This window comes from Phyllobacterium phragmitis, assembly GCF_002980495.1.
In the GTDB taxonomy this organism is placed as follows: Bacteria; Pseudomonadota; Alphaproteobacteria; order Rhizobiales; family Rhizobiaceae; genus Paramesorhizobium; species Paramesorhizobium phragmitis.
In genome coordinates, this window is sequence record NZ_PVBR01000029.1 from 1 (window position 1) to 55,453 (window position 55,453).

Sequence of the window (55,453 nt, forward strand, 5' to 3'; positions counted from 1 at the left end):
TGATCCGTTCCCATTGATCATCCCGAAGAACATCGCAATCCATCACTGACCTCCAAAAGTCAGTGTTGAATCTGATTTGCCGGAATTTTGGAATCCCAAAACCTTAAATCGTCACTACGACCTAGAGGGACGGCTTCGCTCCGCGGCGTTTCTCTCTGCTGGTGTGATGGCAGCCTGACCCGATATAAGCCCTGAGTCCACCAGTATCCGTCCGGGGGAAGCGGATGACGGCAACACTAGCGGCCCGCCTTTAGCGCGTCTAGCAAATCTCCCCACTCCTGCATCAGCGATACCCGCTGTTTCCAATAAGTGGCACGGTTGTAGGTTCGCCGAATGGCGTTCTTGTCCTGATGCGCCAAGACCGCCTCAATTACGTCTGGATCGTAGCTGCGGGCGTTAAGGATGGTACTGACAGTAACTCGGAACCCGTGGGCGGTCACTTCGTCCTTGCCGTAGCCCATACGCCGCAGCGCGGCATTCATGGCGTTCTCCGAAAGCGGACGCTTGGTCGAGCGGATTGAAGAAAAGACAAATCCGCCGTACTCAGAGAGCGGCCAGATCTCTTCCAAGACCAGAAGCGCCTGCTTCGATAGCGGCACATCGTGCGGAGCACGCATCTTCATACGCTCAGCCGGAATGTGCCAAACGGCCTTCTTTAGGTCGAACTCGTCGCGGGTCGCTCCTCGTACTTCGCCGGGGCGGACACAGGTGAGGGCAAGGAACTGGAGGGCCGCTTTGATGGTCGGCCAGCCGTCGTAATCATCGATCGCCACGAGGAGCTGGCCGAATTTTCTTTCATTAGTGATCGCGGCGCGGCCAGTGGCTTTCGGCGGCTGGAGAGCGCCCCGGAGGACCAGGGTCGGGTCAGTCTCGGCACGGAGAGTGACAATCGCCAGCCGAAAAACACTCCCGATCACGCCGCGCAAACGCCGCGCCGTCTCTCTTCGGCCGCTCTTCTCGATCTTCTGGAGGAGCTGGAGAATTTCCGCCGCAGTGATCTCCTTGATGGGACGCTTGGCGAGCGGACTGGCCAGGTCTTCGAGGAGCCACTTGGTTTTGGTGACGGTGGCCGCCGCCTTCCGTTCCTCCATCCGCCCAATATATTCTTCGGCGATCAGACCAAAGGTGGTGCGCGCTTCCGTGATGGCTAAGATTTTCTCCTCCTTGCGCTTTGTGGAGGGGTTGATGCCGGCAATAAGCAGCCTTTTGGCTTCATCGCGCTTTTCTCTCGCGTTGAGAAGCGACACCAGCGGGTATTTCCCGAAGGAGAGGATATTTTCCTTCTCGAGGTAGCGATAGCGCAATTGCCAGAGCTTGGAGCCACTTTTTTGGACGAGAAGATAGAGCCCGTCGCCGTCGGAGAGACGATACGGCTTATCCTTGGGTTTGGCGTTCTTGCAGGCGAAGTCGGAGAGCGGCATGGGTAACGGGCCTCCTGGGTAATGGGTAATGCCCGGATCGTTACCCATAAACTCATGCGTTGCAATGGTACGCAGTGGCCCGTTATGAGTAGCGAAAATCAGCTAACTCATTGATTTTTCTTGATCAAAGAGACGTCGTGAGAAACAATGGGAAGGGGCAATGGTGCCCAGGGGCGGAATCGAACCACCGACACGCGGATTTTCAATCCGCTGCTCTACCAACTGAGCTACCTGGGCATCCCGCTTCGCTTGTCCCCCGATCCAGATCCGGTCAACCGGATGTATCGAAGCGGCGGGGTTGGCAATCCGCCGGAAGCGCGTGGGTTATAGCACTTAATTCCAGGCTGTCCAGCACCGGAATACGAATTTCTCCATGCTTTTTCCTGCAATGCCGAACAAATCCGGCAGCAGGGTTCGCCACCGGTGAGCTGACCCGATAAATCTGGTGGAAAACACCGCAAGAATATCCAAACCGCACTAATTTCACCCCATTTCCATTCGCAATCTCCTTAAATTGACAGGAAATGCGGATGGGGATCATGGAGGGGGCAAGACAGCGGTGAACACAACAGGATGGGGTATTGTCGGGACGGGCGACATCGCGCGGCGGTTCGCCTCTGATCTGGCGCTTGCCTCAGGTGCGACACTACACGCCGTTCATTCGCGCAACCCTGGCAATGCCGAGCGCTTTCGCGCCGAAACCGGCGCGCAAAAGGCTTATCACGATCTCGACGCCTTCATGTCGGACCCGGGCATCGAAGCGGTCTATATCGCCACGCCGAATTCGCTGCATCTGGCGCAGACATTGCGGGCATTGAGAAATCGCAAGGCGGTGCTCACCGAAAAGCCCATCGCCCCATCCTTTCCGGAAGCCGATGTGATCCAGCGCGAGGCGCTGCGCCAGAAAACCTTCGTCATGGAGGCGATGTGGACGCGCTTTCTTCCCGCCGTCACGGCCGCGAAAGCACGCATCAAGGCCGGTGCCATCGGCGAAATCCGCAAGATCAGTGCCGATCTTTCCTATTACAGGCCCTATGATCCCGAAAGCAGGTTTTTTTCACGGGCGCTGGGCGGCGGCGCCGCGCTCGATCTCGGCGTCTATCCGGTATCGCTGGCGATGTATTTCCTCGGTGAGCCGGAGAAGGTTTCCGGCCGCTGGTTCAGTGCGAAAAACGGTGTCGACATGCGCACCGAGATCACCCTGCACTATGCCTCGGCCGATGCGGAACTCTCCTGCGGCTTCGACCGGAACGGAGCGAATCATTTCCTCATCGAAGGCAGCGCCGGCGCGCTTCGCCTGGACGCGCCTTTCCTGAAAGCCCAGCACCTCACGCTCTATTCTCCCGCGGCCATGAAATCTTCGCTCTTCGGGCCATCTCCACAGGGTGACGGGCTGGCGACGAAGCTGCTCTCCCGCCTGCCTGCCCCCTTGCCACGGCTCTGGGGGCGCCAGATTGAGCATCATCCCTTCGAGGGCAATGGGCTGCAGTTCCAGGCGATGGCCGTCATGGACGCGCTGCGCGCCGGTGAGACACGATCTGCGATCATGCCGCTGCACGAAAGCGTCGCGGTGTTGCGCGCCATCGGCATCGTGCTCTCACGCTCCCCTATCACGGAAGCCGAGCCGGCTGTGTAAAGCTGCTGCGTAGTACATAAGGCTGCGGCAGATCATGCGCATTGTTGAGCGCCAGCGCGAGTTCGGTCACATGCAGGGCGACATCGCCTGAAAAGAAAGCCGGAATCCCGCTTCCGACCGATCTGGCCTGCGCGGCGATCCCGGCGGCAAAATCGATGCGCGAGGGAAATGCCGGCAAGGCGCCTTCGGCCTGGAACCCCTTATAGGACAAGCGCCGCCCCGGCGTCGGCTTCCACGGCAGGGCTCGCTTCACCTTGCCCTCGAGCCAATCGGCCATCCGCATCTTCAACTGCTTTCCCTCGGCGAGCCTTTCCAGATGAACGGCGGAACGGTTGTCCCAGAGATCGCGCACCGTGATCGATCCGCCGTCGCCCAGGATGGTGAAGGACCGGTCCCGCGGCGCGGCAAGGCCACAGGTCAGCCGGGCGATCACACCAGAGCGGAATTGAATGCAGCCGACCGAAAAGTCCGGGGCCATGGCGATCTCCTCCGTCCCCGGCCCCTTGTCGGGAAAGGTGACGGCGGAAAAGGCGGTGAGGCTTGTGGCCGGGCCAAACAGCGAAACCAGCCAGGAGAGCCCATAGCCTGCATGTTCAAGCGTACAGCCTATCTCGAATTCGTGCAGGCCGGGCCAGCGCGCGCCGGACCGGGAACGCCACGTCTTCCATTTCCCCCTGAAAACGGCGCCGTCTTCCATCTGGGCATAAACAAGGCGCGGCGTGCCGATCGACCGCTCAGCCAGTGCCTTCCTGACAAGCCTGTTGGCATCGCTGAGCGCATTGGCCGGTGCGGTTGAAAGAATCAAGCGGCGGCGCGATGCCAGTTCCACCAGTTCCTGCGCCTCCTCGAAGCGCATCGCCAAGGGCTTTTCGCAATAGACATGCTTGCCCACTTCGAGCGCCCGTTTCGATATCTCATAATGACTTTCCGGCGTCGTCAGGTTGACGACGATGGCAATTTCGGGATCGGCCAGAATTGCGTCGATATCGGCATAGGCCCGGACGTCATAAAAGGCGCAGAACCGCTTCAGCCGTTCGGGGTCGCGGTCATAGACGCCGGAGAGCGTTAGCGACGGATGGTTCGGCAGGGTCGTCATATAGTAATCAGCGACAAACCCGGTGCCGACAATGGCGATCTTCATGATGTCATTCCCCTCATGGGGTTTTCCCACCAACGCCCGCTTCCCGCAAGGTTTTAGCAAAATTAGGATGAATGAAGCGTGAAAGACGCTTTATAGCAGTTCAATTTCAAGTGGAAGCGATGCGCTCAGGCATTCTTCAATCTTTATGGTAGCAACCATATTCCAACCGTAGCAACAGCGGCACCGTCGAGCATGGATTCCTGTGACAAGCACAGGCCCGGGCACGGGAATTCATGCCTCACCATCTCCACATTCCGACGGTGCAGAATGATGTAAGGATGGGCGGCTCCATCAAATTGGGAACGGCTTTAGCTTTCGCCATCATCCGAATCGTCGCTGTCATCGGCCGATTCCACCGCCGGGATGACATAAGCGCCTGAAAGCCAGCGGTTGAGGTCGATATTGCGGCAGCGCCGCGAGCAGAACGGATAATCCTCGCGGCTCGACGGCTTGCGGCATTCCGGGCATGGCCGGGGTGGGCGCAAGGGCGTCACCTTCGCGCCGGGTGCTGCCGATATGTCTTTCTTGCCGCTCATAGCCGAATCTTCAATGCCAAATCTTCAATGCTTGCCGGATGTCCATGCGCCGTAGACCTGATAGCCCTCGCCGGTCAAAAGGCTGACCGTCTCGTGCAGGGGAAGCCCGACGACATTCGTATAGGAACCGACGAGCTTGACGACGAAGCTTCCGGCAAAGCCCTGTATGGCATAGCCGCCTGCCTTGCCGCGCCATTCGCCCGAAGCAAGGTAGCTGTCGAGCTGCTCGCGGGTCAATCGCTCGAAGCGCACGCGGCTTTCGACCAGCGTCTGCCGCACGCGGCCTTTCGGCGTGACGAGGCAGATCCCGGTGAAAACCTTGTGCGATCGGCCCGAGAGAAGGCGCAGGCATTCCCTCGCCTCGTCCTGGATTTCGGCTTTCGGCAGGATGCGCCGTCCCACCGCGACAACCGTATCGGCAGCCAGGATATAGCCCCCGGCAAGTTTCTCGTCGGTTTTCAGGCTCTCGGATGCCTTTTCCGCCTTTTCGCGCGACAGTCGGCGCGCCAGCGAGCGCGGATGCTCGCCGCGAAGCGGCGTCTCGTCGATATCGGTCGGATGAAGATGATCCGGTTCGATGCCCGCCTGCCCCAAAAGCTCGATCCGGCGTGGGGAACCGGAAGCAAGAACAAGCTTTTTCTGAGCGCTCATGAAAAGGCGTCCCTTCTAGAGCGCCGCACGTCCAATTGGACGCGCAAAGGACACTCTAACAGTTTATAATGCTGCATAATTTTATCCTTAAATCGATTCCGATTAAGGAATTCTGCAGTAGAACGGACGAAAAACGGACTATTTGAAACGGTAGGTGATGCGCCCTTTGGTCAGGTCGTAAGGCGTCATCTCGACAAGCACCTTGTCGCCGGCCAGAACGCGAATGCGGTTCTTGCGCATGCGGCCTGCGGTGTGGGCAATGATTTCGTGTTCGTTTTCGAGCTTCACCCGAAACATCGCGTTGGGCAGCAGCTCCGTCACGACACCGGGAAATTCGAGGACTTCTTCTTTCGCCATACGTATCCTGTTTCTTCTCTTGGCCGCTCCGCTCATGCGGACGGTCCGAATTTGCGCGGAACCTATATGATTAAAGTTCATTTGTGAACAACGTAATCGGCCTAAAGCTGTAAGCTATTTTATACCGAAGCGCTCGGCGATGCGGCGTTTGAGACGTTCGCGCACATCACGGTAGGCATTGAGTATCTGTTCGCGGGTTCCCCGCACCAATGTCGGGTCGGGCATCGGCCAATATTCCACATCAACGGAAAAGCCGCGCATGCGTTCCAGAACCGTGTGATGGGCGAGCGGCGTAAGCGTCACCACCAGATCGAAATAACCGTCACCCAACTCCTCCAGCCCCTTCGGCTGGCGCTCGTCGAGCGAAAGCCCCTCCTCTTCCAGGACGGCATCGACGAAGGGATCGCGCTCGCCGCGCTTGACACCGGCCGACGCCAGATAGACCTGCCTGCCAAGCATATGCCGGGCGAAACATTCGGCCATCGGGGAGCGGATCGCATTCATTCCGCAGACGAACAGGATGGAAGACGGCGCGGCACGCGGATCGGACGACGCGGCGACCGCCCCTGAATCATCCGTCTTTTCCGCCCCGTGCCCCGCCAAATCCGTGTTCACCCCCGCCAATGCAGCACGCAGACAAGCGTAAAGAGGCGGCGTGCCGTGTTGAAATCCACCTCGATCTTGCCGCCGAGCCGCTCCTTCAACGTCTGGGAACCTTCATTGTGCAGCCCCCGCCGCCCCATGTCGATCGCCTCGATCTTGCTCGGCGTTGAGGAACGGATGGCTTCATAATAGCTTTCGCAGATCATGAAATAATCCTTCACCACCCGCCGGAACGGGGCAAGCGACAGGATATGCATCGCGACATCCTCGCCGTTTTCGCGCGCGATGGCAAAAATCAGCCGCGATTCGACAAGCGAGAGTTTCAGCCGGTAAGGGCCCCCGGCCTTGTCGCCGACGGGATAAAAGCTGTTTTCCTCGATGAGATCGAAGATGGCGACGGCGCGTTCATGTTCGACATCCGGTGTGGAACGTCCGATGGATTCGTCCAGTATGACGTCGATCAGCCTGTTGTCGCCGCCGGATGCCATGGCTGCCCTACAAATTCAATCTTATGGCGACCGAACGCCCATGCGCATCCAACCCCTCGACGCGAGCAAGCTCGATGGCCGCGGGACCGAGCGCGCGCAACTGGTCCGGCCCGAGCTTCAGGATCGAGGTGCGCTTGACGTAATCGAGCACCGAGAGTCCGGAGGAGAAACGCGCCGAGCGTGCGGTCGGCAGGACGTGGTTCGATCCGCCGACATAGTCGCCGATCACCTCCGGCGTATATTTGCCGAGGAAGATCGCGCCCGCGTTGCGGATTTTCGGCAGCAACGCTTCCGGATCCGCAACGGCAAGCTCCAGATGCTCGGCGGCGATGCGGTTGATCAGCGGCAAACCCGCCTCGAAATCCTTGACCAGCAGCACCGCGCCGAAATCCCGCCAGCTTGCCGATGCCGTTTCTGCGCGGGGCAGCGAGCGCAACTGGCGCTCGACGGCTTCCTCGACGGAGCGCGCAAAATCTTCGTCATCGGCCATCAGGATCGATTGGGCGGCAGCGTCGTGCTCGGCCTGCGCCAGAAGATCGGCGGCGATCCAGTCGGGATCATTATCCCTGTCGGCGACGACCAGAACCTCCGAAGGACCGGCGATCATATCGATGCCGACGGTGCCGAACACCAGCCGCTTCGCCGCCGCCACATAGGCGTTGCCCGGCCCGACGATCTTGACCACGGGATTGATCGTCTCGGTGCCATAGGCAAGGGCGGCGATCGCCTGCGCCCCGCCGACCCGGTAGATTTCGGAAACACCAGCCAGGCGGGCGGCCACCAGCACCAGCGGATTGAGTACGCCATCGGGCGCGGGCACGACCATGACGATGCGCTCCACGCCGGCGACCTGCGCCGGCACCGCATTCATCAGCACCGAGCTCGGATAGCTGGCGGTGCCGCCCGGCACATAGAGGCCGACGGATTCGATCGCCGTCCAGCGGGAACCGAGCTCGACGCCCAGCGCATCGGCATAGCGGTCGTCTTCAGGCATTTGCCGGCTGTGATGTGAGCGGATACGGTCGCGCGCCAGTTCCAGCGCCTCGACGGTCGCCCGCGGCGCGGCGGCGACTGCCGCGTCGATTTCGGCCTTGGTCACGGCGATCCCGGTCTTTTCCAGATCGATCCGGTCGAAGCGCCTGGAATATTCGATCAGCGCCTTGTCGCCATCCCTGCGCACGCCATCGATGATCTCGCGCGCCGCACGGTCGACATCGTCCGAAACCTCGCGCTTGCCAGCGAGAAAGGCGGCGAATTTCGCCTCGAAATCATCATCGCTTTGTCTGAGCGTCAGTGCCACGCCGCAAATCCTTAAATCTTGCAAGTTCCAGTATTCAGGCATCATGCTCGGGCTTGGAGCGCGCTTCCCATGCCGGGCCGAGATCGGTCAGCTTGGCCTCGATGCATTCGACATCCAGCCGGATGGCGGCATTGCCCGAAAAGGTGAATTCCACGACGCCGGCCGGCGCATCGCCCGGCAGGAAACGAACCGCCAAAAGCGAAAGCACGTCGTCCTTGCGGCTGCGGTCGATACCGCTCGCCTTGACGGCAGTGACACAGTCGAAATGCAGCACCGAACGCCGCCGCTCCAGGGTACGTTTGCCGAAACCGCCTGTTTCAGCGCGTTCCCAGACGAAACGGTTGGCCGCCACAACGAAGCGCTTCTCCCGCGGCAAATAATCAAGATCACTCACCTTCAGGACCGCATCCTGCAGATGGGCCGAGATGATCTGCAAATCCCCGTCGTCGAGCGCCACAAGCTTGAGCATTTCCATTGGGTACATCCATGAAACAGCAGACGCCCTTCTGTTAGGACGTCCGCAGGCTCAGCGCAACAGCGCATCGGCCCGAAAACCGCAATCGATTTTCGGGCCGATGCACCGATTCAATCATTGACAGCAGAAGAAATTATCCGCTGACGCGTTCGACAACCGCGCCGCAGCGCGAAAGCTTTTCTTCAAGCCGCTCAAAGCCGCGATCGAGATGATAGACGCGATTGACCATCGTCTCGCCTTCCGCGGCAAGGCCGGCGATCACCAGCGACACTGAAGCGCGCAGGTCCGTCGCCATGACGGGTGCACCCTTCAGCCGCTCCACGCCCTCTACGGTGGCCATCTGTCCGGAAAGCGAAATCCGCGCGCCGAGGCGTGCCAGCTCCTGCACATGCATGAAGCGGTTCTCGAAGATCGTCTCGGTGATGTGCGAGGTGCCCTTGGCCGTGGTCATCAGTCCCATGAACTGGGCCTGAAGGTCGGTCGGGAAGCCGGGAAACGGATCGGTGCGCACATCGACCGGCATGATGCCATGGCCGTTGCGCACCACACGAATGCCCGAATTGGTTTCGGTGATTTCGGCTCCGGCCTGCGAAAGCGTCTCGAGCGCCGAGGAAAGCAGGTTCGCCTGCGCGCCCTCGAGCAGCACGTCGCCGCCGGCCATGGCCACCGCCATCGCATAGGTGCCGGTCTCGATACGGTCCGGGATGACGCGGACGCGCGCGCCGGAAAGACTTTCGACGCCTTCGATGCGGATCGTGCTGGTGCCGGCGCCGCTGACATTGGCGCCCATCGCGTTGAGGCAGTCGGCCAGATTGACCACTTCGGGCTCGCGCGCCGCGTTTTCGATGATCGTTTCGCCCTTGGCGAGCGTCGCCGCCATCATCATCACATGGGTCGCGCCGACGGAAACTTTCGGGAAGGTGTAATGCGTGCCGATGAGGCCCTTCCTGGCGGTCGCCTTGACATAGCCGTTCTCGATATCGATCTCGGCGCCGAGCGCTGCAAGGGCATCGAGAAAGAGATCGACCGGCCGCGTACCGATGGCACAGCCACCCGGCAGCGAGACATTGGCCGTGCCCATGCGCGCCAGAAGCGGCCCGATCACCCAGAAGCTCGCCCGCATTTTCGAGACGAGTTCATAGGGTGCCGTCGTATCGACGATATTGCGCGCGGTGAAATGGATCGTGCGCGAATAAGCGCCGTCCTGCCGCTCGCGCCGGCCATTGACTGAATAATCCACCCCGTGATTGCCGAGAATGCGGATGAGCTGCTCGACATCGGCGAGATGCGGCACGTTTTCGAGCGTCAGCGTATCGTCGGTCAGGAGCGAAGCGATCATCAGGGGAAGTGCCGCATTCTTGGCACCGGAAATCGGAATGACACCATTGAGCTTGTTGCCGCCGACGATTTTAATGCGATCCATGTTTTTCCACTTTCACGGGATCAGCGCCCGATTTCCAATCAACTCCCGAAAGAGCCGGTTTATCTGGATCATGTTGATTTTGGATTAAATCAATCCAAATCATCAACGTGATCGATTCTGCAAAGTAAGAGCGTGATTCCCCCGGAAAACGCTTCGCACTTTTCGGCATCATTCTCTGGATTTTCGGCACGAAAACTTCCAAGAAGCAACATGCGCCGGCGCCACAACAATATATCAGACTGACGCGCGCGCATTATTCCACATCAGTTCTTGACGGTTTATTGACGGGATCCGAAACCGCTTCTATGCCGTCCATCCTGTCGTCCGCATCTCCGGCGCGCCGCGAGCGCGCCTGCGCCTTGCGGCGCGCGAGGTTGGCCCGCAATTGCTCGGAAAGCCGCTTCCTGCGTTCCGCCGCCTTGCGATCCCTGGGATCCTGATCGGGTTGCCTGGAATTCTCGTTCATCCTGCCGTCTTATTACTATAGGATTTGCCCGAGGGAAAGCGCATGCCGAACGTGCCTGTGGAGGATTTTCACAATATCAAAAAAGAATCCCGATTGCTTGCTTGCGGTTTGCCCCACGTTGTGGCAGAAGTCCGCCGCATTCGCGACGTTGCTGCGGTAGCTCAGTGGTAGAGCACTCCATTGGTAATGGAGAGGTCGGGAGTTCAATCCTCCCTCGCAGCACCAGTTTTCCACATGAAGGCCATCAACGTTTGTCTCTGACGGTTTTGCCGTTTTCATAGAGGATGCGGCCAGTAACGCTGTCCCAGCCAACGACGAAAGCTGCCACGCCCTTTGCGGTTTTATTTCTTGCTGGGCTGTATGCTGACCAATTGACAACTCCACGGATAATGCATGCGTAGTCCTCGCATTTAATATCCAAGGTGTCGGGCCGCACCGTATAGCTCCTATCTGGCCATCGTTGTGCGAACTTAGTTTTTTCTGCGATTAGTTCAGCTTTACTGATGTTCTTCCCGTAGAATGTTACTCGGCTGCCGTATACGCCCCGCATGTAATCGAGTGCAGTGACATTATCGCTTGACCACACCCGATGATATTCGTGGATAAATGCTGTGGCTTTTCGAACAACCGAGTCAGAAATAGCACCGCCGACATCACTCGTTTGGGGTGGGTTTTCTGCTTGAGCCGGAGTGTTTGCAACTTCCCTTTTAAGTTCCCCATAGCAGAGGATTTGGTAGACTGAAGGAGAGACCTTATCCGCAATGTCAGCTGTAGACATAAGGTTTCCGGTAGTCTCGCTCGCCTCGAATGAAATATTCCGAGATTGAAGGAACAACTCCAAAACACTTCCCTTAACAGCGAAATTCACATTCTGAGGGACCGTTCCGGTTTGAGCAGTGATACCCAGACCCAGAGTTGCGGTATTAATCCCCAGAACGTCACCCGCACGGTCCACCAAAGGCCCACCGGAGTTCCCTGGTTGGATAGGCGTTGAGATTTGTAGATAGCGGGTATCGTTCTCCATCCCGATCAGAGAATTGATATTCCCTGTGGTGATCTTCACGCCATCAGAGAGGATGTTGGACAACGGATAACCCATAGCGGCAACATCTTCTCCGAGGCGGGGAGCAGCGCGTCGAAGCTTAAGCGGGCTGCGTCCGGCTGGAGGAGTTGCAAGCCTAAGCACAGCGAGGTCGTTTAGATTGTCAACCTGTCGGTCTACAGCTTCACCAAATGAACCTACGGTCAACTTTGTGCAACCCTTGACGACATGGGCGTTAGTAACGACCCAACCATTGTTGTTGATAAGAAAGCCAGTGCCGGAAAACGATGCCTCTTCGGCCGACGCGCCTCCCATTGAAATTAGAGTCGCACAAGCGCCCAGTGCCCCATAGATAAACGACCTAGTACGCATACCCCATCGCCCCCTCATTGCCGCGCACAGGCTCCCTCAAACGGCCCGACAAAGCAAGACCATAGCCTTACAGAAGAATGACTCGATCGTAAGGTCGAAGTCTCACGATAGTCTGACTCAAGGCATTTGCCCGCCTCACTCCAATCTCCGCCGGAAAAGCCATGAGGCGGCGGTGAGGGTGACGATGGCGATCAGCGCCAGCGGGATGGTGTTGGCCAAGACTTCGCTCGCCGGTATATCGCGCAGGAATACGCCTTTGACGATGACCAGAAAATAGCGCAGCGGATTGACGAGCGTCACCGGCTGCAGCCAATTTGGCATGTTCTCTATCGGCGTCGCAAAGCCGGATAAAAGCATCGCCGGCACCATGAACAGGAATGCGCCGAGGATCGCCTGCTGCTGCGTCATCGACAGCGCGGAGATGAACAGGCCGAGGCCGACGACGGCCGCGAGATAGACGATCGCACTGCCATAGAGGAGCAGCAGCGAACCTCGGAGCGGGACACCGAAGATGAAGACGGCGGCAAGGATATAGATTGTCATGTGGAACATGCCGATCATCATCGGCGGCGTCAGCTTGCCGATGAGGATCTCGTGGGTGCGAAGCGGCGAGACCATCAGCTGATCGAATGTTCCAAGTTCGCGTTCGCGCGCGATCGACAGTGCGGTTACGATGAGCCCGATCAATAGCGCGATGCTGGCGATCAGGTTGGGCACCATGAACCATTGGAAGATCAGGTTCGCATTGAACCAGTTGCGCGGAACGACGCCGATCTCGGTCGATGCGGCGCGCCCACCGGCGGGCGTATCGGCGGCAACGCCCGCGATGATCTGGTTGAGATAGCCGGCGACGAGTTGCGACGCATTCGAGCGGCGGCCATCGAGAATGATCTGGATATCGGCGGGGCGGCCTGCCTCGATATCGCGCGAGAAGGACGGCCCGATCTGCACGGCGGCGATCACCCGCTGCCGGTCGATGGCGTCACCCACCGTGGCCGGATCCTCCGCATGCGTGATCGACCGGAAGGTCGGCGCGCCGTCGATCCGATAGATCAGTTCCTGCCCCCAATGCCCGCCGTCGCGGTTGAGAACCATGATATCGACATTCTTCACCTCGAGCGTCGCGGCATAAGAGAAGACCACGAGCTGGATGATCGGCGGCCCGATGAGAATGAGGCGGCTCTTCGGATCGCGCAATACGGCCAGCAATTCCTTGACGATCAACGCCTTGAGCCGGATCCACCACATCTCAACCGATCCTCTTGCGGGTCGAGCGGGCGGCAAGGGCGAAGAAGACCGCGCCGATGATGAGCATGACGGCGATGGCCTGCAAGAACATAGGCCAGATGTCGCCAGCGAGAAAAACCGTCTGAAGGCTTGGAATGAGGTAGCGCGCGGCAACGATCGTCGTCAGCCACTGGATGACGCGCGGCATCGAATTGATCTCGAAGAGGAAGCCGGAAAGCAGGAAGGCCGGCAGGAAAGCCGAAATAAGCGCCAGTTGCGAGGCGAGGAACTGATTTTTCGTGGCGGCTGAAATGAGCAGGCCCTGGCCGAGCGCCGGTATCAGGAAAGTCGCCGAAAGCGCATAGAGCGCCAGGATCGAGCCCCTGAACGGCACGCCGAACAAAAAGACGGCGAGCAGCACGCAGAGCGTCATCGAAGCCAGCCCCAAAATGAAATAGGGCAGGATCTTGCCGGCCAGCAGCTCCACCGCCGTGACCGGCGTCGCCATGATCGCCTCCATCGTCCCACGCTCCCATTCACGCGCGACAACGAGCGAGGTGAGAAGCGTGCCGACCAGCGTCATCACGATGGCGATGGAGCCCGGCACCAGGAAAAAGCGGCTGGTCAGTTGCGGGTTGAACCAGAACCGCTGCTCCACGCTGATTGCCGGCGGGTGCGCCGCGACCTCGGCCCCGCGCAGCGCCGCCCAATTGGCCACGACGCCCCGCGCATAATTCTGCACGAAGCTCGCCGTGTTCGGATCGGACCCGTCGACGATCACCTGGATTGCGGGCGCGGCTCCGGCCGCATAGTCGGCGGCGAAGGTCGCGGGAATCACGACGATGCCCCGCACCCGGCCGACGACCAGATCCTCCTCGAATTCCCGCCTGTCGCGGCCGTTGGCCACATCGAAATAGCGGGATGCCTGGAAACTCGCGGCCAGATCCCTGGTGATCGGCGTCGGATCCTCCACCACCAGCCCAATACGGGTGCGGGTCGCATCGAGCGACACCCCATACCCAAAGAGGAAGAGCAGGATCAGCGGCAGCACGAAAGCGATGAGGATGCTGCTCGGATCGCGGATGACCTGATAGGTCTCCTTGCGCACCAGGGCGGCAAGCCGGCGGGCCCGGTCCAGGCGGCTCGAATCATTCATGCCGCCACCGCCTCCGCTTCGGATTCCTGCACCAGGGCGATGAACGCATCCTCCATCGTCGGATCGGGGTTGTCCTTGCTGGCGACACGCGCCTTCAACTCATCGGGAGAGCCGAGCGCAATGGAGCGGCCGCGATAGATCAGCGATATGCGGTCGCAATATTCGGCCTCCTCCATGAAATGGGTGGTGACCAGCACCGTCACGCCCTTTTCGACCAGCCCGTTGATATGCGTCCAGAATTCCCGCCGCATGATGGGATCAACGCCGGAGGTCGGCTCGTCGAGGAAAAGCGCTTCGGGCTCATGCATGACCGCGCAAGCAAGCGCGAGGCGCTGCTTGAGGCCGAGCGGCAAATCCTTGGCGGACATATCGGCATGCGGCGCGAAATCGAAGATCTCCGTCATCAGCGCGATGCGCTCCCGCTTTCGCCTGCCGCTCAGGCCATAGACGCCGGCGAAGAAGGCAAGGTTCTGGGCGATACTCAGATCACCATAGAGCGAAAACTTCTGGGCCATATAGCCGAGATGGTTGCGCGCCTCCGCCGTATCGCGGCGCAGATCGAAACCGGCGACGCGACCCTCGCCTTCCGTCGGCTTGAGCAATCCGCACAGCATCTTGAAGGTGGTGGACTTACCGGCGCCATTCGGCCCGAGCAATCCGAAGATCTGGCCGCGCGGGATTTCAAAGGTGATATCGGCGGCGGCGGTGAAATCGCCAAAGCGCTTGGTGAGGCCGTGGGCGACGATGACGGGCTGCCCTCCGTCGGATGGCAATCTGGTGGTGGCGTCCGCCAGTTTCGATCTGCCGCCCGGGCCACCGCCGAGCATATCGACAAAGGCATCCTCGAAGCGCGGCGTCGCGGGTATCAGCCGGCCCTTCGAGCCGATCTCCCGCTCGATAGGGGATGTTGCACCGGGAGCAAGCACCAGCCGGATCGCCTCGCCCTGGATGACACCATCGACCACACCGGGCTTGTCGAGCATCTCCGCAAGAATAGGCCTGCGCCGCCCCGTCAGGCCTGTCAGCTTGAAGACCCTGCCATCGACCCGGCTGGTCAATTCCGAGGGCCGCCCGGTGAAGAGCAGCTTGCCCTGGTTGAGGAGGAAGACATTGTCGCAGGCTTCAGCCTCGTCGAGATAGGCTGTCGACCACACCACGCCGATGCCTTCCCGCGTCAGATCCTCGACCATTTTCCAGAGGTCGCGGCGCGAAATCGGATCGACGCCGACGCCCGGCTCGTCCAGCAGCAAAAGACGCGGCTTCTTCAGCAGTGCACAGGCAAGGCCGAGCTTCTGTTTCATGCCGCCCGACAGCTTTCCCGCGAGACGGCCGGTAAAGCGCTTGAGGTCGGTGAAGGTCAGCAATTCGTCATAGACGGCGGGGCGCTCCGCCTTGGGCAGGCTCCTGAGATCGGCATAAAGATCGAGATTTTCCTGTACGGACAGATCCTCATAAAGGCCGAAGCGCTGCGGCATATAGCCGATGGCCGCCTGGATCGCGGCAGGATTCCGCCTTGTGTCGAAGCCCAGCACCTCGATCGCGCCTGCATCCGGCAGCATCAGCCCGGTCATCAGGCGGATCAGCGTCGTCTTGCCGGCGCCATCCGGTCCAACCAGGCCTGTGATTTCCCCTCCCCTGATCACCCCCTCTATCTCGTCGAGCGCCGGAGGCGCGCTCCCGAAGCGCTTGGTGACATCCGTCAGCCGGACGAAATCGGCGGATGCATGCTCCGCCTTCGCCGCACGGGCACTCACGGCCCACCTCCACCACTGTCGGCCGGCAAACGCACCGTCACCGGCATGCCCTGGCGCAGCCCAGTATCGGCGCTCTCGACGATGATCCGCAGCCGATAGACAAGATCGGTCCTCAGATCGGGCGTTTCGACGGATTTCGGCGTGAATTCGGCGATGGGCGAGACGAACCCCACCTTGCCCTGATAGGGCTTGTCAGGCGCCGTGTCGGACACGATTTCCACCATCATGCCGGGATGAACCTTGCCAAGAAGCGGCTCCGAGATATAGGCGCGCACCCAGACCGGCTTCGTCAGCGACAGGACATAGACGATATCGCTTGGCGACACGATCGCGCCCGGTTCACGCACCCGCGAAAGGACGATGCCATCGGCAGGCGCTGAAAGCTCAGTATCATCAAGAGAAATCCCGGCGGACGAAAGTTCCGCCTCCGCCGCCTGCAGATTGGCGCGCGCCGCAGCGATGTCTTCGGGTCGCGTGCCCTCCTGCAGCAGACGCAGCGCCTCGAGCGCCGATTGCGACCGTGCCGACGCCATGTCTTTCACCGCCTTCGCCTGATCGAGACCTGCCTGGGAGATCGAGCCGCCCGGTCTGAGCTGACGCGCCCGCTCGAAAGCTTGCTCCGCATTTTGCAGATCGGCCTGGCTCTCGGTGTAGAGGGCCTTGGCCTGGGCAATCTCCGCCGCACGCGGGCCGGCCTGGAGTTTTTCCAGCGTGGCGCGCAGGCCCGCGACCTTGGCCTCAGCCGCGCGGACGGTATCCTCGGCGGGTGCTGCATCGAGGCGCGCCAGGATATCACCGGCCTTGACCGTATCGCCCTCGTCTACCAGCGCTTGCTCGATCCGTCCGGCGACGCGGAAACCGAGTTGCACCTGGCGGATATCGACATTGCCATAAAGCGTCACACGGTCGTGGGGCTGGCTCCCCCAGCCGAGACGCGATGGAATACCGAACCACCACCCCGCCGCCGCGCCGGCGACAAGCAGCAGAACGACGATGACTATGAGTTTTCTGATCACGCGTTCTTGCCTTCCAGTCCGATGGCAGCAACCAGTTCACGCACCAGCCCCCGCACGATTTCGACTTCTTCGGGGCCTATTGCTTTCCACTCGAGCTGCGCCAGGACCGCGGCATGGGCCACCCGGAACACCATGACACTGCCGATGAGCGCCAGCGTCCGCAGCCGCACGCGCTGGGAGCCCGGGGCCTCATTGAGAAGAATGGCAACCAGCCTGGCGACAACTTCGAGCATCGGCTTCATGACGCCGCCATAGACCCGCTTGAAGGCTTCCGTCGGCTCCATCTGCTCACGAATGAGAAAGCGGGCCCAGGGTTCCGATTCACGGCTGACGAACAGCGTCGCCATAGCCTGCAGGATGTCCGTCAGAAGGCTTCGCGCCTCGTCCGCGCCGATGGGAGTGCCCGTGACCTCCGCCTCGGCAAGCCGGGAGCGGGTACGATCGCGCAGCGTGGACACATGGGCCGAGATAGCCGAGCCGATATGCTCCGCCGCCGCTATGTAGAGGCCTTCCTTACCGTCGAAATAATAGGGAATCGCCTGCTGGTTCACGCCGGCCGCCTCACTCAGCATCCGGGTCGTCGCACCGTCGAAACCATAGCGGCCGAATATTTCGATCGAAACCGTCAGCAGCTTTTCGCGGGTTATGTCCCCGCGATCTTCCCTGGATTTGCGTATTTTCTTCATCTTGGACCTATCTGCCATATCTTAAATTTAATTCATTCAATTGAATTAGTCAAACGGATGAATTTCAGGCAACCTCCTGAAAGCTCACACTTAGAGCGGTTCACTTTCAGACGGAAACGATGCGTTCAGGCGTTCCTCAATCTTGACGGTGGCGAACACCCTATTACAACCGTCGCAACAGCGGCATCGGTGAGGCATGGATTCCTGTGACGAGCACAGGAATGACGGCAGTTTGGCTGTTGGCGGCCAATTGCGGGCGTTTCCGCCCGCAGAATGGTTGCTTATAGGGGCGAAAACATCTCATTTCCGTCATTCCTGTACTTGTCACAGGAATCCATGCTTCGTCATCTCTACAGTTCCAACGGTGCAGAATGGTAAGGCTAGACGGTTCCATCAAAACAGGGATCGCTCTAAGATTTCTGCCGCCCTACCCTGGCAAGCACGATCACCGGCAATGTGCCGATCAGAACGATGGCAAGGGCGGCGATCGATGCCTCCTCATAGGTTCCGCGCGCCGCCTCGCCGTAGAGATGCGTTGCCAGCGTTTCGAAGTTGAGCGGCCTGAGCAAAAGCGTTGCGGGCAGTTCCTTCATGCAATCGACGAACACCAGAAGGCCGGCGGCGGCCAGCGCCGCCTTCGACAGCGGCAGGTGTATTTGGCGGAATGTTCCGGTGGCATTCTGCCCGAGGCTGCGCGCCGCCTGATCGAACGAAATCGGGATCCGGCTGAAACCGGCTTCGGCGGCACCAGCCGGGATCGCCAGGAACCGCGCGGTATAGGCATAAATGAGCGCAGCACCCGACCCGATCAGCAACAGGCCGGTGGAGAAGCCGAACCAGTCTATCATGCTGCGGTCGATGAACCGGTCGAGCGCCGCAACCGGGATCAAGATGCCGATGGCGATCACGGTGCCCGGCGCGGCGTAGCCGATGGTCGAAAGTCGGAATGCGACGCCTGAGAACCTGCCCGGTCGCAACCGCACCGCGTAAGCCGCGATGATGCCGAAAGCCAACACGATCATGGTCGCGACCGCCGACATGATGATCGTGTTGGCGGCTTCCGAAACGAGTCGCTCCGACAGGCCAGCGGCACGAAAACGCTTCCAGGCTTCGACCGCGAGATAGCTCGCCGGGATGACAAAGCCGATCAGGACAGGGACGAGGCCGCAGCAAAGGGCCGCCCATCCGGCGAATCCACGGAGCTTTCGCGGCACGAAATTGCGGTTACGCTGGGCAGTCACGGAATAACGCTGGCGGCGGCGCGCCCAACGCTCGACCACGATGAGGGCAATCACCAGAAAGAGCATGGCGAGCGCGATCTGCGCCGCGCCGGGCAGGTCGGACCGGGTGACCCATGTCGTATAGACGGAGACCGTGAGCGTCTTGACGCCGAGGAATTCCGACGCGCCGATGTCGTTGAGCGCTTCCATCAGCGCCAGGGCGACACCGACCGCAATCGCCGGCCGCGCCAGCGGCAGGGCGACGCGCCAGAATATGCCGCTCCGCCTTGTCCCGAGCGTGCGGGCCGCCTCGATCAGGTTCGCCGCCTGCGTCAGGAACATCGCTCGTGTCGTGATATAGACATAGGGGTAAAGTACGAAGCCGAGCAGGATAATGCAGCCCGTCATCGACCGGATATCGGGCAGACGAAACTCGCGCGGACTGGAATAGCCGAGCACGGCGCGAATCACGCCCTGAAAAACGCCGATCGGATGGAGAATGTCGAGATAGGCGTAGGCGATGATATAGGTCGGCACGGCGAGCGGCAGCAGCAGCGCCCATTCCATCATGCTGCGGCCCGGGAAATCATAGGCCGTCACCAGCCAGGCGGTGCTGGTGCCGATAAGGATCACCAGAATGCCCACGCCGAAAAGCAGCATCAGCGTCTGGGTCAGCGCCGTGGGCAGCACGAAGGCGAAAAGATGCGGCCAGAGATCGCTCGACCCATGCAGGGCCTGCCAGCCGAGGGCCAGGATCGGCGTCAGCACCAATGCGGCGATGACGGTGGCCATGCATAGCCATAGCCGCCCGACCTTGCGGTGGGCGGCCAGCATGCGGAAAGAACGTGGCAAGGCGGTATATGTCATCGAAGGCATGACGGGCGCCGCAGGTTTGCGGCGCCCGAGCGTCCAATCAGTTGTCGAAGCCGACTTTTTCAGCCAGTTCGCTTGCTTCCTTGCGATGCCCGGCAATTGCGGTCAGCGGCACTGGATCGACCTTCAGTTCGCCGAAAGAGGCGATGATCGGATCGATGGGCGCGCCAGCCTTCACCGGATATTCGAAATTGGCTTCGGCATAAAGCTTCTGTGCCTCGTCGGAGACCAGATATTCGAGAAGCTCGACCGCCTGCTCCTTGTTCGGCGCATGTTTCGCGACTGCGGCTCCGCTGATATTGACCTGCGTGCCCCCGTCCTTGAATGTCGGCAGGATGACCTTGATCGCATTGCCCCAGGCAATTTGATCCTCGCCGCCCTTTCCTGAGCGCATCAGCCCGACATAATAGGAGTTGGCGATACCGATATCGCAGATGCCGCCGAGAATATCCTTGGCCACATCGCGATCGCCGCCGCCGGCCTTGCGCGCCAGATTGTCCTTGACGCCGGTCAGCCATTTTTCGGTCGCCTCGACACCATGATGCGCGATGTAATCGGCGAACAGCGCTGTGTTGTATGGATGCTGGCCCGAGCGGATGCAGACTTTGCCCTTCCACTTGGGATCAGCCAGATCCTCATAGTTGAAGGCAGCAAGATCGAGGTCCTTGGCGGCATAGAGCACGCGGGCGCGCAGCGACAGCGCAAACCAGTTGTTTCCGGCGTCGCGCAGGTTCTCGGGCACCGCGTCACTGAGCACCTTGGATTCGACAGGCTGGGTCAGTCCCTTTTCGACCAGATCGACGAGTTTGCCGAAATCAACGGTCATCAGGAGGTCCGCCGGCGAGCTTGCGCCTTCGGAGGCGACGCGTTCAGCCAGGCCGTCCTTCATGAACACTGTATTGACCTTCACATCGCTCTTGGCGGTGAAGGCGTCGAGCAGCGGCTGGATCAGGCCAGGCTCGCGCGTCGTGTAGATATTCAGTTCGGCTGCGGAAGCGCCGCTGCCGGCAAGGGCCATTACGCTTCCAAACAGAGCGGTTTTCACCGCAGAAAACTTGTTCATGGTGTGGTCCTTTATCATCGGGTTCTGGTTATGGCCGGAGAATGACGAGCCTTTGCAATCATTGCATCGACCATACATGAGTTGTCCAGTCAAGTTTATATCCCGGACCCGGTGTCATTCCTGTGAAAATGCAAGGACACCACTGGGCTGGATGGTCAGATGGACATGGTCTCCAGGCTTGACCTCGATACGATCGGTCGTGCGCATGTAAAGGGGCTCGGCCACTCCATCCAGCTTGATCGCAAGCTGTTCGATTTCTCCCAGGAACGAGCTGTGCCGGATGCGCGCGGGCAGTCCCTCGCCCGGCTTCGCCAGGCGGAATGCCTGCGGGCGGATGCAGGCGAGCGCCGGGCTTTCCTCGGGCAGACCTAGCGCGGCGGGAAACGCGCCGATGGCTGTCTCGATCCGCCCGTTGCGGTAGATCCCGGGAATCTTGTTGAAAGGGCAGAAGAACTCAGCCGCATAAAGCGAATTCGGGCGATCATAGATTTCGTAGCCCGTAGCCGCCTGCACCACGCGCCCCTTCTGCATCAACACGACCCTGTCGCCGGCGGAAAGCGCCTCTTCGGGATCATGCGTGACCATGATGACGGTCGTGCCAAGCGCCTTGAGCGTGGTGATGGTTTCCTCGCGCACCCGCTCGCGCAGGCCGCGATCGAGGTTGGAGAATGGCTCGTCCATCAACAGGATGCGCGGCTTCGGCGCAAGCGCCCTTGCCAGGGCCACACGCTGCTGCTCGCCGCCGGACAGCATATGCGGATAGCGCTTTGCGAGCGCTGTGATCCCGATCCGCGCGATGACCGCCGCCGCCTGCTCCCGCGCTTGCCGGCGCGGCAGTTTCTTCAGGCCGAACGCCACGTTCTCTTCGACCGAGAGATGCGGGAACAGGGCGTAATCCTGAAACACGAAACCGATATTGCGGTCTTCCGGCTCGACGAAACGATTGCCCCCCGCGATCTGGGCGCCGCCGAGCAGAATGCGCCCGCTATCGGCGGTATCGACGCCTGCAATGATCCGAAGAAGCGAGGATTTGCCGCAGCCGGATTGTCCCACAAGGCAGATGATTTCTCCGGGCAGAATCGAGAATGAGACGTCGTCCAACGCGAGCGTCTCGCCAAAACGCCGGCTGATATGCTCCAGCGTCAGCGCTCCGGCCGCGGTCTCTGCAAGTCCGTGCATCATCGATCCTCTGTCCGCCGGCGCCATGCGCCGCTGCGAGGTTTGTTGATTACTCAAATCAGGTTTAATGTCAAAATAGAAAGCGGAGCGTGCTCGGAGTCCGCCTGGAAATGGCTCAGGCCGAACCGAAAAATGGTGATTTTGCGAGCACCGGAGCGGAGCGTATGGTGGCTCGCTTGCCAATCCTCTTCGTCAATCCTCTTCTTCTTCCTCCACGGCCTCCATCGTGCTTGGGATGTCGGCCAGGAGTTTCTCCTTGTCGAGCAGCCCCGCATCTTCCAGCTTCTCGATGTCGGGCAGGTCGCGCAGCGTCTCGAAACCGAAATGCTGGAGGAAGGCATCCGTGGTGATATAGGTATAGGGCGCACCCGGCTGCGGACTGCGCGGACCGGACGCGATAAAGCCCGCGTGGCGCAATTGTCCGATCGCATCGCGGCTCACCTCGCGTCCGATGAACGTCGAAAGCTCGGTGCGCGTCAGCGGCTGGAAATAGGCGATGGTCATCAGGACGAGCGCCTGCGCCGGCGACAGTCCCGCCGCTCTTTCATCGATACAGGACGCCGCGCGAATGGCGCCCGCATAAGAAGGCCGCGTGCGATGCTGGAAGCCGCCGGCCACGCGGACGAGATCATAGGGCCGCATCCGCAACTCCTCGCGGATATCCTCTATCAGGAGATCAATGCTGCAATCGCGCCCGACCAGTTGCTTGAGCACCTCAACGCCGACAGGCTCGCTCGCCGCGAAGATCACTGCTTCGACGCGGTTCATCCATTCGCGCCAACGGGCAGTGGCCGGCAGATCCAGCAGTTCGCGGTCGAATGCGTCCTTCAGCTGCGATGTCTTCTCCCGGTCGCGCCACGCCATCTGCTAGAGCCCGTAGAGCCGGAAGGTGGATCGGCCCGTCAGTTCGCGCACCGCCTCGAGCGAAACCAGACGCTCGAAAAGCCGTCGCAACGCACGGTCGGTCATCGCCTGCCCCGGAAAGGCGCTGACACAGGCCGAGGGCAGCAACGCATCGTCCTGAAGCAAGGCCTCGACGATGCGCGCCGACCCCTTGGCGCGCAATTTCGGCGCGACGGTTTTCAATCTTTCCGCCCTGCGCGCAAGGTCGGCGGCACTATCATAGGCCTCCAGGGCGGCTTGCGCATGGGCGATGAGACATGCCTTGCGCCATCCCTCCTCGCCGATGCGCAGGCGGCGGCGATTGGCACCTGCCCGGAAGAAAGACTTCTGCGCCTGCGTCACCAGGAGCGGCACCGGCCTTGGCCATTTGAACCGGATAGCCAGCACAAGATCGGCCAGCCAGAAACCGAGAAGCTCGGCGGGAACGGGCAAGGCCCTGCCGCCCTCGAAAGCCTTCGCAACATATTCGCCGGCCTCTATGGCGGCAAAGGGCCCCTGTTTGCCGGTCTGCATCAGCATCCGGATATGGCGCGCTATCTCCCCGAAATCCCGATCCGATTTCAATCCGAAGAATTCCGCGATTGAATTCAGCGATTCCCCGTTTAGCGATTCCTTGTCGAGTGTCCCCGAATATCCGGCAAGCTTTCGCCAGGCGAGAAGGTTCCTGCCTGCCGGGCCGGGATCGCTGCCGGGCCGGGTGAGACAGACGACATCACGAAGCGCTGCCTCCTCTTCCGGTCTGCCGAGGAGAGAAGACGAAGCCGACGCGGCCTTCAGCGCCATGCGGCTGCGCCAGATGCCGGACCAGTCAGGATCGTCCCGGATAAGGCCGTCCAATGACTGGAGCGCCGCGCCCGCCAGGAAAGCGGCCTCAGCTTCGTCCATCGCCGACAGGTCACGCGCCGCCCGCACCCAGAGGGCAGGCGAAGAAGTGGCCGTGGAGGAAACCGGCTTTTCCGAAGCGATCGAGCGCGCATAATTCATGGTGGCAACTTAAGCCAAACCGCACGTCATCTCCATGGGATTTGCAGCAAACCACAACAAACACCGCCGCCCTATGCCATCGACGGAGATATGAGCAGCAAAAAGGGCCGGATATCGCTATCCGGCCCAATTTCTCCCACAGGAGGGCTCTGGCTTATTTCTGCCAGCTCTTGACCAGCTCGTCATAATTGACGGTGACGGGCTTTTCCTTTTCGTTCTCGACCTTCAGCTGAGGCGCGAGATTGCCGTGCTTGACGGCATCGTCATGCCAATATTGCAGATCGTGCTCCTCGGCGAGCTTCGGGCCGATATCGCCCTGAACGCCGGCGCGTTCGAGGCGCTCCATGACCCTTTCCTGCTCGGCGCAGAGCGAGTCCATGGCTTCCTGCGGGGTCTTCGCCCCCGAAGATGCGTCGCCGATCGCCTGCCACCAGAGCTGCGCCAGCTTCGGATAATCAGGCACGTTGGTGCCGGTCGGCGACCATTGCACGCGAGCCGGCGAGCGATAGAACTCGATCAGGCCACCAAGCTCGGGCGCACGCTTGGTGAAGCTTTCATGCCCGATGGAGCTTTCGCGGATGAGCGTCAGGCCCACATGGCTCTTCTTCACGTCGACGGTCTTCGAAGTGACGAACTGCGCGTAGAGCCATGCTGCCTTGGCGCGATCATCAGGCGTCGATTTCATCAGTGTCCAGGAACCGACGTCCTGATAACCGAGCTTCATGCCGTCTTTCCAGTAGACGCCATGCGGCGAAGGCGCCATGCGCCATTTCGGCGTGCCGTCCTCGTTGACGACGGGCAGGCCCTTCTTGACGGCATCGGCGGTGAACGCCGTGTACCAGAAGATCTGCTGGGCGATATTGCCCTGCGCCGGGACCGGACCGGATTCGGAGAAGGTCATGCCCTGCGCTTCCGGCGGCGCGTAGGCCTTCATCCATTCGAGATACTTCTCGATAGCATAGACGGAAGCCGGGCCATTGGTATCGCCGCCGCGCGCCACGCAGGAGCCGACGGGACGCGAATCCGCATCGACCTTGATGCCCCATTCGTCGACCGGCTTGCCGTTCGGAATGCCCTTGTCGCCATTGCCGGCCATCGAAAGCCAGGCGTCGGTGAACCGCCAGCCGAGCGACGGGTCCTTCTTGCCATAGTCCATATGGCCGAAGACCTTCTTGCCGTCGATCTCGCGTCCGGTGAAGAACTCGGCAATGTCCTCGTAAGCCGACCAATTGACCGGAACGCCGAGATCGTAGCCGTATTTTTCCTTGAAATCGGCCTTGTTCTTCTCGTCGTTGAACCAGTCGTAGCGGAACCAGTAGAGGTTGGCGAATTGCTGGTCAGGAAGCTGGTAGAGCTTGCCGTCAGGCGCGGTTGTGAACGATTTTCCGATGAAATCATCGATATCGAGACCAGGATTGGTAACGTCCTTGCCCTCATCGGCCATCCAGTCGGTCAGGTTGCGGACCTGCTGATAGCGCCAATGCGTTCCGATCAGATCGCTGTCGTTGACATAGGCGTCATAGATGTTCTCGCCCGACTGCATCTGCGTCTGCAGCTTTTCGACGACATCGCCCTCGCCGATCAGATCATGGCTGATCTTGATGCCGGTGATGGCGGTGAAAGCCGGCGCCAGCACCTTCGATTCATATTCATGCGTGGTGATGGTTTCGGAAACGACCTTGATCTCCATGCCGGCGAAAGGCTTCGCCGCATCGATGAACCATTGCATTTCCTTTTCCTGATCGGCGCGCGAAAGCGTCGACAGGTCACCGATTTCCTTGTCGAGAAATTCCTCCGCCTCGTCCATTCCGGCGAGTGCGTTGCCTGTAGCCAACAGCAGCACGAGCGCCGTTGTCGATGTGAGTAGATGCCGTCGCATATTAGTTCCTCCCAAGAGTTGCGATTGCAGTTTCAGTCCAGCGCCCGCTTGACGAGCTGGCGCTCATTTCCTCCCCCTAGACGTAGCGAAATACGCCGATGGCGTAGACCACGGACAGAGCAAGAGCCCACCACAGATTGGGGCCGACGAGCCCCAGCCATGCGAGATTTATAAAAGCTGATCCGAGCAGCGAGACAAAAAGCCGGTCGCCGCGCGTCGTCTCGAAGCGCAGAACGCCGACACGCGGATTGCCGCCCGGGGAGACATATTCCCAGACCGCCATGCCGACGAGCAGCGCCAGGATCGTCATGAAGAAGATCGCCGTCGGCCAGGTCCAGGCCATCCATGAGAAATCCATCACACCCTCCCCAGGGCAAAGCCCTTGGCAATATAATTGCGGACGAAATAGATCACCAGCGCGCCGGGAATGATCGTCAGGACACCGGCTGCGGCGAGCACGCCCCAGTCGAGCCCCGACGCCGAAACGGTGCGCGTCATCGTCGCCGCGATGGGTTTGGCCGCCGTCGTCGTCAGGGTTCTGGCGATGAGAAGCTCGACCCATGAGAACATGAAGCAGAAGAAGGCCGCGACCCCGATTCCGCTGGCGATGAGCGGCATGAATATCTTGACGAAGAAGCGCGGGAACGAATAGCCGTCGATATAGGCGGTCTCGTCGATCTCCTTCGGCACACCGGACATGAAGCCTTCGAGGATCCAGACGGCGAGCGGCACGTTGAACAGGCAATGCGCGATGGCCACCGCAATATGCGTGTCGATCAGCCCGAACGCCGAGTAGAGCTGGAAGAACGGCAGCACGAACACCGCCGGCGGCGCCATGCGGTTGGTCAAAAGCCAGAAGAACAGATGCTTGTCGCCGAGAAAGCGGTAGCGCGAGAAGGCATAGGCCGCCGGCAGCGCCGCCAGCACCGAAATCACCGTGTTCATCACCACATAGATGATCGAGTTGATATAGCCCGAATACCACGACGGATCTGTAAAGATGACGGCGTAATTGTGCAGCGTCGGCTCGACCGGCCACAGCGAAAAGGTCGAAAGGATCTCAGCCGTGGTCTTGAAGCTCATATTGATGAGCCAGTAGATCGGCAGCATCAGGAAGATGATGTAGAGCGTCGGGATCAGCCACCAGAAGCGAGACTGCTCACCGCGCCGGCGCATCGTGCGGGCAAGGGTTGCCTGCGCATCCGGCGGCATGGATGGCGCCTGGCCGAATGAATTACCCTTGCGTTCCGCCGTAAGCTTGTTCTGTGCGACACTCATCTCAGCGCTCCGCATCGTAACTGGTCATGACCGTATAGAAGACCCACGACAGCGCCAGGATGATCAGGAAGTAGATGATCGACATCGCCGCCGCGGGACCGAGATCGAACTGGCCCACGGCCATTTTGACCAGATCGATGGAAAGGAATGTCGTCGAATTGCCGGGTCCGCCGCCGGTGACGACGAAGGGCTCGGTATAGATCATGAAACTGTCCATGAAACGAAGCAGGACGGCGATCAGCAAAACGCGGTTCATCTTCGGCAGCTGGATGTAACGGAAGATCGCCCAGCGCGACGCGCCGTCGATCTTGGCGGCCTGGTAGAAGGCATCGGGGATCGACACCAGTCCGGCATAGCAGAGCAGCACCACCAGGCTCGTCCAGTGCCAGACATCCATGACGATGACGGTGATCCAGGCGTGCAGCGGGTTTTGCACGTAATTGTAATGGATGCCGAGTTGGCTGAGCGTGCGTCCGAGAAGGCCGATATCGACACGCCCGAAGACCTGCCAGATGGTGCCGACCACGTTCCACGGAATAAGCAGCGGCAGCGCCATCAGCACCAGGCAGACGGGAACGCCCCAGCCCTTGCGCGGCATGTTGAGCGCGATCAGGATGCCGAGCGGGACCTCGATCGCCAGAATGGTGAAGGAGAAGAGCAAATTGCGCAGCAGCGCCGTGTGAAAGCGCTCGGAATGCAGCATTTCTTGGTACCATTCGGTCCCGGCCCAGAAGAACTGGTTATTGCCGAAGGTATCCTGCACGGAATAGTTCACGACCGTCATCAGCGGAATGACCGCCGAGAACGCCACCAGCAGCAGAACCGGCAGCACCATGAACCAGGCTTTGTTGTTCCATGTCTTGTCCATGGCCTATCCTCCCCAAGCCACGCGCCATGAATCGGCGTAGACGTTGATACCCTTAGTGTCGAAAACAATGTGCGGATCGGCGGGAACATCCTCATCCTCGGCGAGAATGACGGCGATCTCCTGCCCTTCCAGCTGCGTGCGCACGATCTTGTGGCGGCCGATATCCTCGACCTTGGCGATGGAAACAGGCATGCCCTCGCGGCCAAGCCGCACATATTCCGGGCGTATGCCGAGTTCCATTCTGCCCTTCGCCGCAGGCATATCCGGCGCACCGGGCAGATCGACAGTCTGCCCGCCGAACCGGGCTTGCTTTCCCTCGATCTCGACGGGCACGACATTCATGCCCGGCGAACCGATGAAATAGCCGACGAATGTATGCTTCGGCCGCTCGAAAAGTTCACTCGGCGTGCCGATCTGCACGATCTCGCCCTCATACATGACGACGACCTTCTGCGCGAAGGTCAGTGCTTCCGTCTGATCATGCGTGACATAGACCATGGTGAAACCGAAGCGCCGATGCAGTTCCTTCAACTGCGAGCGTAATATCCATTTCATGTGCGGATCGATGACCGTCAAAGGCTCGTCGAACAGGATCGCATTGACATCGGAGCGGACCAGGCCGCGACCGAGCGAGATCTTCTGCTTCTGGTCGGCGGTCAGACCGCGCGCCTTCTTGTTGACCCAGTCTGCAAGGTCGATCATCTCAAGGGTTTCGCGCACCTTGCGGTCGACATCGGCTTCGGCAACGCCGCGATTGCGCAGCGGAAAGGCCAGATTGTCGTAAACAGTCATCGTGTCGTAGATGACGGGGAACTGGAACACCTGCGCGATATTGCGCTCCTGCGTCGACAGATCAGTGACGTCCTGGCCGTTGAACAATATCTGGCCGTGGGAGGGATGGATCAGCCCCGAAATGATGTTGAGCAGCGTGGTCTTGCCGCAGCCGGAAGGGCCGAGCAACGCATAGGCACCGCCGTCCTCCCAGGTGTGATGTACTTCCTTCAATGCGTAATCGGCATCCGATTTCGGATTGGGCCCGTAGGCATGACGGATATGATCGAGTTCGATGCGCGCCATGATTCCTCCTATGCCGCCAGTTTCTGGCGGCGGATGACGGAATTGCCGCCCGCGTCGAAGATCATCAGATTGCGCGGATCGAGGGCGAGATCGACGATTTCACCAGCGTTCAATTCATGGACCCCGCGCGCCAGCATCGACCAGCGCACATTCGCAAAGGCAAGGTGGATATAGCTTTCAGAACCGGTGATCTCGGTGGCGATGATCTTGGCGCGGATGGCGAAAGCATCCTTTCCGGACCGCTCGAAGGAGAGATGATGCGGCTGAAAACCCATCACATAAGCGCCGTCCTGTATCCCGCGCCAATCCGCCGGAACGGCAAAATTGATATCGCCCTCCAGATGGAAGGCACCATCCTTCTTTTCGACCGCGATCGTGTTGAGCGGCGGATCGGCGAAGGTTTGCGCGGTGATGAGATCGGCAGGCTGGCGGAAAACATCGATGGTCCGCCCGAATTGCGTGACACGCCCTTCGGAAAGCGCGGCGGTATTGCCGCCGAGCAGCAGCGCCTCCAAGGGTTCGGTGGTGGCATAGACGAAGATCGCGCCGGACGCGGCGAAAAGCTTCGGCAGTTCCGCCCGCAACTCCTCGCGCAGCTTATAGTCGAGATTGGCGAGCGGCTCGTCGAGCAGCACCAGCCTGGCATTCTTGACGATGGCACGGGCGAGCGCCGTGCGCTGCTGCTGTCCACCGGAGAGATTGAGCGGCATTCTGTCGAGATAAGGCGTCAGCTTCAGGAGTTCCGCGGTCTTGCGCACTTCCCGGTCGATGGTCGCGCTGTCGATGCCCGCAACCCGCATGGGAGAGGCAATATTCTCGTAGACCGTGAAAGCCGGGTAATTGATGAACTGCTGGTAGACCATGGCGACCGAGCGCTTCTGCACCGGCACGCCCGTTCTATCTTTCCCGTCGAACCACAGTGAACCCGAAGTCGGCACGTCGAGCCCCGCCATGATGCGCATCAGGCTGGTCTTGCCCGATAGCGTCGGGCCAAGCAGGACATTCAGCGTCCCGTGCTCCAATTTCAGCGATATATCGCTGAGATGGGTCTTGCCGCCAACGACCTTGGAAACGTTCCGTAACTCCAGCACTCGTTCTCCTCCTCCCGCACGTAAACGCCACCTGCCAACGTTACCTGCCAAATACTATCTGCTCGCCGCTGCGGCGACTTTTTTCCGCCTTGTGCCCGGATTGCGGACGCCCGTGGCTTGCGCCATGAAATCCGCAAGCGCCGCCACTTCCTGTGACGTTAGCCGCAAGCCCAGTTTCGTGCGCCGCCACAAAACATCATCGGCAGTCAGCGCCCACTCGTTCTCGATGAGGTAGCGAACCTCAGCCTCGTAGAGATCTGCGCCGAAATGCCGGCCCATATCCTGATATGAGGTCGTCTCTCCCAGCAATGCGTTGGCCCTCGTTCCATAGAGCCTGAACAGCCTACGAGCATGTGCTTCATCGAGAAAGGCATATCGTGCCTTGAAGCTGCGCAATTCGGCATCAAACGCCGTCATCGGGAAATCGCCGCCCGGCAAAGGCACGGACCGCGTCCAGGATGGTCCCTTGGCGCCCAGAAATCCCTCTATCTTCTCCAGCATATGCTCGGAAAGACGCCGATAGGTGGTGATCTTGCCGCCGAAGACATTGATCAGCGGCGCAGCACTTTCCGACGCATCTTCCTTCAGCACGTAATCGCGGGTCGCCTCCTGCGCTTTCGATGCGCCATCGTCATAAAGCGGGCGGACGCCCGAATAGGTCCAGACGATATCGTCTTGGCTGACCGGCTGGCGGAAATATTCACTCGCAGCCGCGCTGAGATAATCGATCTCTTTTTCACTGATCGCAGCATTTGCCGGATCGCCTTCATAATCCTGATCGGTGGTGCCGATCAGCGTGAAATCATCCTCATAGGGAATGGCGAAGATGATGCGCCCGTCATTGTTCTGGAAGAAATAAGCGCGCGGATCGTCAAACTTCGTGCGCGTGACGATATGGCTGCCCTGCACCAGCCGGACATTGTGCACGTCCTTTCCGGCTATTCCCGCGACCACATGATCGACCCACGGCCCCGCCGCATTGACCAGAAGCCGCGCTTCGACCTGCTCCGTGCGGCCGGTAATCGTATCTTCGACCGAAATCTGCCACTTCCCGCCGTCGCGGCGGGCTTTCGTCACCTTGGCCCGTGTGCCGATCACCGCGCCCCGGTCGGCCGCATCACGCGCATTCAACGCCACCAGGCGGGCATCGTTGACCCAGCAATCGGAATATTCGAACGCCTTGGTGAACAGCGGTTTCAACGGCTTTCCGGCCGCATCGCGGCGCATGTCGAGCGTGCGCGTCGGCGGCAGCTTCCTGCGTCCGCCGATATGGTCGTAGAGGAACAGGCCGAGGCGCAACAGCCATGCCGGACGCACGCCCCCCTTGTGAAAAGGCAGGACGAAACGCATGGGATGGATGATGTGCGGCGCGTTGCCCCAGAGCACCTCGCGTTCCATCAGCGCCTCGCGCACCAGCCGGAACTCGTAATGTTCGAGATAGCGCAAGCCGCCATGGATGAGCTTGGTCGAGCCCGACGACGTGCCGCTGGCAAGATCATTCATCTCGGCCAGATAGACCGAATAGCCGCGCCCCGCCGCGTCCCGCGCGATGCCGCATCCGTTGATGCCGCCACCGATGACAAAGATGTCATATGTCGGGTTGTCGTCCACAGCGCTGCCTCTGAGAGCGAAAAGCCGCTCCAACTCATTGTTTCTCCACAAGTCCGATGGAAAAGCAGTTCCCCCCTCTTCGGACTTCCCCATCTTTCGCAATGCAGCATTTCTTGCCAATACGAAAGATGTTGTGATTATTTCGAAAATGATACGAATGTCAAACGAAAACCATTAGGGAATTGCAACAGGCGAGGTTTCGATGAGCCGAACCTTGAATTCCCTACAGATTTCCCGGATGCCAGGATCGAGGCAATGATCGGTGATGAAGGTGTGAACCTGCGAGAGATGGCCGATGCGCACCGGCGCGTTTCGCTCGAATTTGGTCGAGTCGGAAACCAGGATGACATGGCGGGCATTGGCGATGATGGCCTGCGCCACCTTCACTTCGCGGAAATCGAAATCCAGCAATGCGCCGTCGCGGTCTATGGCCGAGGTGCCGATGACGGCGAAATCCACCTTGAACTGGCGGATGAAATCCACCGCCGCCTCGCCGACGACGCCGCCGTCGGAGCCGCGCACCACGCCGCCCGCGATGACGACCTCCATACCCTGATAGACGCGCATCCTGTTGGCAACATTGATGTTATTCGTAATCACCATCAGCGCCTTGCGGTCCAACAGTGCCTGGCTGACCGCCTCCGTCGTGGTGCCGATATTGATGAAGAGCGACGCCCCGTCGGGGATGAGCTCGGCCGCGGCCGCGCCGATCCCCTCCTTTTCCTGCGCAGCGATCTGACGGCGTGCCTCATATTGCAAATTCTCGACACCGGAGGGATAGAGCGCACCGCCATGGATGCGGGTCAAAAGCTGCTGCTGGCAGAGATCGTTGAGATCCTTGCGGATCGTCTGCGGCGTCACGTTGAAGAGCGCGGCGAGATCATCGACCAGTACCCGGCCCTGCTCCTTGGCCAATTCCAGGATTTCGTTATGTCTCGGTGTCAGATACATTTTCCCCTCGGACTTTCGTTTTTCCCACTGAGAATAGATACGAAAGCCGAAAAAGAAAATGGCCTTTCGTAGCGCGTCAGTCGTCGCGGTCCCGGCCTTCATGGCGAATGACGGCGACATAGGCAATCAGCACCACGATCACAGGCACGATGATGAAGGCGAGCATCCAGGTTCCATCCATCAGCGAAGCCCCCTCAGCACGCGTGTGCCGAGATAATGCAGGACAGCAGAGGCCATGAGCCAGCCAACGAGCCCGAGCATCAGCCTTGCATGGCTGATCGTGTTATCGACGTTGTCCACATTGTACAGATAGGCAGCGACGGGCGTAGCAATCCCAACTGTAAAACAGGCCGTGGACGCACGGTCCAGTGCATACGCCAGAAGCTTCGTACGCTCGTTGTTAACGACACTCATCCGGCCTACCATCGATCAATGAGGGGCTCCGGAGACTGGCCTTGATTTCAATCATGTTTGTCATAATCTAATTCTCCCAGGCAATATTATTTCAATAAATTTCTTGTTTACTTATAATTCGAAACACGTACAAATAACATTAAAGCATTACTCGCATCATACCCCTAAAATGTAGTTATCAATAGTTGTATTTGAACCATGCCCCGCCATCAAAATAGCGCGGCAGCGTGAAAATATTTGCGTAGGCAAGAGATAGGGGCCCTCCAGGATCAAGCCCTATCGATGGCGATACAACCGGCCGGCGTCCTGGCATTGATATGCTTGCTGTCGGCATGACCATGCATAGCAATGATGGCGAGATCATCGCCCGCCCTTATTGGACGGGTCCACCATCCATCCCTAAGCATCCAACCCGACGACATCGCGGCCTCTATGTCACGACTGTCCGGCCTTAGGAGGGCACTTTCATGGACGATCCGCGCATTGGGCGAGCGTTTCGCCAGTTGCGCCCGCCCCTCCGTGAGGGCCAGATCCTGGTCGCCTGCGATGATCAACCGATGAAAATAGTGCCGTGTCCGGCGATATTGGGTGAGGTAGGCAATTCTGATCTGATAGGCTGGCATGACGGTCTCCCGTGACTTGCCAAGCTGGATCGGGGTCGACACCGGCCTTTCTTGGCGCATGACATCAAAACGATTCCAATGGCCTTTCGCTGCGAGTATGTGCAGCTTGGCTCGGCCGTATCAAGCGATGCCGCCCAGTTTTATTCATATGATTCACTGGATTCACACAATGAATAGCTTTCGCCACCCCGCCAGCGAAGCTTTATGAAAGAATTCCGGCAATCGAAGACTGAGCTTCACGCATCAGCGGAAGATAACGCCCAGTCATATCTTTAAGAGTCGTACGGGCTGCCTGCGCGCCGATATTCAATGCCGCGACGATCTGGCCTTTCCGATCGGCCAACGGCACGGCGATCGAACAAAGACCGATTTCGAGCTCCTGGTCGATCAGCGCATAGCCTTCTTCGCGCACACGCCGCAGTTCTTCCATGAGTTGCGCCGGTTCCGTCTTCGTATACTTGGTATGGGCCTTGAGTTCGGAGGCATCGAGAATGGCGCGCGCCTCCATCTCCGGCAGGGCCGCGAGCAGCACACGCCCCATCGATGCGCAATAGACCGGCAGGCGGCTGCCCGGGCTCAGATTGATCGACATCACCCGCCGCTGCGAAGCCCGGGCGATATAGACGACCTCGTTGCCGTCGAGAACGGAGGCAGAAGCGCTTTCTCCAACCTTTTCCGACAGTTGATCCAAAAAAGGCTGGATCAGCCGCGGCAGCGATGTCGCCGAGAGATAGGCGTGCCCCAGCCGCAGGATGCGCGGCGTCAGGGTGAAATATTTTCCATCGTAATCGGCATAGCCGAGCTGGGCGAGGGTCAGAAGACAGCGCCTGGCCGTCGCCCGCTCCAGCCCGGTGATCCCGGATACATCGGAAATGGAAAGCCTCGACGTCTCCTCGCCGAATGCCTCGATGACCGAAAGCCCCTTGGCAAATCCGCTGATGAAATCCGTTTCGCGCATGGGCCATCTTCGCTGTTTGCCACACTTTGCTCCTTTTAGTTTGTGCGATATACGAACAAATGTCAATTATCGCACATAATGAATTGACCTCCCGGGAAACCTGAAGCTAGCTCTGCTCACAATAAGAGGAGCGGACCCGCCATATCGGCGGGTGACATGGCTCCTGCGGTCGAGGAGGAGTGCCGATGGCGCGCATATGTTCACTTTCCCAGGCGATCGAGGATGCGGTCAGGGATGGCGACAGCGTCGCCATGGAAGGTTTTACACATCTCATCCCCTATGCCGCCGGCCATGAGGTGATCCGACAGGGCCGCAAGGATCTCTTCCTGATCCGCATGACCCCCGACCTGATCTATGATCAGCTGATCGGCGCCGGATGCGCCCGCGGCATGAAGTTCTCATGGGGCGGCAATCCCGGCGTCGGCTCGCTGCACCGCTTCCGCGATGCGGTGGAAAACCAGTGGCCGCGGCCGCTCGAAATCGAAGAGCATTCCCATGCCGCCATGGCGAATGCCTATGAGGCGGGTGCGGCAAACCTGCCCTTCGCCACGCTGCGCGGCTATATCGGCGCCGATCTGCCGAAGGTCAATCCGAATATCAGACAGGTCACATGCCCGTTCACCGGCGAGGTTCTGGCCGCCGTTCCGGCCATCCGGCCCGATGTCTCGATCATTCATGCACAGCGCGCCGACCGTGCCGGAAACGTGCTGATCGAGGGCATTGTCGGTGTCCAGAAGGAGGCAGTCCTGGCCGCCAGGCGCTCCATTGTCACCGTGGAAGAGATCGTCGACGAGTTGAACCCGCCCTCGCCCAATTCCGTGGTTCTTCCCGGATGGGCCGTCACCTCGGTGGTGCATGTGCCGGGCGGCGCCTTCCCCTCCTATGCGCATGGCTATTACCCGCGGTCCAACGCCTTCTACATCGCCTGGGACAAGATTTCGCGCGATCGAGACAGCTTTCAGGCATGGATCAGGGAAAACGTGATGGCCGCACGGTCGGAGGACTTTGCCCGATACGCCGGAAAATCCACGGCAAATGCAGCTTAGGGATCGCCGCCATGACCCATGATTTCACCGCGAACGAAATGATGACCATCGCCGCCGCACGCGCGCTCACCAATGAGGATGTCTGCTTCGTCGGCATCGGCGCTCCCTCTGCTGCCTGCAACGTCGCCCGGCTGACGCATGCGCCTGATATCACGCTGATCTATGAAAGCGGCACCGTCGGCACCAAGCCTGATGTCCTGCCGCTGTCGATCGGCGACGGCGAACTCTGCGATACCGCGCTCTTCACTGTTTCCGTGCCGGAGATGTTCCGCTATTGGCTGCAGGGCGGGCGCATCACCACCGGTTTCCTCGGCGGCGCGCAGATCGACAAATTCGCCAATCTCAATACCACCGTCGTCGGCCCTTATAGCCATCCCAAGGTGCGGTTGCCCGGCGGCGGCGGCGCGCCTGAGATCGCCAGCAATTGCGGCCGGATCTTCATCACCATGGCATTGTCGAAGCGCGGCTTCGTCGAAAAGCTGTCTTTCATCACCTCCATGGGCCATGGCGAAGGGGGCGATGGGGAGGGCGGCCATGGCGAGGGCGGCGACCATCGCGCCCGCCTCGGTATGAAGACCAGTGGCCCAACCCGCGTCGTCACCGATCTCTGCATCCTGGAACCCGATCCGCAAACCAGGGAATTGACCGTCACCTCGATCCATAAGGGCGTGACGCGCGAGCAGATCCAGGAAAATTGCGGCTGGCCGGTGAAGTTCGCGGCGCAGATCGTCGAAACGCCGATACCGACTGACACCGAACTTTCCGTGCTGCGCGACATCAACGCCCGCACGAGAAAAGCGCATGAGGCCGCATGATGAGCGACGTCTATATCTGCGATTACATCCGCACCCCGATCGGTCGTTTCGGGGGAGCCCTTTCCGGTGTCCGCGCCGATGATCTCGGCGCCATTCCGCTGAAAAGCCTGATGGAGCGCAATGGCTCGGTCGACTGGGAAGCGGTGGACGATGTCATCTTCGGCTGCGCCAATCAGGCGGGCGAAGACAACCGCAACGTCGCCCGCATGTCGTCGCTGCTGGCCGGCATTCCGGCAAACGTTCCGGGAACCACGATCAACCGGCTCTGCGGCTCCGGAATGGACGCCGTGATCACCGCAGCCCGCGCCATCCGCGCCGGTGAAAGCGAACTGGTGATCGCAGGCGGCGTCGAAAGCATGTCGCGTGCGCCCTTCGTCATGCCGAAGGCGGAAAGCGCCTTTTCGCGTCACGCAGAAATCCATGACACGACCATTGGCTGGCGTTTCGTCAATCCACTGATGAAGCAACAATATGGTATCGATTCCATGCCGGAAACCGGCGAAAACGTCGCCGAGGATTTCCATATTTCCCGGCAGGACCAGGATGCCTTCGCCCTTCGCTCGCAGCAAAAGGCGGGTCTGGCGATGGAAAGTGGCCGGCTGGCGAAGGAGATCACGCCGGTCGCCGTCCCGCAGCGCAAGGGCGACGTCATCACCATCGACCGGGACGAGCATCCCCGCCCGCAAACGACATTGGAAACTCTGGCGAAACTGCCGACGCCCTTCCGTCGGGGCGGATCGGTGACGGCGGGCAATGCGTCGGGCGTCAATGACGGCGCGGCGGCGCTGATCATCGCATCGCAGGCAGCAGCGGCAAAATACGGTCTGACGCCCATAGCCCGTATCCTGGGCGGAGCCGCCGTCGGTGTCTCGCCGCGGATCATGGGCTTCGGCCCGGCTCCAGCGACACGGAAACTCTGTGGCCGGCTCGGACTGACGCCACAGGATTTCGGCGTCGTCGAACTCAACGAGGCCTTCGCCTCGCAAGGACTGGCGACGCTGCGTGATCTCGGCATCGCCGACGACGATCCGCGCGTCAATCCGAATGGCGGCGCCATCGCGCTTGGCCATCCCCTCGGCATGTCGGGTGCGCGGATAACCGGCACGGCGGCTCTGGAGCTGAAACTCGGCAATGCGCGGCTGGCGCTTGCGGCGATGTGCATCGGTGTCGGCCAGGGTATCGCGATCGCCCTTGAGAAGGTGTGACCGAAACCGCTTGATGGCAAAGGAAAAGGCGGCAATTTTGCCGCCTTTTCTGTTTGCTTGCGTCTCGTGCTTTGCGCGGGCGCCAGCTCACCATTTGACTTTGAAGCCAAGGTTTCCTGAGACGCTATAGCTATCGGCGAAGTCTTCAACGCCGGTTCTGGCCGCGAGTTTTGCGAACATGCCATACTGGCCGTCGCTCCAGTTATAGGTGCCGCCGGCGCCGATCTCGGCCCAGACCTTCTCCTCCGTCGTGGTGAAGCGCTCGCCCGAGACGCTCCATTTGTTGCGACCGAGGAACTCGCGATGGATGCTGGCTATGCCGTAGAGATCGCTCTGGCGGGTGAAGCCGGCATCGTCCTGCCAGGCGCTCTGGAAATTGGCTGATATGCCGAGGCGTCCGGTCAGGCTGTCGGGCCTGTCATAATCGACCCTTGCGCCATAGGGATCGCTGAAGCCATCGAGGCCGAGCGTGGCGTAGGTGACCTGAAACTGCGGCGTCAGCGTCCAGTTCTCGTCGATCTCGATACGCTGGCCGCTTTCGGCGCTCAGCACATAACCAAGCGTCTTGTCGCCGTCGAGGACGCTGCGGCGCAGGGTCGACGAGGTCAGGTCATTGTCGAACCAGGTGACCTGGCCCTGCGCATCGAGATAATAACCGGCATTGTCATACCAGGTCAGCGCACCGCCGATGCCGGTGCCGCCGACCTCCATCGTGCCATGGCCGTAATAGGAGGCGATATCGGCCGTGGCGGTGCCGTAATTGACCCAGACGCTGCCGATCAGCCTGCCGCGCTCGCTCTCATAGAACTGACCGTCGATGCCGGCCTCGAGCTTCCAGCTGTCGATGTCGTATTCGGCACCGCTGACCGACTGGTCGAGCCGGTAGTGGCCATGCGCCGCGTCGATGCGGCTCCAGATCATTCCCGCCTCGGTCAATGCGACCGGGCCCGGCTCGGTAAAGCTGGGGCCGTCTCCTTGCGCGATCGGCGCATAGGCGGCGCCGCTCCAATAGCGGTTGCCGGCACGCTCCTGTAGGGTGGAGACGGTGTTGAGGCGGGCCAGCACCTGACCATAGGCCTCATACAACGGCGTGCCCGGTTGCGGCGCATATTCGCTGCGCAGGTACCAGTCGCCGTCGCCGGGCGTGGCGATGCCGTTCTTGTGCAACGTATAGGCATAGGCGCCGCCGATGACCGCGCTCTCGCCGTCTTTGGTGGTGTAGTCGCCGATAAGCGTGAAGCTGCCGTCGGACTGGCCGTCGATATCGATGATCTTGATGCCGGCATTCGTCCTGGCGCCGAGCCCGCCCCGGTTGATCACCTGCACATGGCTCTCACCCGAGGTGTCGCCTGCGATCACCAGCCGGTCGGTGGGCGAATTGTCGCCGCCGAGTACGGTGTTGAGCCGGATGAGACCACCTTGACCGGCATAGTCGCCATTGATGGTCAAAGTGCCGATGTCCTTGCCGCCGTTGCCGCCGGGGGCGATGACGCCTGCATTGACGGTGCTGCCGACCGGGCCGGTGCCGGAGAGTTGGCCGCCGGCAAGCACGTTCATCGTGCCGCCGAGCATCTGATCGATCTGCAGCGTGCCGGCCCGGATATTGGTGGTGCCGGTGAAGCCGGAATTATCGGCCGACAGGATGGTGGTGCCGCTGCCGATCTGCTCCAGCGTACCGCCGCCTGAGAGAAGATTGTCGGCGGTGAACATATCGGAGCGGTTGAAGGCGAGCAGGCCGTCGATGATGATGCCGCCCTTGACGCTGCCCGACGTGCCGCCATTGCCGATCTGCAATGCCGCGCCTTCAGCGATATGGGTGCCGCCTGTGTAGATGTTGTCGCCCGACAGGATCTGCCTGCCGCCGGTGATATCAAGACCGCCATTGCCGTCGACGACGCCCTGGAAATCGTCATTCTGCGCGGCGGTGACGGCAAGCCCCTTTTCGCCGAGATGGACGCGGCCGTCCGGCCCGCCCGACAGGCCCTTGATGCTGGTCATGTCGGCATCGATGCCTGTGATGTCGAAGGTGCCGTCGGCCGTCACCCCGCTCGCCGCGCTGATGTCGCCGTCGCCGACGAGCTTCAGCACATTGCCGTCGTCGATGACGGCGCGGCTGGTGAAGCCCTGTTTCGAGTCGATGAGGCCGGTGCCGCCGCCCATCTGCACCAGTGAACCGTCGCCGGTCATCTGGTTGATGCGGTATTCGCCGGAGAGGTTGTAGATCAGCACGCCCTCGTTATCGATCGGATCGGCGACACTGCCCGAGGTGCCGCCATCGCCGATCTGCAATGTGCCGTCATCGCCGATCACCGTGCCGCCCGCATATTTATTGGTGCCGGTCAGCGTCTGATGGCCGCCATTGACGGAAAGGCCGCCATCACCCGTGATGACGCCGGCAAAGGCATCCTTGCCATTGGCGATGATCAGATCCTTGCCGCCGAGGATCACTTCGCCACTCTCGCCGCCGGCCAGGCTCTGTATCGTCGTCTGCGGGCCGTCGATGGCCGATATGTCGAATGTCGTGTCGGCCTTGACGCGGTTCGACTGCTCTACGCTGCCGCCGCCGGCAAGCTTCAGCACACCGTCCTCGATGTCGGTGTCGCCGGTATAGCCGGCTGCGCCCGTCACTGTCGTCGTGCCGGAGCCCGCCTGGGTGAGCTTGCCCCCGCCGGAGACCGCACCGAGCGTCACCGCGTCGGCGTGCTTGATGATCAGCTCGGTGCCGTCGGCCAGCGCCACGGGGCCGTCGATGCTGCCCGAGGTACCGCCATTGCCGATCTGCAGCACGCCCGCATCGACCGAGGTGCCGCCCTGATAGTCGTTGTCACCGGCGAGAATCAGCGTGCCGTCGCCCGCCTTGGTCAGCCCGCCATCGCCGGAGATGACGCCGGAAAGCATGTTGTTGTTGTCCATCGTGTCGATCGTGCCGTTGCCGTCGCCGAGCGTCATATCGCGGACGCTGTCGAACGACGCGCCATATTGAAGCGTGCCGCCGTCGATGGTCAGCGGCCCCGCTGAATCGCCGAGATTGGCATCCGAGGAGACGTTGAGGATGCCCGCGGTGATGTCGGTCCCGCCCTTGTGGGTATTATTGCCCGTCAGTGTCGTCGTGCCGGTTCCCGCCTGGGTGAATTTGCCGTCACCGGAGATGGCGCCGTCGAGCTCCACCGCGTCGGAGCGGTTGACGATCAGCTCGGTGCCGGTCGCCAGATCAACATCGCCGACCACGTCGCCCGACGTGCCGCCATCACCCACCTGCAGCACGCCGCCATTCACCAATGTGCCGCCTTCATACATGTTGTCGCCGGTCAGGGTCAGCGTACCATTGCCGTCTTTGGTAAGCGCCCCTTCCCCGGAGATGATGCCGGAAAGCATGTTGTCGTTGTCCATCGTATCGATCGTGCCATTGCCCGCCCCAAGCGTCATGTCGCGCACGCTGTCGAAGGAAGCGCCGTATTGCAGCGTGCCGCCGTCGATCGTCAGTGGTCCATCCGCATCGCCGAGATTGGCGTCCGAAGTGACATTGAGGATGCCGGCATTGATGTCTGTGCCACCGGCATGGCTGTTATTGCCCGTCAGTGTCGTCGTGCCGGTTCCTGCCTGGACCAATTTGCCGTCGCCGGTGATCACTCCATCAAGCGTCACCGCATCGGAACGGTTGACCGCAAGCGTGCCACCGCTGGCAACCGCCACATCACCGTCGATCTTTCCTGTCGTGCCGCCATCGCCGATCTGCAGCACACCAGCCTCGACCGATGTCCCGCCTTCATAGGTATTGTCGCCGGTCAGTGTCGTCGTGCCGGTTCCTGCCTGGACCAATTTGCCGCCGCCGGAGACCACACCATCAAGCGTCACCGCATCGGAATGGTTGACCGCAAGCGTGCCACCGCTGGCAACCGCCACATCGCCGGTGATCTTTCCTGTCGTGCCGCCATCGCCGACCTGCAGCACCCCGGCATCGACCGATGTCCCGCCCGTATAATCATTATCGCCGGTCAGGACCGTCGTGCCGGTTCCCGCCTGGGTGAACTTGCCATCGCCGGAAATGTCGCTGTCGAGTGTCACTTCATCGGAGCGGTTGACGATCAGCTCGGTGCCGCCGGCCAGCGCCATGGCGCCGGTCACGTCGCCCGACGTGCCGCCATCGCCGATCTGCAACACCCCGCCATTCACCGATGTGCCGCCGGCATAGGTATTATCCCCAGTCAGGATCAAATTACCGCCGCCATCCTTGGTCAAGGCGCCTGCCCCGGAGATGATGCCGGAAAGCGTGTTGGTGTTGTCCATGGTGTCGATCGTGCCGTTGCCGGCGCCGAGCGCCATGTCGCGGGCGCTGTCGAAGGAAGCCCCGAACTGCAGCGTGCCACCATCGATGCTCACGTCACCCGCCGCATCGCCCAGATTGGCATCGGAGGTGACGTTAAGGATACCGCCGGTGATATCTGTGCCGCCGGCATAGCTGTTCTCCCCCGTCAGCGTCGTCGTACCCGGCCCCGCCTGGGTGAATTTGCCGTCGCCGGAGATCACATCATCGAGCGTCACCGCATCGGAGCGGTTGACCACCAGCTCGGTGCCGGCTGCCAGCGCCACATTGCCGTCAACGCTGCCTGATGTGCCGCCATCGCCCAGTTGCAGCACACCTGCATCGACCGTCGTCCCGCCGTCATAGGTGTTGTCGCCGGTCAGCGTCAGCATGCCGCTGCCGATCTTCGTCAGCGCGGCACCGGAGATGACGCCGGAAAGCGTGCTGTCATTGTCCATCGTGTCGATCGTGCCGTTGCCGGTTCCGAGCGTCATGTCGCGATCGCTGTCAACGGCAGCGCCAAACTGCAGCGTACCGCCATCGATCGTCACGTCGCCGCTGGAATGACCGAGATTTGTGTCATCTACGACATTGACCGTGCCGCCGCTGATCGTCGTCCCGCCGGCATAGGTGTTTGTGCCCCGCAATTCGAGGGTTCCCGGGCCGCTCTGGGTGACGCCACTATCCACGCCGTCGCCTGCCGGATCGTCATCGGTCTCATCATCGGCGCCGTTATAGGCATCGCTGTCGATATTGTCGCTGATGGTGATCGTCTCGCCCGCCGCAGCCTCGACGTTCAACCCCGTCGTCCCATTGAGGAAAAACCCGCTGCCGAGATTTAAACCGACAGCCGCTGCGCCACCGCCGCCCGCACCACCTTCAACCCCTCCACCGGAAACGCTGCCATTACCGCCGATGACGATAGAGCCGCCATCTTCGACGAAGATCGCGCCGCCGAAGCCGGCGCCACCGCCGCCGGCATGGCTGTTGCCGGTCGTTCCGCCGCCATAACCCGGTTCGGCTGCTGTTGTCTCTCCAACATTGGAATCGAAACCGCCGCCGGCGCCGCCACCGAAACCGCCATTGCCTCCCGGAGTGTAGAGGCCTTGCGTATTGTCAAAATTGCTTCCGCCACCACCACCTCCGCCAAAGCCGCCATTGCCTCCGCGAGGCGTTGATTGTGGAGGCGCTGCCGCGGGGCCCCCTCCGCCACCGCCACCGCCATAGCCGGCTGAATCACCCACTCCGCCCGTGCCGTTGCCACCTGAATAATCACTGCCGGGATTCGCGCCGCCAGCAGTCTGCTCCGAAGCATTGGTTCCGGCCCCCCATCCTCCGCCCCCACCGCCGCCGGTTAACGAAATGCTGTCTGCGCCATTACCGCCATTCAGTCCGCCGCCGCCAGAACCAGAAACATCTCCCGTGGAGGCACCACCAATTCCGCCCTTCGCCTGATTGGCAGACAAGCTGACATTTTCGGTCGTAAGCGCGACGCCCTTGCCGACGAAGATAGCGCCGCCTGCACCCATGCCGCCGCCGCCGCCGTAGCCGACTGTACCGCCGTCCCCGCCTTTGGCAAGCCCATTGGCAAGAGTAACGTTCTTGATCGTCAGTTGAATGGGATCGACGATCGTATCAGGCGCATCCGGCCGCGCGAAGAAGATTTCGCGTTCATTGTTGCCGTCGATCGTCAGGCCCGGCACATCGGTGCCGTCGATGGTAACGCCGGCGGAGATGCGCGGCGTCTGCACATTTGTGCCTGACATGGTCAGGGTGGGACTTGCCCCGGTAAAGACGGCGGGATCGAACGCGATGGTCTGGTTGCCGCCCGTATTTGCCTGGGTGATGGCCCAGCTCAGGCTGCCTTGGACGGTCGGATCGCCCGCATCGGTTGCCTGCGACACACAGATCGCCGCGCTGTCAGCGCAGGCGGCATAAGCGAGACCCGGCAAGGCCATCATGGCCAAAGCAAGCGTCGAAATCGAAACACCGCCGCGGATCGCTGCCTTCCGCTTCAAAATGAGGCGCGATGTCTTGGGATCACGAAGGTCTATCATCTGAAACTTCCTCTTAAAAATATCTTTTTCAAAATTACTGTTGGATAACCATAAGAATAGTATAGCTAATAAGTCGTTAAAATGCTTTATAAGCAGCAGTTACGCATTCAATAATCATGAAATATCATAGCGTCTTTCAATATAAAATTTTATTTATATGAAATTTTGGAATTCTTTGCTTTGTCTAAAAAGCAAAAGTGCATTTACATTGATAGTTGCACATAAGCAACGCTCGCCGATACACAGCGCAGCTACGTCAAAGCGAAAAACGTGAAAACGAATCAGCCGCGGCCTCATAGAACCTGAGGGATGGGCGCGGGCAGACGGCAGAGCCCGCACCCCGGAGCTGACAATCAGCGGGGACGGCGCTATCTCTGCACCAAGGGCTGTCAGACCTTTTTGGTGAAATCCATATATTGGGTCAGCGCGCAGACGAGATGATAGAAGATCGACGCCGGCACGTTTTCAGCCCGCGCACGCCCTTCTTCATCGATGAGATCGATCCACAGGCCCTTCGGCGCAGGCTCGATATGCCAGCGGAACAGCCGGCCGACCCGCGCTTCTATCTCGGGTTTCAGATCCGGTCCGCCATTGCCGTCGAGCGCGATGGCCGCCTTGATCGCCTCAGTCTGCGGCCAGCTGCGCGAATTGCGGTCGATCGGCAGGCCATGGCGCGAAACGGAATTATAGGCGAGCCCCGTCGCCCGATTCAGCCCGTTGGCGATGGCCGAGGCATAAAGCTTGCGCCCGAGCCGCACCACATCCTTCTGGCCCGAACTGGCGGCGAAACTGGACAACAGCGAAGCCCATTCGAAATGATGCCCCGGTTCCGTCCACTCGCCCTTCTCGCCGGGAGCGCGCTCCCAGTCCTGGGTGAAGAATTCGCCCAGCGTCCAGCTGTCAGGATCGAAGAAGCGATGACGGAAAAGATCGACGATGCGCGCCGCGCGCTCCAGATAGCCACGCTCGCCTGTAACGGAGTGCCAGGCGAGAAAAGCCTCAAACAGATGCATATGCGGATTGGAGCGGCGCATGCAGTCCGGCTTGTCGCGATCGCCGGGCTCCTCCAGAAAACCGGTGCAGCGCGCATCGGCGAGATATTCGTCGATGAAGGCGAATGTCTCGGTCGCAAGCGGCAGCGCGTCCTTGTGCCCCGCCTTATGGGCATGAGCGAGCGCCAGCAGGATAAAGGATTGGTCGTAGGCATCCTCGGTCGGGTCCGCCACGCTGCCATCCGGATTGAACGTCTTGACCCAGCCGCCGCGCTCGGTGCGGCCATGCGCCTTGATGAAGCGGATGCCGTGATCGATCAGCTCCTGCGCCGGGCCGTCCCAGCCCATCTCCTTGGCGACCGCGAAGGCGTAGATCTGGCGGGCCATGGTGCGCGTGCGCTTGATCCGCTCGAGCGGCAAGCCGGTCAGCGACAACGCTTCGAAGAAGCCGCCATGGCGCTCGTCCACACCAACCGTCGACCAGAGAGGCAGCGTCTCCTCGAAAAGCCAGTGATGGACACGGGTTGCATAAGCGCCGGCGATCGGCATGCGATCCGACGCAGGCGTGAATTTCGTCTCGATCCGCCCCGTCTTTTCCAGCTGTTCGACGATCTTGCGGACATGCTGGCTCTCGGAAATCGGCGCAACGAAGGTCGCATCCTCCGTGGCGACGACGGCCATGTCGCGCAGACCGACTGCCGAGATCAGCCGCCCCTCGCTGCGCAGATAGCTGTGCTCGCAATCGATGGCGACAACATCCCCCACCACGACATTGCCGTCGCCGTCATGATCGCCGGACTGGGCGCGCATATCGAGCAGCGACTGCCAGGAACCCAGATCATGGAAGCGAAACCGCGCCTCGACGAGCCCGATATTGCGGATGTGCTCCATGATGGCGTAATCGACCGAGGTCGAGGGAACGGCGGCATAGAGATCATGTGGCAGATAGGTGCCGGAAACATCCGTCACCGCCTGATCGAGCGCCGCGACGGCTCCGTGCCAGATTTCCGGCGCATGGGCTAGAAAAGCCTCGCGCATCACGCTCGCGCGAAACAGAAAGATGCCGGCGTTCCAGGAAAAGTTTCCCTGCTGCAGATAGGCCTTCGCCGCCGCCTCATCCGGCTTTTCGACGAACCGGATCACATCGCGTACACCGTCACGCTCAGGCCCGGTCTCGACATAGCCGAAGCCGGTTTCGGGCTTGGTCGGGCGAATGCCGAAAACAACCACCTGTCCGCCGGCGGCGGCAGGCATGCCCGTCTCGACGGTCTCCCAGAAATCGCGATCGGTGGAGATCTCATGATCCGAAGGCGCCACAAGCACAAGCGCGTCGCCATGCTCGCGCAGCGTGATCTCGGTAGCGAGCGCCACGGCGGCAGCCGTATTGCGGCCCACCGGCTCAAAGACGGCTCTGCCACCGTTAAGCCCGATGCCTGCAAGGTCCTGGCCGGTGCGGGCTGCGTGGAGTTCGGAGGCGAGCAGATAAACCGGCGCGACGCCGCTCTGGCGCGCGCGCATCCGCCTGACGGTCTTCTGCAGCATCGATCCCTGGCCGGAAAGATCGTGGAACTGCTTTGGAAAATCTTCCCGCGACAGCGGCCAAAGCCGCGAGCCGACGCCGCCACTCATGATGAAGCTGACAATGAGGTCGCTCATGTCTCCGCCCTGGATCGTTTTTGCCTGGATCGCGTCTGATTGCGGCATCGGTTCCCCGATTCCATCCGTTATTGCATCAACCACCCATAACTTACCCCCGGCTCGAGGCCAATAAAATCCGTCCAGAAGCAGATAGGGAAGTTGCACTTGGCTTTTTTGCGCGAAACGGCTTGCAGGCGGAAAAACGCAGCGTTATAAGCCGCCATCATTGGTCACGGAGTGTAGCGCAGCCTGGTAGCGCACCTCGTTCGGGACGAGGGGGTCGGAGGTTCGAATCCTCTCACTCCGACCAATGTTTTCAATAGGTTAGTTAGCATTAATCGGGATCATATATCTCTGCCGCACCGTTTGCGCACCGCTTCCCGCCTTATCTGCAAGAGTTTCATTACTTTCGCCGCACTATCGGCGTTGACGACAGGCGCGCTTTCCGGCTCTTCCTGTGGCAGGAAGATATGCGCGCTTGACGGCGATACGGTCGTCATTGGACGGGAGCATATTCGCATCGCCAATATCGACGCACCGGAACTCCGCCGTTCCAAATGCGATGCAGAAAAGCGACTTGCAGTCGTGGCAAAACGGCGCCTGGAAGAACTACTCGCCGGTGCAAGGCTCCACGTTAATCGGGGCGATCCAGAGACCGGCCGAACGAGTGATCGTTACGGACGCACGCTAGCTACAATCCAAGTTGACGACCGAGACGTCGGCGATATTTTGGTTAGCGAAGGCCTAGCTCGCAATTGGACAGGCAAACGCCAGCCTTGGTGCAATTGACTGCGAAGTAGTCTATCCATCGTCCACTAGGGTTTTCGTTGAAGGCGGGAACTCCAAAGACATTCCAAGCTGTGGTCGGCAACTGAACCTCTATGCTAAGGTCGCCAGCAAAGAACCTAATTCGGGGGCCCTCAAAATGCTATCAGAAGAGATCACAAAAGCCCAACGCCTCGTCAGGACAGATGCGTATCAGATGTCCATTGGCGAGATCGTCAGTATGTACGATAATGAAGAAATCATTATCGATCCCGAATTCCAGCGCCTCTTTCGCTGGGACATCGGCCAGAAATCGAAGCTGATCGAATCTCTCCTGCTAGGCATTCCATTGCCTTCGATTTTCGTGTTCGAAAGAGATGACGTCAGTTGGGAACTCATTGACGGACTGCAACGGGTCTCGACCATTCTCGAGTTTATGGGGCGTCTGCGCAAACCCGACGGAGGCTTCGCCCCGCCGTCGATTTTGGAGGCAACGAAGTATCTGCGGTCGCTTCACAATGCCGTCTGGGAACGGTCCGAGCTGATTACCGACGTTCCTGTGGAAGAGCAGGTTGAGATCGACAAGAGTCACCAGCTCTCCATCCGGCGAGCACGGATCGGTGTTGAAATCCTGAAGAGACCGAGCGACGACCAGACAAAATTCGACCTGTTCCAGCGGCTCAATGCCGGGGGCACGCAGGCGAACGCGCAGGAACTGCGTAACTGTATCATGCTTATGGTCAACGGGGACTACTATCGAGCCATTAAAGCCGCAGCCGAACAGAAGTCTTTCCAGACCGTCATTTCTGTGACGGAAGACCAGATCGAGCGGCAGCGGCACATGGAGCTTGCAGTTCGGTTCCTGGTCCACACATTCGTGCCATACGACGGCACCCTGGACGTTGAGGAGTACATCGACGAAGGCATCGTTCAACTCGCCGGCCAGAGCAACGGCAGGGATGCTGCTGGGGTGATTGATCGCACGTTCGCCCTAATCGATGCGGTCGCAGGCAAGAACGCGCTCCGGAGGTTTGAAAGCGGGAATCATACAGGCAAAGTAGGGCTGGTCGGCCTAGAAGGGATTGCGGTGGGCGTTGCCAAGAACCTCGACGCGATCACAGCATTGGCTAATCCGCAGGAATTCGTACGCGACAAGATTCAGATGTTTTGGAGCCAACCGGAGACCCTCACCTTCACTTCTCCCGGCCTGCGTGGGACGACACGCATTCTGCGGACGGTGCCGTTCGGACAAAACTGGTTTCGTCCATGAGCAAACCATTCTCCGAAGCCGATTTCACCGCCCAGATTACTGAAGATCGGTCCTGGCGTCTTAAAGAAATCTCCGATCTGAAGGTGGCGATCCTGCGAGCGGACGGGAACCTGCGCAGAGTTCTCCTTCGAGCGATGATCACCATCTGTTACGCTCATTGGGAGGGCTACGTCAGGTTTGCAGCGAGGAAGTATCTGGAGCATATTGCGCTTCGCAGGTTCCAGTATGGAGAACTGGATCGGCAGTTTCTACGAAACTATTTCCTGCCTAGATTGGCGACACTGTCGAATTCGAAGGCTAGTATTGAAGATCGGTGCGCGCTCATCGACGAGATACTAACCTCCACAGATCGGCGTTTCACGCGCATAAACGAGGACCTGATCAACACGAAAGCGAACCTCAACTTCGATGTCTTTCGAGATATCTGCCTTGTGTGCTGCGTCGCCCTCCAACCTTTTGAAGACAAATCGACGTTCATCAATGTTGTTCTCCTTAGACGTAGGAATGCTATAGCGCATGGGGAAGACACGTTCGTCGATATCAAAGATCTGGACGTGCTGACTACTCAAACAATAGCCCTGATGCGTGCGTTCGGCGATGCCGTGGAGAATCAGGTCGTTCTGAAAGTCTATAAGGCAGCTTGAGGGTGCTGTATTAACCCATTGCCAACAAGCCGTGCGCTTGACTCATTGCGCCAACGTGAACAAAATAAGAGCATCAGCGAGCGGCGCTGATGACCACGGACGCATTTTGGGGACGGCTGTGTCCGCTTAACACGAGCGGAGAAAATGAATGAATGCACCTGTCCCTTTGGTCGAAGACGAGATTGACGAGGTGCTCGCCTACCATGGCGGCGATGCACGTGCTGCCATCAAGGCGCTACTTCTGGACAGAGACTTCCTGCTGCGGGAGATCGAGATCGCCAGCACGGCGATCAGCCCAGGCTATACACGCGGAGATTGGCCAAAGACGCTGATCAATGAGAAATACCCACAGCGTCCCTGACTACCTGACCGGACGCCATCGGGATCGACGGCGTCCGGTCAAATTAGACTGCGCGGGAAATCCGTTCGGGATCGGATTTTAGAATTTGGCTCCTATATGTATCCTCTGCCTCAATGACAGCCATGGAAAGAAAATAAGAAAGCATAGACAGATTAGATTTATTGGATAATTTAATTAACTCATATGTCATATCAATTATATACAATACTCTTGCTTCACGATTTGCCTGTGTTGTCATAATTTCCCCCAATACCAAGCCCGTTTAACGGAATAATTAATATTGTAATTATTCCGTTAATCAACCTGAATATTGCAGCAACTTATAGTTTACAAAATCATGGTTAACTGTACTTTTGTTTTCCAATATGCACATTCAATACTTGACGATGAAAAAGCCCGCTCCGGTGTCAAGCGGAACGGGCGAAAGCATCAGGTATCGTTTTGCAGATGGTGCGGATCAAATACTCGATACAGATCCTTTCCTGCGGCCGCGGTTGAAAATGCCGGCACTCCGTTGGGCCATGACGGACCGGCGCCTGAACTCTTTCAGCGCCGGGATCAGTTGGCTTTCCAGAAATTGAGCCCCTGCATGATGAGCCAGCCGACGCCTCCAATGATGCCGAGGATGACGGCCATGCCGATCTTGTTGGCAACGGCATCCGCTCTCTGGCGGACCCTGCGGAGGAAACGCATATCCTCCCTGACCGCGTCCTGAAAGTCTGGGGTATCGACGCGGAGACCGGCAGCTGAGAACTCGTCACGCACAGCATCTCGAACCACGGCAACGAGTTCATCTTCTGTCATTGCACTTACCTTCCGGCTGCTCATGCCTTCCATCCGCAGAGCCTCGCGCCCTTTTCGTTGTGGGCGAGCATCTCGTTGACCTCACGCTCGCTCATGGCCGCAATCGTGGCCGGTGTGGGCCGAAACGCTTTCGAAACAGCGCAGAAGCCCACTTTGCTCGTGCCGCAGCCGGCAAGAAGAAGGCACGAGAGCAGGATTGCTACCTTCCCCATTTTTTCAGCCTTTCGCGATTCGTGCCGGCATCGCGACCCGCGATCGCATCCTCGATCTCATCGGAGACGGTGCGGGCCTCGGCCTCCCGTTCGGCCTGCTTCGAGCGCTCCAAACCGCCGCCATCCACCCTGCCCTTGAGATAGAGGCCCAGCGCCGCGATCAGCAGCGCACCGAGACCGGTGAAAAGGCCATTCGGCCCGGTGAGAAACGACAGCAGAAACTCAAGCATGGGGCGCCTCCCCGGCTTTCGGCATGGTCTCTGCCATGCGGCGATTGATCCGGTGCCGGTCAAACAGCCACCAACCGAGCGCGAGGCCGTTGATGACGAGACCGGAGAGCGCATCGGCCGCGCCCTGGTCGAGATAGCCCCGCGCGATCAGCGCACCGCCGATCACCTGCAGCAGCTGCCGCAGGATCGGAATGATGAGATCGATTTTCATGAAGCCCTCCTGAAAAACGCGGCGAGTGCCGCGACCAGATTGAAGATGATGGTGAAAAGGTTCGTCGCCGGTGCCTGCGCCGGCGCCGGGACAGTCTCGGCCGGGAGCGGTGGCGGCGCCGCATCCTCTGTCGGTCGCGTAGGTGCGGGTGGCGTTTCCGGGGCCGGCACGGGAGGTGGCGGCGCTATCTCCGCAAATGCGGCCCGCAGATCTTTCTCGACATTGATCTTGCGGGCGCTCGACCAGTCCGGCGTGCCGTTCGCCTTGACGCGGGTATATTCGGTCATTCTGCCGTCATTCGACCACTTGGCCGAGAAGAAGAGATCGCGCTCCTTCTCGCGCCTCGGAACGATCTCGGCAGGCTTGCGCCAGTCCATGAAAGACTTCTTCGCGCCGGCGATGTCGCCAGCCCTGAATTTCTTCACCCAGGAAGCGGTCTTGATCGCGCCTGTATTCCAGTGGAACGACAGCGCCGCCGCGAATTGAGCCTTGGTCAGCGGAACCCCCGCAAACGCTTCGTTGACCTCCTGCGCATAACGCTGGAGCGCCCAAACGAAGATCTTCAGGCAGTAATCGAGCGGCTGGGGGTTTTTGATATAGCGTTCGACGCTGTGCCCGCTGGCCGAGGTAATCCCCACACACCAGGTCCAGATGCCCCTGCTGTCCCTATATGCCTGACGGACGATAGCCTCGTGGCTGGAAAGCTCCAGCGCGATTTCGTAATCCACCTCGTTACGGTCCATTCTTACCTCTCCATAAAAAAAGCCGCCCCGGGGGCGGCTGCTGTGAAACTCGTCGTGACTTGGATATTTGCCGCGATCGCGCGGCGTGCTATCGATCGAGCATGAAGCCCTATCGCATCGCATCTCTGCTATTCTGCATGGCGCTCATGGCGGTGGCGGTGCTTTGGCTGGGGATTATCCCCGCCGTGATGCCTGGCCAGAACCACCGCGCCGAATGATCCTGCCCCATGCCGGCCGGCCTAGCGGCTGTCCTTGCCCGCACCGGCCGATGGCTGCTTCACTTCAAGCGATGTGGTCGAACCGCCACTCCGATCGGCGCGATGGCGAACCGATGCAATGCGATATGTGCCGTCAACGCCCGGCCGGGCTCCCGTCAAGATAAAGCTCGCCTCGGCCTGCGCATCGACGGCGAGGTCAAGCTCGACATTCCCCTCGCCGCCCTCGCGTTCGGCCTCGCGCTTGCGGGCATCGCCGACCTGCCTGGCCTGCGCCTCGTCCTTGACGGTGGCGCGAACCGCATTCGTCGATTCCGGCAGGTCGCGGTCGAGTTCGTACTCAACCTCTTCCGTCTTGAAGGAAGCGGATTTCCTATCGAAATAGCGGACCTTTGCTTTGGTGAATGATCGCCGCCCGCGAAAGGGCGAGATGTCCCAGGATATGAGATTGCCGCCGACTGTGCCTATGACCACTGGCAGGGCCGCGCCGCCCGGCGCCTGTCCCTGTCCGCGTTTCGCCAACACCGCCTTGTCACCCCTGATCTTGAACGTGCCGCCGATTTCACGGGCGAGCCGTTGCCCGAGATGGATCAGGCTTTCGCCCTCGGCCGACCAGTAATCCCGCTGGATGGAAGCGAACGCCGGATCGATCTCGATCGCGGCGATGCCCGCCTTGCTGCCTGCCGCCGCGAGGAAATCTTTCAAGCTGGCATCATCCTTGTGAAATGACAAAGGCTCCTTCACCTTGCCGCGGCTATCGAACCCCTTGGCACTCACCTTCAGCGTCCGGCCCCCGCCGCGTGAACCCGACGAACGGACGCTGTCGACCGTACCGGAAAATTTCAGCACGCCCTGAAGCCAGACCTCGACAAAAGCACCGTCCTTCGGCAGGCGGACCTGCCCATCGGTATCGTCCAGTGTCAGCGAACACGTATCCGAGGCCGAGCCATCCTTGTCCATGATCTCGATATCGATCAGGTATGGCCGCATCTTCGCGCTGACATTCAGACCGTCGACCCATACTTCCCACGAAACTTTCCATGGCATGGCGCTCACCCGAACAGGGAAACGACGTGCCGCCGCGGAGCGGATTGCTCCGGAGGCAAATCCGGCAAGGTGACGACAGTGCCGAGCGGGATATATGGCCCAAGCTCCGCCAGACCGGGATTGATTTCGAGCGCCTGCTCGACCAGGGACTGACCGCGCACGCCAAAGCGCCGCCATAAGATCAGGTCGAGCGTCATATCCTCGCCGCGAATTGTCACGGTTTCCGGCATCATGTCCTCCAAATGAATCTGCGTTATCGGCCAGCGCCGAAGAGCGACAGCAGGCCCGAAATGATCTGCTGGCCCGCGCCCGTGTCCGGCTGCACCCGTGTCATCGAGATCGAATGCTCGACGACGAAGCCGACGCCGTCGCGCAGGATCTCTGTATGGCCCTCCGAAACCCGCGTAATGGCGAACCACCCGAGCCGCTTGCCGTCACCTCGCTGAACGGGAAAGCGCGTGCCGGTGCGCCGCATCTCATGCACGATCTCCAGCTCATCGAGCCCGCCGATCTTGGTCGGCAGTAGCCTGCCCGAAAGCGTGATCTCGTCATCGCCCTCGCCGCCGAATTCTTTTCCCGGGAATGCCCCCATCAATCCCTTGGATGCGATATCGGCCGATGCCTGGCGGTCGAATTTGTCGATCGAGAATGGCCGCGTGTCGACGGCCAGCGTTCCCAGCATATAGAGCATCACGCCACCCCGTATTCGATATCGGCCTGCACGCCATCCATGTCATCGCGCAGCTGGCGCTCGATCATCGCGAGGACCTTCCGGGCAAGCCCCTCCTCACTCATGCCCGGCGCGGCGTGCACATGGACGGCACCGATGCTGACGCTCCGCCCGCCACCGGGGGAAGCACCTCCGCTAAGCTGATGATTGGGGATGATCGTGCCCGATCGGGAAGCCGTGAAAATCTCCGGCCCTTCCTCGCCCACGAGATAGGTCCGCCCGCCGACAACCGGCCCACCCGCCGCGCGAGCGCCAGAGATCACGGCGCCGCCAGGCCCAACGACGGAGCCGGCTGGCGTCGAAGCAGACGCCGCGCCGCCGCTATACCCCGAGCCCCAATTGCGAATAGCGTCGGCCACGCTCTTCGCCTTCTCATAGGCCTGACCGAAATACCCGATAACCTGGCGGATGGCCTCGATCACTGTCTTGATGCCTTCTGCCGCCGCGCCGCCGATTGCCTCGCCCCATAAGCGCCACTCGCCGGTCGACGTGGCAAGCGGGCCGACCAGTCCCGTCAGGCTATCCCAAATGCTTTTTACAGCATCGACGATCGGCTGAATGACCGGCATGACCGGCCCGAGCCCGGCCATGAAGCCATCTGCCACGCCCTGGATCATGGCCTTCACGCCATCCCAATTATTGTAGATGAAGGTGCCTGCCGCGGCGATACCCGCAAGGACAAGACCGACGCCGGAGAATAGCAGCGCTGTGCGAAGCCCGATGGCCACAACACGCAAGACACGCATCGGGTTCGCCATGGCCAAAGCCGCAGCTCTCATGGAGCGAAGCGCCAGGACATTGCCGGCAGCGGCCATCGCCGTCGCCTGCCCGATGAATAGCAGCGACCGGCCGTAAAGCCGCAAGGGGAGAAACGCCAGGCCGAGGCCGCGCACCACGCCGGAGAGCACCCGCATCCCGCCGATGGCCCCCGCAATCATCCCGCCGCGCATCCACAGCAGGCTGAACTGCGCCGCAATCGCAGCAACCCGCAGCGCGACGAGACCGGCAACGGTCGCGACGATGACGCGGGTCAGCGCGGGATGCGCCTCGGCAAAATCCGCCATCCGCTTGATGATCGGCCCCAGCGTTTCCATGATCGAGGTCAGCGCCGGCAGCAAGGCCGAACCGATGACGATCCCGAGCGCGCCCAGCTGGTTCTTGAACAATTGCACGGCGTTGGCCGTCGTCTTGGAGCGAGTCTCGTATTCCTTGGTCGAAGAATTGAGATACTTCGTCTTCTGGTCGACCATGCCCAGCGCCTCGTCAAAGAGATCGAGGTTCTCGACCAGCGGGGCAAAGGCGCGCGCCTCGTCCCCAACTAACTGGTTTCATACTACAGCCCTTTCGTTGATATCTATGCATTTTGAGCATTGAGCAGACGGATGGCCTCAGCCCGGTGAACAAGTTGGTTCCATCGGCTACATTGTTTGGCTGGCACATTCG

Annotated in this window: 52 protein-coding genes, 3 tRNA genes and 1 pseudogene; 10 read left to right on the forward strand and 46 right to left on the reverse strand. The window is 60.3% G+C overall.

What is annotated here, in order from left to right; translation table 11 throughout:
- Positions 1 to 236: 236 nt before the first annotated feature.
- Both C5748_RS24575 and C5748_RS24580 read right to left on the reverse strand, forming a co-directional pair.
- Entirely contained in the window at positions 237 to 1,421 is a 1,185-nt protein-coding gene (locus C5748_RS24575; protein WP_105745285.1) for a tyrosine-type recombinase/integrase, read from the reverse strand.
- A 161-nt stretch (positions 1,422 to 1,582) separates the two neighbouring features.
- Positions 1,583 to 1,658 (reverse strand) — tRNA-Phe (locus C5748_RS24580).
- A gap of 322 nt (positions 1,659 to 1,980) precedes the next feature.
- Here C5748_RS24580 and C5748_RS24585 point away from each other — a divergent pair.
- Entirely contained in the window at positions 1,981 to 3,057 is a 1,077-nt protein-coding gene (locus tag C5748_RS24585; RefSeq protein WP_105745287.1) for a Gfo/Idh/MocA family protein, read from the forward strand.
- Here C5748_RS24585 and C5748_RS24590 read toward each other — a convergent pair.
- The 11 genes from C5748_RS24590 to C5748_RS24635 form a co-directional block, all read right to left on the reverse strand.
- Entirely contained in the window at positions 3,032 to 4,198 is a 1,167-nt protein-coding gene (locus C5748_RS24590) for a Gfo/Idh/MocA family protein (RefSeq protein WP_105745289.1), read from the reverse strand. The two genes, C5748_RS24585 and C5748_RS24590, sit on opposite strands and share 26 nt — an antisense overlap.
- Before the next feature lie 308 nt (positions 4,199 to 4,506).
- Positions 4,507 to 4,734 (reverse strand): DNA gyrase inhibitor YacG, encoded by a 228-nt coding sequence (gene yacG / locus C5748_RS24595; protein WP_105745291.1) that lies wholly within the window; start codon positions 4,732 to 4,734, stop codon positions 4,507 to 4,509.
- A 24-nt stretch (positions 4,735 to 4,758) separates the two neighbouring features.
- Positions 4,759 to 5,385 carry a Maf-like protein gene (locus tag C5748_RS24600; RefSeq protein ID WP_105745293.1) on the reverse strand — a complete coding sequence of 209 codons (627 nt, stop codon included), beginning with the start codon at positions 5,383 to 5,385 and terminating at the stop codon, positions 4,759 to 4,761.
- 138 nt (positions 5,386 to 5,523) lie between these two features.
- Positions 5,524 to 5,742 carry a translation initiation factor IF-1 gene (gene infA / locus C5748_RS24605; RefSeq protein ID WP_002965531.1) on the reverse strand — a complete coding sequence of 73 codons (219 nt, stop codon included), beginning with the start codon at positions 5,740 to 5,742 and terminating at the stop codon, positions 5,524 to 5,526.
- A 114-nt stretch (positions 5,743 to 5,856) separates the two neighbouring features.
- Positions 5,857 to 6,264 (reverse strand): arsenate-mycothiol transferase ArsC, encoded by a 408-nt coding sequence (locus C5748_RS24610; RefSeq protein WP_280953503.1) that lies wholly within the window; start codon positions 6,262 to 6,264, stop codon positions 5,857 to 5,859.
- 89 nt (positions 6,265 to 6,353) lie between these two features.
- Positions 6,354 to 6,833, reverse strand: coding sequence for a UPF0262 family protein (locus tag C5748_RS24615; protein ID WP_105745295.1), 480 nt, complete (start codon positions 6,831 to 6,833; stop codon positions 6,354 to 6,356).
- A gap of 7 nt (positions 6,834 to 6,840) precedes the next feature.
- Positions 6,841 to 8,133, reverse strand: a complete 1,293-nt coding sequence (gene hisD, locus C5748_RS24620; RefSeq protein ID WP_105745296.1) for a histidinol dehydrogenase — start codon at positions 8,131 to 8,133, stop codon at positions 6,841 to 6,843.
- A 34-nt stretch (positions 8,134 to 8,167) separates the two neighbouring features.
- Positions 8,168 to 8,608: a DUF2948 family protein gene (locus C5748_RS24625; protein WP_105745298.1), complete on the reverse strand. Its 441-nt coding sequence runs from the start codon at positions 8,606 to 8,608 to the stop codon at positions 8,168 to 8,170.
- 133 nt (positions 8,609 to 8,741) lie between these two features.
- On the reverse strand, positions 8,742 to 10,031 hold the full coding sequence (murA, locus tag C5748_RS24630; RefSeq protein WP_105745300.1) for a UDP-N-acetylglucosamine 1-carboxyvinyltransferase: 1,290 nt from the start codon (positions 10,029 to 10,031) through the stop codon (positions 8,742 to 8,744).
- The gene (locus C5748_RS28060) at positions 10,018 to 10,221 is read right to left on the reverse strand and encodes a hypothetical protein (protein WP_146119615.1); all 204 of its coding nucleotides are present in this window, start codon (positions 10,219 to 10,221) and stop codon (positions 10,018 to 10,020) included. The genes murA and C5748_RS28060 overlap by 14 nt, the downstream gene beginning before the upstream one ends.
- Positions 10,222 to 10,284: 63 nt before the next feature.
- Positions 10,285 to 10,497 (reverse strand): hypothetical protein, encoded by a 213-nt coding sequence (locus C5748_RS24635; RefSeq protein ID WP_105745301.1) that lies wholly within the window; start codon positions 10,495 to 10,497, stop codon positions 10,285 to 10,287.
- A gap of 150 nt (positions 10,498 to 10,647) precedes the next feature.
- Between C5748_RS24635 and C5748_RS24640 the strand changes: the two genes are divergently transcribed.
- A tRNA-Thr gene (locus C5748_RS24640) sits at positions 10,648 to 10,722 on the forward strand.
- Between the two features lie 19 nt (positions 10,723 to 10,741).
- On the opposite strand, the gene C5748_RS24645 is transcribed toward C5748_RS24640, so the two are convergent.
- The 22 genes from C5748_RS24645 to C5748_RS24750 all read right to left on the reverse strand — a co-directional run bounded on the left by C5748_RS24645 (position 10,742) and on the right by C5748_RS24750 (position 34,722).
- Positions 10,742 to 11,854 (reverse strand): S1C family serine protease, encoded by a 1,113-nt coding sequence (locus C5748_RS24645; RefSeq protein ID WP_105745365.1) that lies wholly within the window; start codon positions 11,852 to 11,854, stop codon positions 10,742 to 10,744.
- Between the two features lie 192 nt (positions 11,855 to 12,046).
- Positions 12,047 to 13,159: an ABC transporter permease gene (locus C5748_RS24650; RefSeq protein ID WP_105745302.1), complete on the reverse strand. Its 1,113-nt coding sequence runs from the start codon at positions 13,157 to 13,159 to the stop codon at positions 12,047 to 12,049.
- A 1-nt stretch (position 13,160) separates the two neighbouring features.
- Positions 13,161 to 14,294, reverse strand: coding sequence for an ABC transporter permease (locus C5748_RS24655; RefSeq protein ID WP_105745303.1), 1,134 nt, complete (start codon positions 14,292 to 14,294; stop codon positions 13,161 to 13,163).
- Positions 14,291 to 16,048, reverse strand: a complete 1,758-nt coding sequence (locus C5748_RS24660; RefSeq protein WP_105745304.1) for an ATP-binding cassette domain-containing protein — start codon at positions 16,046 to 16,048, stop codon at positions 14,291 to 14,293. The genes C5748_RS24655 and C5748_RS24660 overlap by 4 nt, the downstream gene beginning before the upstream one ends.
- Positions 16,045 to 17,061 carry a secretion protein HlyD gene (hlyD, locus tag C5748_RS24665; protein ID WP_105745367.1) on the reverse strand — a complete coding sequence of 339 codons (1,017 nt, stop codon included), beginning with the start codon at positions 17,059 to 17,061 and terminating at the stop codon, positions 16,045 to 16,047. Before hlyD ends, C5748_RS24660 begins: the two co-directional genes overlap by 4 nt.
- Positions 17,061 to 17,750 carry a CerR family C-terminal domain-containing protein gene (locus C5748_RS24670; protein ID WP_245581955.1) on the reverse strand — a complete coding sequence of 230 codons (690 nt, stop codon included), beginning with the start codon at positions 17,748 to 17,750 and terminating at the stop codon, positions 17,061 to 17,063. The genes hlyD and C5748_RS24670 overlap by 1 nt, the downstream gene beginning before the upstream one ends.
- A gap of 410 nt (positions 17,751 to 18,160) precedes the next feature.
- Positions 18,161 to 19,762, reverse strand: a complete 1,602-nt coding sequence (locus C5748_RS24675; RefSeq protein ID WP_199194895.1) for an ABC transporter permease — start codon at positions 19,760 to 19,762, stop codon at positions 18,161 to 18,163.
- A 121-nt stretch (positions 19,763 to 19,883) separates the two neighbouring features.
- Positions 19,884 to 20,861: a Fe(3+) ABC transporter substrate-binding protein gene (locus C5748_RS24680; protein ID WP_245581957.1), complete on the reverse strand. Its 978-nt coding sequence runs from the start codon at positions 20,859 to 20,861 to the stop codon at positions 19,884 to 19,886.
- Positions 20,862 to 21,020: 159 nt separating this feature from the next.
- Entirely contained in the window at positions 21,021 to 22,085 is a 1,065-nt protein-coding gene (locus C5748_RS24685; RefSeq protein ID WP_105745371.1) for an ABC transporter ATP-binding protein, read from the reverse strand.
- Positions 22,086 to 22,277: 192 nt separating this feature from the next.
- Positions 22,278 to 22,949, reverse strand: a complete 672-nt coding sequence (scpB, locus tag C5748_RS24690; RefSeq protein WP_105745309.1) for an SMC-Scp complex subunit ScpB — start codon at positions 22,947 to 22,949, stop codon at positions 22,278 to 22,280.
- Positions 22,950 to 22,952: 3 nt separating this feature from the next.
- Complete coding sequence (locus C5748_RS24695; RefSeq protein WP_105745311.1) at positions 22,953 to 23,972, reverse strand: DUF1403 family protein; 1,020 nt, start codon at positions 23,970 to 23,972, stop codon at positions 22,953 to 22,955.
- 154 nt (positions 23,973 to 24,126) lie between these two features.
- A complete protein-coding gene (locus tag C5748_RS24700) occupies positions 24,127 to 25,851 on the reverse strand; it encodes an ABC transporter substrate-binding protein (protein WP_105745313.1) in 1,725 nt (574 codons plus the stop codon).
- Between the two features lie 76 nt (positions 25,852 to 25,927).
- Positions 25,928 to 26,209 carry a DUF2160 domain-containing protein gene (locus tag C5748_RS24705; RefSeq protein ID WP_105745315.1) on the reverse strand — a complete coding sequence of 94 codons (282 nt, stop codon included), beginning with the start codon at positions 26,207 to 26,209 and terminating at the stop codon, positions 25,928 to 25,930.
- On the reverse strand, positions 26,209 to 27,063 hold the full coding sequence (locus C5748_RS24710; RefSeq protein WP_425350302.1) for a carbohydrate ABC transporter permease: 855 nt from the start codon (positions 27,061 to 27,063) through the stop codon (positions 26,209 to 26,211). The genes C5748_RS24705 and C5748_RS24710 overlap by 1 nt, the downstream gene beginning before the upstream one ends.
- A 67-nt stretch (positions 27,064 to 27,130) precedes the next feature.
- Positions 27,131 to 27,997, reverse strand: a complete 867-nt coding sequence (locus C5748_RS24715; protein ID WP_105745317.1) for a carbohydrate ABC transporter permease — start codon at positions 27,995 to 27,997, stop codon at positions 27,131 to 27,133.
- A gap of 3 nt (positions 27,998 to 28,000) precedes the next feature.
- The gene (locus C5748_RS24720) at positions 28,001 to 29,074 is read right to left on the reverse strand and encodes an ABC transporter ATP-binding protein (RefSeq protein WP_105745319.1); all 1,074 of its coding nucleotides are present in this window, start codon (positions 29,072 to 29,074) and stop codon (positions 28,001 to 28,003) included.
- 8 nt (positions 29,075 to 29,082) lie between these two features.
- Positions 29,083 to 30,165, reverse strand: a complete 1,083-nt coding sequence (locus C5748_RS24725) for an ABC transporter ATP-binding protein (protein WP_105745321.1) — start codon at positions 30,163 to 30,165, stop codon at positions 29,083 to 29,085.
- A gap of 54 nt (positions 30,166 to 30,219) precedes the next feature.
- The gene (gene glpD / locus C5748_RS24730) at positions 30,220 to 31,776 is read right to left on the reverse strand and encodes a glycerol-3-phosphate dehydrogenase (protein ID WP_105745375.1); all 1,557 of its coding nucleotides are present in this window, start codon (positions 31,774 to 31,776) and stop codon (positions 30,220 to 30,222) included.
- A 174-nt stretch (positions 31,777 to 31,950) separates the two neighbouring features.
- On the reverse strand, positions 31,951 to 32,727 hold the full coding sequence (locus tag C5748_RS24735) for a DeoR/GlpR family DNA-binding transcription regulator (RefSeq protein WP_105745323.1): 777 nt from the start codon (positions 32,725 to 32,727) through the stop codon (positions 31,951 to 31,953).
- 180 nt (positions 32,728 to 32,907) lie between these two features.
- Positions 32,908 to 33,141, reverse strand: coding sequence for a hypothetical protein (locus C5748_RS24740; RefSeq protein ID WP_199194893.1), 234 nt, complete (start codon positions 33,139 to 33,141; stop codon positions 32,908 to 32,910).
- A 269-nt stretch (positions 33,142 to 33,410) separates the two neighbouring features.
- Positions 33,411 to 33,806, reverse strand: a complete 396-nt coding sequence (locus tag C5748_RS24745; protein WP_146119617.1) for a hypothetical protein — start codon at positions 33,804 to 33,806, stop codon at positions 33,411 to 33,413.
- Positions 33,807 to 33,966: 160 nt separating this feature from the next.
- Entirely contained in the window at positions 33,967 to 34,722 is a 756-nt protein-coding gene (locus C5748_RS24750; RefSeq protein WP_105745328.1) for an IclR family transcriptional regulator, read from the reverse strand.
- Between the two features lie 185 nt (positions 34,723 to 34,907).
- Here C5748_RS24750 and C5748_RS24755 point away from each other — a divergent pair, with 185 nt between their 5' ends.
- Genes C5748_RS24755 through pcaF form a run of 3 tightly spaced genes read left to right on the forward strand, consistent with a single transcriptional unit; the run spans position 34,908 to position 37,788 of the window.
- Positions 34,908 to 35,768 (forward strand): CoA transferase subunit A, encoded by an 861-nt coding sequence (locus C5748_RS24755; RefSeq protein WP_105745330.1) that lies wholly within the window; start codon positions 34,908 to 34,910, stop codon positions 35,766 to 35,768.
- An 11-nt stretch (positions 35,769 to 35,779) separates the two neighbouring features.
- Complete coding sequence (locus C5748_RS24760; protein WP_105745332.1) at positions 35,780 to 36,583, forward strand: CoA-transferase subunit beta; 804 nt, start codon at positions 35,780 to 35,782, stop codon at positions 36,581 to 36,583.
- On the forward strand, positions 36,583 to 37,788 hold the full coding sequence (pcaF, locus tag C5748_RS24765) for a 3-oxoadipyl-CoA thiolase (RefSeq protein WP_105745334.1): 1,206 nt from the start codon (positions 36,583 to 36,585) through the stop codon (positions 37,786 to 37,788). Before C5748_RS24760 ends, pcaF begins: the two co-directional genes overlap by 1 nt.
- 87 nt (positions 37,789 to 37,875) lie before the next feature.
- On the opposite strand, the gene C5748_RS24770 is transcribed toward pcaF, so the two are convergent.
- Positions 37,876 to 44,148: an autotransporter-associated beta strand repeat-containing protein gene (locus C5748_RS24770; RefSeq protein WP_105745336.1), complete on the reverse strand. Its 6,273-nt coding sequence runs from the start codon at positions 44,146 to 44,148 to the stop codon at positions 37,876 to 37,878.
- Between the two features lie 389 nt (positions 44,149 to 44,537).
- Positions 44,538 to 46,796, reverse strand: a complete 2,259-nt coding sequence (locus C5748_RS24775) for an AGE family epimerase/isomerase (RefSeq protein ID WP_105745376.1) — start codon at positions 46,794 to 46,796, stop codon at positions 44,538 to 44,540.
- Positions 46,797 to 47,011: 215 nt separating this feature from the next.
- Here C5748_RS24775 and C5748_RS24780 point away from each other — a divergent pair.
- The 5 genes from C5748_RS24780 to C5748_RS24800 all read left to right on the forward strand — a co-directional run bounded on the left by C5748_RS24780 (position 47,012) and on the right by C5748_RS24800 (position 49,818).
- Positions 47,012 to 47,088: transfer RNA gene (locus tag C5748_RS24780), tRNA-Pro, on the forward strand.
- Positions 47,089 to 47,204: 116 nt separating this feature from the next.
- Positions 47,205 to 47,567, forward strand: a complete 363-nt coding sequence (locus C5748_RS29580) for a thermonuclease family protein (RefSeq protein ID WP_425350303.1) — start codon at positions 47,205 to 47,207, stop codon at positions 47,565 to 47,567.
- A gap of 136 nt (positions 47,568 to 47,703) precedes the next feature.
- Positions 47,704 to 48,813, forward strand: coding sequence for a DUF262 domain-containing protein (locus tag C5748_RS24790; RefSeq protein ID WP_105745340.1), 1,110 nt, complete (start codon positions 47,704 to 47,706; stop codon positions 48,811 to 48,813).
- Positions 48,810 to 49,457 (forward strand): MAE_28990/MAE_18760 family HEPN-like nuclease, encoded by a 648-nt coding sequence (locus C5748_RS24795; RefSeq protein WP_105745342.1) that lies wholly within the window; start codon positions 48,810 to 48,812, stop codon positions 49,455 to 49,457. Before C5748_RS24790 ends, C5748_RS24795 begins: the two co-directional genes overlap by 4 nt.
- A gap of 148 nt (positions 49,458 to 49,605) precedes the next feature.
- Positions 49,606 to 49,818 (forward strand): hypothetical protein, encoded by a 213-nt coding sequence (locus C5748_RS24800; protein ID WP_105745343.1) that lies wholly within the window; start codon positions 49,606 to 49,608, stop codon positions 49,816 to 49,818.
- A gap of 558 nt (positions 49,819 to 50,376) precedes the next feature.
- On the opposite strand, the gene C5748_RS24805 is transcribed toward C5748_RS24800, so the two are convergent.
- The 9 genes and pseudogenes from C5748_RS24805 to C5748_RS29060 all read right to left on the reverse strand — a co-directional run.
- On the reverse strand, positions 50,377 to 50,622 hold the full coding sequence (locus C5748_RS24805; protein WP_105745345.1) for a hypothetical protein: 246 nt from the start codon (positions 50,620 to 50,622) through the stop codon (positions 50,377 to 50,379).
- 20 nt (positions 50,623 to 50,642) lie between these two features.
- Positions 50,643 to 50,834: a hypothetical protein gene (locus C5748_RS24810; protein WP_105745347.1), complete on the reverse strand. Its 192-nt coding sequence runs from the start codon at positions 50,832 to 50,834 to the stop codon at positions 50,643 to 50,645.
- Positions 50,822 to 51,064, reverse strand: coding sequence for a hypothetical protein (locus tag C5748_RS24815; RefSeq protein ID WP_105745349.1), 243 nt, complete (start codon positions 51,062 to 51,064; stop codon positions 50,822 to 50,824). Before C5748_RS24815 ends, C5748_RS24810 begins: the two co-directional genes overlap by 13 nt.
- Positions 51,057 to 51,275 carry a Pam3-gp28 family putative phage holin gene (locus tag C5748_RS24820; RefSeq protein ID WP_105745351.1) on the reverse strand — a complete coding sequence of 73 codons (219 nt, stop codon included), beginning with the start codon at positions 51,273 to 51,275 and terminating at the stop codon, positions 51,057 to 51,059. The genes C5748_RS24815 and C5748_RS24820 overlap by 8 nt, the downstream gene beginning before the upstream one ends.
- On the reverse strand, positions 51,272 to 52,018 hold the full coding sequence (locus C5748_RS29055) for a lysozyme (protein ID WP_105745353.1): 747 nt from the start codon (positions 52,016 to 52,018) through the stop codon (positions 51,272 to 51,274). The genes C5748_RS24820 and C5748_RS29055 overlap by 4 nt, the downstream gene beginning before the upstream one ends.
- A gap of 239 nt (positions 52,019 to 52,257) precedes the next feature.
- Positions 52,258 to 53,280, reverse strand: coding sequence for a phage late control D family protein (locus C5748_RS24830; protein ID WP_105745355.1), 1,023 nt, complete (start codon positions 53,278 to 53,280; stop codon positions 52,258 to 52,260).
- 5 nt (positions 53,281 to 53,285) lie between these two features.
- Positions 53,286 to 53,510, reverse strand: coding sequence for a tail protein X (locus C5748_RS24835; protein WP_105745357.1), 225 nt, complete (start codon positions 53,508 to 53,510; stop codon positions 53,286 to 53,288).
- A gap of 23 nt (positions 53,511 to 53,533) precedes the next feature.
- Complete coding sequence (locus C5748_RS24840) at positions 53,534 to 53,971, reverse strand: phage tail protein (protein ID WP_105745359.1); 438 nt, start codon at positions 53,969 to 53,971, stop codon at positions 53,534 to 53,536.
- Positions 53,971 to 55,323, reverse strand: a pseudogene (locus C5748_RS29060) (phage tail tape measure protein); the annotation flags it as partial. The gene C5748_RS24840 and the pseudogene C5748_RS29060, both read right to left, overlap by 1 nt.
- Between the last annotated feature and the right edge of the window lie 130 nt (positions 55,324 to 55,453).

Excerpts from the sequence above, each read along its gene's own strand:
- C5748_RS24670 (WP_245581955.1), bottom strand. The coding sequence starts at position 17,750 with ATGAAGAAAATACGCAAATCCAGGGAAGATCGCGGGGACATAACCCGC.
- C5748_RS24720 (WP_105745319.1), bottom strand. The coding sequence starts at position 29,074 with ATGGCGCGCATCGAACTCGATCATATCCGTCATGCCTACGGGCCCAAT.
- yacG (WP_105745291.1), bottom strand. The coding sequence starts at position 4,734 with ATGAGCGGCAAGAAAGACATATCGGCAGCACCCGGCGCGAAGGTGACG.
- C5748_RS24705 (WP_105745315.1), bottom strand. The coding sequence starts at position 26,209 with ATGGATTTCTCATGGATGGCCTGGACCTGGCCGACGGCGATCTTCTTC.
- C5748_RS24675 (WP_199194895.1), bottom strand. The coding sequence starts at position 19,762 with ATGGCCACCGTCATCGCCGCATTGGTGCTGACGCCGATCCTGGCCCTC.
- C5748_RS24840 (WP_105745359.1), bottom strand. The coding sequence starts at position 53,971 with ATGCTCTATATGCTGGGAACGCTGGCCGTCGACACGCGGCCATTCTCG.
- C5748_RS24615 (WP_105745295.1), bottom strand. The coding sequence starts at position 6,833 with ATGGCATCCGGCGGCGACAACAGGCTGATCGACGTCATACTGGACGAA.
- C5748_RS24685 (WP_105745371.1), bottom strand. The coding sequence starts at position 22,085 with ATGCACGGACTTGCAGAGACCGCGGCCGGAGCGCTGACGCTGGAGCAT.
- C5748_RS24800 (WP_105745343.1), top strand. The coding sequence starts at position 49,606 with ATGAATGCACCTGTCCCTTTGGTCGAAGACGAGATTGACGAGGTGCTC.
- pcaF (WP_105745334.1), top strand. The coding sequence starts at position 36,583 with ATGAGCGACGTCTATATCTGCGATTACATCCGCACCCCGATCGGTCGT.
- murA (WP_105745300.1), bottom strand. The coding sequence starts at position 10,031 with ATGGATCGCATTAAAATCGTCGGCGGCAACAAGCTCAATGGTGTCATT.
- C5748_RS24810 (WP_105745347.1), bottom strand. The coding sequence starts at position 50,834 with ATGGGGAAGGTAGCAATCCTGCTCTCGTGCCTTCTTCTTGCCGGCTGC.
- C5748_RS24600 (WP_105745293.1), bottom strand. The coding sequence starts at position 5,385 with ATGAGCGCTCAGAAAAAGCTTGTTCTTGCTTCCGGTTCCCCACGCCGG.
- C5748_RS24760 (WP_105745332.1), top strand. The coding sequence starts at position 35,780 with ATGACCCATGATTTCACCGCGAACGAAATGATGACCATCGCCGCCGCA.
- infA (WP_002965531.1), bottom strand. The coding sequence starts at position 5,742 with ATGGCGAAAGAAGAAGTCCTCGAATTTCCCGGTGTCGTGACGGAGCTG.
- C5748_RS24805 (WP_105745345.1), bottom strand. The coding sequence starts at position 50,622 with ATGACAGAAGATGAACTCGTTGCCGTGGTTCGAGATGCTGTGCGTGAC.
- C5748_RS24775 (WP_105745376.1), bottom strand. The coding sequence starts at position 46,796 with ATGAGCGACCTCATTGTCAGCTTCATCATGAGTGGCGGCGTCGGCTCG.
- C5748_RS24635 (WP_105745301.1), bottom strand. The coding sequence starts at position 10,497 with ATGAACGAGAATTCCAGGCAACCCGATCAGGATCCCAGGGATCGCAAG.
- C5748_RS24755 (WP_105745330.1), top strand. The coding sequence starts at position 34,908 with ATGGCGCGCATATGTTCACTTTCCCAGGCGATCGAGGATGCGGTCAGG.
- C5748_RS24740 (WP_199194893.1), bottom strand. The coding sequence starts at position 33,141 with ATGAGTGTCGTTAACAACGAGCGTACGAAGCTTCTGGCGTATGCACTG.
- C5748_RS24795 (WP_105745342.1), top strand. The coding sequence starts at position 48,810 with ATGAGCAAACCATTCTCCGAAGCCGATTTCACCGCCCAGATTACTGAA.
- C5748_RS24695 (WP_105745311.1), bottom strand. The coding sequence starts at position 23,972 with ATGAATTATGCGCGCTCGATCGCTTCGGAAAAGCCGGTTTCCTCCACG.
- C5748_RS24735 (WP_105745323.1), bottom strand. The coding sequence starts at position 32,727 with ATGTATCTGACACCGAGACATAACGAAATCCTGGAATTGGCCAAGGAG.
- C5748_RS24790 (WP_105745340.1), top strand. The coding sequence starts at position 47,704 with ATGCTATCAGAAGAGATCACAAAAGCCCAACGCCTCGTCAGGACAGAT.
- C5748_RS24815 (WP_105745349.1), bottom strand. The coding sequence starts at position 51,064 with ATGCTTGAGTTTCTGCTGTCGTTTCTCACCGGGCCGAATGGCCTTTTC.
- C5748_RS24645 (WP_105745365.1), bottom strand. The coding sequence starts at position 11,854 with ATGGGAGGCGCGTCGGCCGAAGAGGCATCGTTTTCCGGCACTGGCTTT.
- C5748_RS24835 (WP_105745357.1), bottom strand. The coding sequence starts at position 53,510 with ATGCCGGAAACCGTGACAATTCGCGGCGAGGATATGACGCTCGACCTG.
- C5748_RS24710 (WP_425350302.1), bottom strand. The coding sequence starts at position 27,063 with ATGCCGCCGGATGCGCAGGCAACCCTTGCCCGCACGATGCGCCGGCGC.
- scpB (WP_105745309.1), bottom strand. The coding sequence starts at position 22,949 with ATGGCGTGGCGCGACCGGGAGAAGACATCGCAGCTGAAGGACGCATTC.
- C5748_RS29055 (WP_105745353.1), bottom strand. The coding sequence starts at position 52,018 with ATGGACCGTAACGAGGTGGATTACGAAATCGCGCTGGAGCTTTCCAGC.
- C5748_RS24655 (WP_105745303.1), bottom strand. The coding sequence starts at position 14,294 with ATGAATGATTCGAGCCGCCTGGACCGGGCCCGCCGGCTTGCCGCCCTG.
- C5748_RS24770 (WP_105745336.1), bottom strand. The coding sequence starts at position 44,148 with ATGATAGACCTTCGTGATCCCAAGACATCGCGCCTCATTTTGAAGCGG.
- C5748_RS24700 (WP_105745313.1), bottom strand. The coding sequence starts at position 25,851 with ATGCGACGGCATCTACTCACATCGACAACGGCGCTCGTGCTGCTGTTG.
- C5748_RS24820 (WP_105745351.1), bottom strand. The coding sequence starts at position 51,275 with ATGAAAATCGATCTCATCATTCCGATCCTGCGGCAGCTGCTGCAGGTG.
- C5748_RS24590 (WP_105745289.1), bottom strand. The coding sequence starts at position 4,198 with ATGAAGATCGCCATTGTCGGCACCGGGTTTGTCGCTGATTACTATATG.
- C5748_RS24575 (WP_105745285.1), bottom strand. The coding sequence starts at position 1,421 with ATGCCGCTCTCCGACTTCGCCTGCAAGAACGCCAAACCCAAGGATAAG.
- C5748_RS24830 (WP_105745355.1), bottom strand. The coding sequence starts at position 53,280 with ATGCCATGGAAAGTTTCGTGGGAAGTATGGGTCGACGGTCTGAATGTC.
- C5748_RS24680 (WP_245581957.1), bottom strand. The coding sequence starts at position 20,861 with ATGGCCCTTGCCGGCAGCGGCGCTTCCGCAGCCGAACTGAATATCTAC.
- C5748_RS24715 (WP_105745317.1), bottom strand. The coding sequence starts at position 27,997 with ATGGACAAGACATGGAACAACAAAGCCTGGTTCATGGTGCTGCCGGTT.
- C5748_RS24625 (WP_105745298.1), bottom strand. The coding sequence starts at position 8,608 with ATGGAAATGCTCAAGCTTGTGGCGCTCGACGACGGGGATTTGCAGATC.
- C5748_RS24750 (WP_105745328.1), bottom strand. The coding sequence starts at position 34,722 with ATGCGCGAAACGGATTTCATCAGCGGATTTGCCAAGGGGCTTTCGGTC.
- C5748_RS24650 (WP_105745302.1), bottom strand. The coding sequence starts at position 13,159 with ATGTGGTGGATCCGGCTCAAGGCGTTGATCGTCAAGGAATTGCTGGCC.